This is a genomic window from Bacteroides sp. (assembly GCF_029057325.1).
Lineage (GTDB): Bacteria > Bacteroidota > Bacteroidia > Bacteroidales > Bacteroidaceae > Bacteroides.
Genome location: NZ_JAICZW010000162.1, coordinates 1 through 57,671, shown reverse-complemented (window position 1 = coordinate 57,671; position 57,671 = coordinate 1). Strand labels below are relative to the sequence as shown.

General features: G+C 48.7%; 43 protein-coding genes and 2 pseudogenes (1 of these 45 running past the window's edge). 14 read left to right on the top strand and 31 right to left on the bottom strand.

What is annotated here, in order from left to right; all coding sequences use genetic code 11:
• The 6 genes from K2G43_RS10855 to K2G43_RS10830 form a co-directional block, all read right to left on the bottom strand.
• Positions 1-1,914, bottom strand: partial view of a hypothetical protein gene (locus K2G43_RS10855; RefSeq protein ID WP_300155042.1) — the 5' portion only. Its footprint begins 468 nt before the window's first position; only the first 1,914 of its 2,382 coding nucleotides appear in the window; it begins with the start codon at positions 1,912-1,914; its stop codon lies off the left edge, out of view.
• Positions 1,915-1,920: 6 nt separating this feature from the next.
• A complete protein-coding gene (locus K2G43_RS10850; RefSeq protein ID WP_300155039.1) occupies positions 1,921-3,519 on the bottom strand; it encodes an alpha-galactosidase in 1,599 nt (532 codons plus the stop codon).
• Positions 3,520-3,555: 36 nt separating this feature from the next.
• On the bottom strand, positions 3,556-4,695 hold the full coding sequence (locus K2G43_RS10845; RefSeq protein WP_300155036.1) for a heparan-alpha-glucosaminide N-acetyltransferase domain-containing protein: 1,140 nt from the start codon (positions 4,693-4,695) through the stop codon (positions 3,556-3,558).
• Positions 4,696-4,771: 76 nt separating this feature from the next.
• Entirely contained in the window at positions 4,772-6,265 is a 1,494-nt protein-coding gene (locus tag K2G43_RS10840) for a RagB/SusD family nutrient uptake outer membrane protein (RefSeq protein ID WP_297641595.1), read from the bottom strand.
• Between the two features lie 24 nt (positions 6,266-6,289).
• On the bottom strand, positions 6,290-9,694 hold the full coding sequence (locus K2G43_RS10835) for a TonB-dependent receptor (protein ID WP_300155032.1): 3,405 nt from the start codon (positions 9,692-9,694) through the stop codon (positions 6,290-6,292).
• A 264-nt stretch (positions 9,695-9,958) separates the two neighbouring features.
• Positions 9,959-10,981: a FecR domain-containing protein gene (locus tag K2G43_RS10830; RefSeq protein WP_297641597.1), complete on the bottom strand. Its 1,023-nt coding sequence runs from the start codon at positions 10,979-10,981 to the stop codon at positions 9,959-9,961.
• A 145-nt stretch (positions 10,982-11,126) separates the two neighbouring features.
• On the opposite strand from K2G43_RS10830, the gene K2G43_RS10825 reads away from it, so the two are divergent.
• Complete coding sequence (locus K2G43_RS10825; RefSeq protein ID WP_300155029.1) at positions 11,127-11,708, top strand: RNA polymerase sigma-70 factor; 582 nt, start codon at positions 11,127-11,129, stop codon at positions 11,706-11,708.
• A 514-nt stretch (positions 11,709-12,222) separates the two neighbouring features.
• Here the strand turns inward: K2G43_RS10825 and alaS are convergent.
• Positions 12,223-14,844 (bottom strand): alanine--tRNA ligase, encoded by a 2,622-nt coding sequence (alaS, locus tag K2G43_RS10820; protein WP_300155026.1) that lies wholly within the window; start codon positions 14,842-14,844, stop codon positions 12,223-12,225.
• Between the two features lie 195 nt (positions 14,845-15,039).
• Between alaS and K2G43_RS10815 the strand changes: the two genes are divergently transcribed.
• Positions 15,040-16,008 carry a M23 family metallopeptidase gene (locus tag K2G43_RS10815; RefSeq protein WP_297641631.1) on the top strand — a complete coding sequence of 323 codons (969 nt, stop codon included), beginning with the start codon at positions 15,040-15,042 and terminating at the stop codon, positions 16,006-16,008.
• Positions 16,009-16,130: 122 nt separating this feature from the next.
• Positions 16,131-17,456 carry an ATP-binding protein gene (locus K2G43_RS10810; RefSeq protein WP_297641633.1) on the top strand — a complete coding sequence of 442 codons (1,326 nt, stop codon included), beginning with the start codon at positions 16,131-16,133 and terminating at the stop codon, positions 17,454-17,456.
• Positions 17,457-17,686: 230 nt separating this feature from the next.
• On the opposite strand, the gene K2G43_RS10805 is transcribed toward K2G43_RS10810, so the two are convergent.
• The 10 genes and pseudogenes from K2G43_RS10805 to K2G43_RS10760 form a co-directional block, all read right to left on the bottom strand.
• Entirely contained in the window at positions 17,687-17,947 is a 261-nt protein-coding gene (locus K2G43_RS10805) for a hypothetical protein (RefSeq protein WP_297641601.1), read from the bottom strand.
• Positions 17,948-17,953: 6 nt separating this feature from the next.
• Positions 17,954-18,445, bottom strand: a complete 492-nt coding sequence (locus tag K2G43_RS10800; protein WP_300155022.1) for a DNA-deoxyinosine glycosylase — start codon at positions 18,443-18,445, stop codon at positions 17,954-17,956.
• On the bottom strand, positions 18,429-18,791 hold the full coding sequence (locus tag K2G43_RS10795; protein WP_297641604.1) for a hypothetical protein: 363 nt from the start codon (positions 18,789-18,791) through the stop codon (positions 18,429-18,431). The genes K2G43_RS10800 and K2G43_RS10795 overlap by 17 nt, the downstream gene beginning before the upstream one ends.
• 635 nt (positions 18,792-19,426) lie before the next feature.
• A complete protein-coding gene (locus K2G43_RS10790) occupies positions 19,427-20,338 on the bottom strand; it encodes a WYL domain-containing protein (RefSeq protein WP_300155019.1) in 912 nt (303 codons plus the stop codon).
• Positions 20,339-20,523: 185 nt separating this feature from the next.
• A complete protein-coding gene (locus K2G43_RS10785; RefSeq protein ID WP_300155016.1) occupies positions 20,524-21,042 on the bottom strand; it encodes a very short patch repair endonuclease in 519 nt (172 codons plus the stop codon).
• A gap of 6 nt (positions 21,043-21,048) precedes the next feature.
• A complete protein-coding gene (locus K2G43_RS10780; RefSeq protein WP_300155013.1) occupies positions 21,049-23,280 on the bottom strand; it encodes an LlaJI family restriction endonuclease in 2,232 nt (743 codons plus the stop codon).
• A 2-nt stretch (positions 23,281-23,282) separates the two neighbouring features.
• Positions 23,283-25,010 carry an AAA family ATPase gene (locus K2G43_RS10775; RefSeq protein WP_297641612.1) on the bottom strand — a complete coding sequence of 576 codons (1,728 nt, stop codon included), beginning with the start codon at positions 25,008-25,010 and terminating at the stop codon, positions 23,283-23,285.
• Positions 25,011-25,030: 20 nt separating this feature from the next.
• Positions 25,031-25,234: a helix-turn-helix transcriptional regulator gene (locus tag K2G43_RS10770; RefSeq protein ID WP_297641614.1), complete on the bottom strand. Its 204-nt coding sequence runs from the start codon at positions 25,232-25,234 to the stop codon at positions 25,031-25,033.
• Between the two features lie 94 nt (positions 25,235-25,328).
• Positions 25,329-25,651, bottom strand: a pseudogene (locus K2G43_RS10765) (hypothetical protein); the annotation flags it as partial.
• A gap of 1 nt (position 25,652) precedes the next feature.
• Positions 25,653-26,014 (bottom strand): annotated as a pseudogene (locus tag K2G43_RS10760) (transcriptional regulator); the annotation flags it as partial.
• A gap of 266 nt (positions 26,015-26,280) precedes the next feature.
• Between K2G43_RS10760 and K2G43_RS10755 the strand changes: the two are divergent.
• A complete protein-coding gene (locus K2G43_RS10755; protein WP_297641616.1) occupies positions 26,281-26,679 on the top strand; it encodes a MerR family transcriptional regulator in 399 nt (132 codons plus the stop codon).
• Positions 26,680-26,697: 18 nt separating this feature from the next.
• Here K2G43_RS10755 and K2G43_RS10750 read toward each other — a convergent pair whose 3' ends face one another.
• The 6 genes from K2G43_RS10750 to K2G43_RS10725 all read right to left on the bottom strand — a co-directional run bounded on the left by K2G43_RS10750 (position 26,698) and on the right by K2G43_RS10725 (position 33,788).
• Positions 26,698-28,956: a RelA/SpoT family protein gene (locus tag K2G43_RS10750; RefSeq protein ID WP_297641618.1), complete on the bottom strand. Its 2,259-nt coding sequence runs from the start codon at positions 28,954-28,956 to the stop codon at positions 26,698-26,700.
• Positions 28,957-29,026: 70 nt separating this feature from the next.
• A complete protein-coding gene (locus tag K2G43_RS10745) occupies positions 29,027-30,343 on the bottom strand; it encodes a lytic transglycosylase domain-containing protein (RefSeq protein ID WP_300155007.1) in 1,317 nt (438 codons plus the stop codon).
• Positions 30,344-30,367: 24 nt separating this feature from the next.
• Positions 30,368-31,216: a DUF5683 domain-containing protein gene (locus tag K2G43_RS10740; protein ID WP_300155004.1), complete on the bottom strand. Its 849-nt coding sequence runs from the start codon at positions 31,214-31,216 to the stop codon at positions 30,368-30,370.
• Complete coding sequence (locus K2G43_RS10735) at positions 31,217-32,104, bottom strand: ParB/RepB/Spo0J family partition protein (protein ID WP_297641622.1); 888 nt, start codon at positions 32,102-32,104, stop codon at positions 31,217-31,219.
• 105 nt (positions 32,105-32,209) lie between these two features.
• Positions 32,210-32,989: an AAA family ATPase gene (locus tag K2G43_RS10730; RefSeq protein ID WP_297641623.1), complete on the bottom strand. Its 780-nt coding sequence runs from the start codon at positions 32,987-32,989 to the stop codon at positions 32,210-32,212.
• Between the two features lie 358 nt (positions 32,990-33,347).
• Positions 33,348-33,788 (bottom strand): thioesterase family protein, encoded by a 441-nt coding sequence (locus K2G43_RS10725; protein WP_366525044.1) that lies wholly within the window; start codon positions 33,786-33,788, stop codon positions 33,348-33,350.
• Positions 33,789-33,857: 69 nt separating this feature from the next.
• Here K2G43_RS10725 and K2G43_RS10720 point away from each other — a divergent pair, with 69 nt between their 5' ends.
• The 8 genes from K2G43_RS10720 to glmM all read left to right on the top strand — a co-directional run bounded on the left by K2G43_RS10720 (position 33,858) and on the right by glmM (position 43,587).
• Positions 33,858-34,421, top strand: coding sequence for an L-threonylcarbamoyladenylate synthase (locus K2G43_RS10720; protein ID WP_300155000.1), 564 nt, complete (start codon positions 33,858-33,860; stop codon positions 34,419-34,421).
• 12 nt (positions 34,422-34,433) lie between these two features.
• The gene (locus K2G43_RS10715) at positions 34,434-36,227 is read left to right on the top strand and encodes a chloride channel protein (RefSeq protein WP_297641627.1); all 1,794 of its coding nucleotides are present in this window, start codon (positions 34,434-34,436) and stop codon (positions 36,225-36,227) included.
• 26 nt (positions 36,228-36,253) lie between these two features.
• On the top strand, positions 36,254-37,228 hold the full coding sequence (gene fmt, locus K2G43_RS10710; protein WP_300154997.1) for a methionyl-tRNA formyltransferase: 975 nt from the start codon (positions 36,254-36,256) through the stop codon (positions 37,226-37,228).
• Positions 37,229-37,604: 376 nt separating this feature from the next.
• Positions 37,605-38,255 (top strand): ribulose-phosphate 3-epimerase, encoded by a 651-nt coding sequence (gene rpe, locus K2G43_RS10705; RefSeq protein WP_297642721.1) that lies wholly within the window; start codon positions 37,605-37,607, stop codon positions 38,253-38,255.
• A gap of 56 nt (positions 38,256-38,311) precedes the next feature.
• A complete protein-coding gene (locus K2G43_RS10700; RefSeq protein WP_300155078.1) occupies positions 38,312-40,354 on the top strand; it encodes a ComEC/Rec2 family competence protein in 2,043 nt (680 codons plus the stop codon).
• Between the two features lie 86 nt (positions 40,355-40,440).
• Positions 40,441-41,478: a DHH family phosphoesterase gene (locus tag K2G43_RS10695; protein WP_297642723.1), complete on the top strand. Its 1,038-nt coding sequence runs from the start codon at positions 40,441-40,443 to the stop codon at positions 41,476-41,478.
• A 101-nt stretch (positions 41,479-41,579) separates the two neighbouring features.
• A complete protein-coding gene (locus K2G43_RS10690; protein ID WP_300154992.1) occupies positions 41,580-42,176 on the top strand; it encodes a DUF4827 domain-containing protein in 597 nt (198 codons plus the stop codon).
• Between the two features lie 22 nt (positions 42,177-42,198).
• Positions 42,199-43,587, top strand: coding sequence for a phosphoglucosamine mutase (gene glmM, locus K2G43_RS10685; protein ID WP_297642729.1), 1,389 nt, complete (start codon positions 42,199-42,201; stop codon positions 43,585-43,587).
• Between the two features lie 80 nt (positions 43,588-43,667).
• On the opposite strand, the gene K2G43_RS10680 is transcribed toward glmM, so the two are convergent.
• The gene (locus tag K2G43_RS10680) at positions 43,668-44,165 is read right to left on the bottom strand and encodes an NUDIX domain-containing protein (protein WP_297642731.1); all 498 of its coding nucleotides are present in this window, start codon (positions 44,163-44,165) and stop codon (positions 43,668-43,670) included.
• 107 nt (positions 44,166-44,272) lie between these two features.
• Entirely contained in the window at positions 44,273-45,502 is a 1,230-nt protein-coding gene (locus K2G43_RS10675; RefSeq protein WP_300154988.1) for an S-adenosylmethionine:tRNA ribosyltransferase-isomerase, read from the bottom strand.
• Between the two features lie 406 nt (positions 45,503-45,908).
• Here K2G43_RS10675 and K2G43_RS10670 point away from each other — a divergent pair, with 406 nt between their 5' ends.
• Positions 45,909-47,039 (top strand): DUF2027 domain-containing protein, encoded by a 1,131-nt coding sequence (locus tag K2G43_RS10670; protein WP_300154985.1) that lies wholly within the window; start codon positions 45,909-45,911, stop codon positions 47,037-47,039.
• 93 nt (positions 47,040-47,132) lie between these two features.
• Here K2G43_RS10670 and K2G43_RS10665 read toward each other — a convergent pair whose 3' ends face one another.
• The 6 genes from K2G43_RS10665 to hemW form a co-directional block, all read right to left on the bottom strand.
• Positions 47,133-47,486 carry a hypothetical protein gene (locus K2G43_RS10665; RefSeq protein ID WP_297642736.1) on the bottom strand — a complete coding sequence of 118 codons (354 nt, stop codon included), beginning with the start codon at positions 47,484-47,486 and terminating at the stop codon, positions 47,133-47,135.
• A 270-nt stretch (positions 47,487-47,756) separates the two neighbouring features.
• Entirely contained in the window at positions 47,757-48,893 is a 1,137-nt protein-coding gene (locus K2G43_RS10660; RefSeq protein WP_300154982.1) for a DUF4249 domain-containing protein, read from the bottom strand.
• A gap of 40 nt (positions 48,894-48,933) precedes the next feature.
• Positions 48,934-51,690: a TonB-dependent receptor gene (locus K2G43_RS10655; RefSeq protein ID WP_300154979.1), complete on the bottom strand. Its 2,757-nt coding sequence runs from the start codon at positions 51,688-51,690 to the stop codon at positions 48,934-48,936.
• Positions 51,691-51,692: 2 nt separating this feature from the next.
• Positions 51,693-52,211, bottom strand: a complete 519-nt coding sequence (locus K2G43_RS10650; protein ID WP_300154976.1) for a FecR domain-containing protein — start codon at positions 52,209-52,211, stop codon at positions 51,693-51,695.
• Between the two features lie 112 nt (positions 52,212-52,323).
• The gene (locus K2G43_RS10645; RefSeq protein WP_300154973.1) at positions 52,324-52,869 is read right to left on the bottom strand and encodes an RNA polymerase sigma-70 factor; all 546 of its coding nucleotides are present in this window, start codon (positions 52,867-52,869) and stop codon (positions 52,324-52,326) included.
• A gap of 22 nt (positions 52,870-52,891) precedes the next feature.
• Complete coding sequence (gene hemW / locus K2G43_RS10640) at positions 52,892-54,022, bottom strand: radical SAM family heme chaperone HemW (protein WP_300154970.1); 1,131 nt, start codon at positions 54,020-54,022, stop codon at positions 52,892-52,894.
• A gap of 248 nt (positions 54,023-54,270) precedes the next feature.
• Between hemW and K2G43_RS10635 the strand changes: the two genes are divergently transcribed.
• Positions 54,271-57,366: a glycoside hydrolase family 2 TIM barrel-domain containing protein gene (locus tag K2G43_RS10635; protein WP_297642748.1), complete on the top strand. Its 3,096-nt coding sequence runs from the start codon at positions 54,271-54,273 to the stop codon at positions 57,364-57,366.
• Positions 57,367-57,671: the final 305 nt, after the last annotated feature.

Below are 57,671 nucleotides of genomic sequence, written 5' to 3'. Positions count from 1 at the left end.
GTAGTCTATCAGGTTGGAGAAAGCTCCCATGGCGTTGAAGGTCTCTTTCAGCCAACGCTCTTCACCGGTCAGCAGGTAGGCATAATAGGTGGCGTAGGCACGCCATCCGCTCCAGCCGTGGGGCGAGTTGAACATGTTGGGCAGCATCTGCACGTCGTATTGGGCTTCCCAATAGCGCATGGTTCCTCCGCGACGGCGGGCATCGGGAACACGCAATTGGGCCAGGCAGTCGTGGCTGTTCAGTATTTGTAGCATGGCATCCGTATAGTGTTTGCGTTCCTTTTCGTCTTGTTGCATCAACGCAAGCATACCTATCTGGAGTGCCGAACAGGAAATCATGCCGTCTTCAAAAGTCAGTTCCCCTTCTGTCTCAAAATCTCCTTGTGAGGCGACCAACTGGTCGATGGCTCGCTTGGCGGAGATGTAGTGGCGGTCGGCGGCCTCTTTCCAAGCGGCTTCCTTTTTGCCCAATTCCTGTTCGGCCAACGTAAGTTCCAGCATGCTTTTGGCGACATAGATGACACTGGTATATACCGTGTTGCGGTTCACGTATGCGCCGTCCTTGCGTTGCCAGGTGTTCATCAGCCAGTCGGCGAGGCGGGAGGCTTTCTTCAGGTCTTCCAAGTCGCCGTAGGCTTCGTATTTGTCCACCAGCATGCCTATTGTGCCCGATGTGTTCTGAATGCGCGAGGCGTAATATGTCGGTTCCATCTTTTCCTGATTGTGCAGCAGTCCGAACAGGTAGTCGAAACGGTTTCGCAACGCTTCGTCCACCGTTTTCTCCGGGAAGTATTTGGCGGCGATGAAGGAGGAGTGGAAACCGTACCAGCTTTCAATGTGCGAAGTTGCTTTCTGGTGGTACTTCAAGGCACCTTTGCGTGCGTGTCGCAAGATCCATTCCCAAGAAGCGTGGGCGGACAATACTCCTTGTGCCAGCTTGTCGCCGTCTGTGACCTTCACGGTGTAAAGGCCTACGGCAGGTAGCGTACAGGCTACCTCTTTCACCTTGCCCGACTTGTTTTTTATCGTGACCGGCTGCGGCTCTCCTTGGTCGTTTGTCACTTCAATCGTCGGTGTGGAGGCGAGCACTTCAAAGACGGCGGTCTCTTGGGGCTGATAGGTCGTTTGCGGCATGCGAATCAGGGGGATGCCGGCTGTCTGGTGGAGGGTCGCTTCAAATTCATCGGGAGTGTTGATGTTGACAAAGGCGACGATCCATGTCTTGGACTCTCCCTGTTTCAGGTTCCACAAATCTTGGGGACAATGTTGAGGCAGGGGCAACGCATTCAGCAGGTCGAGGTTCAAGGACTCGATGCGGTGTCCCATGAACCAGTGGGGAGCCGGGTCCTGATATCCTAAATTGTAGTCCACGCTCCACGAGGCGACGGGCTGTGGCGAGACGACTCCCAACGTATGTCCCGACGGTGTCTGTAGATACCCATAGAAATGGGTCTTCTCGTTCATCATCAGTGTGGGAAAGTATTTTCCGAACCAGTCGGGATACTTGTCCATGTAGGTGTCGATGCCCAGTCTTATTCCTGCCTTTACGGGCTGAAAGGGAGCATTTCCCTTGTTTTCCAAAGTGATTTCCATGGCGGGCTGTCCTTTCCATTCTTTATAGGTGAGGCGGCATTCCACATGGTCGATGGTGGCCCGGTAGGAGTGATAGCCGTCCGGAATCCAGGTTGCTTTCACGTCTCCATGGCCGGTGTTGGCGTAGAAACTGGGACCTGCGTTGCTTGGGTCGTGGAAAAAGGGAATCGTATCGTTGCGTTGGTTGCCTTTAAAGACAATCTGTTCCAACGTCCCTTTCTCTGAGATGCGGCATTCCCATCCGTTGCGTTTCCAACTGGTTTGTCCGATGATGTTTATTCCCCCTAACAGGGTTATTATAAGGATGCAAATTCTTTTCATGATTAATCAATCTGTTTTTTGTAAAGTAAAGCAATCAATGTCCGGTGCCCAGCAATAGGGGCTTCCCATGCGGACTATGTTGTTGCCCGGCTTCAGGCACACACGCACCGTGACGGATGCGAGTGGCTCGTTGTTTGTGCCGGTAAGGTCTTTCAGCAAGATGCTTTTCTCGTTGTTCACTTTGATTTCCAGTTTGCGGTCGGCATGCGGCACGTACCGGATGGTCATGTCATACATTCCGCCTTTCTCGCTATATACGTTGCTCCATTCGGCATGGTTCTCGGTGCTTCCTCCCAAATAGCTGATTTTCATACCGCCGGACGCTTCCTTCATCGGGGCATAAAGGATGGTTTTCGGACGGAGGCCCAAGTCGTTGAAGCAAGGCAGGTAGGCCCATTCCGCTTCGTAGCGTGTGGGTTCAAGGCGTTGTTCCGCTGTCATCCGCAGAATCAGTACACTATGCGGGGGCAGTTTCCGCTTCAGGGTTCCCCGCACGGTCGGAAGGTCTTTCTGTTTCACCAAGTCGCGCATCTTTACCTTGCCTCCCATTTCCAGTATCTCCAGCGGGACGGAAAAGCCACACACGCTGTCCGACGGATTGTACAGGGCCACCGCACGTGTCGTGCCGCGTGCCTGTTCAATGTCCTTCACCAATACGTAGCCCTCGTTTGCGTGCTGCACTACGTAGGCTTGCAGTCCCAACGGGTCTTGATTCAGGGCTATCAGTTCCTTGTTCTTCAGGAGTTTTAGCGAGGCTTCGGGGATGCTTGTCAGGTCACAGCCTATCAACAGGGGAGAACTCATGATGCACCACATTCCGAAATGCACCTCTTCCTCTTCCGGTTTTAGCCCACGGCCTATTTCCAGCATATCCATGTCGTTGTAATGGCCGCCTTCGGCGTATGCTGAAAGGTAGAGGTTCTTGCCGATGATGTACTTCACCGATTTCCATTCCGGACGGATGTCGCTGCTGATGCGCCAGGAACAACCGATGTTCTTTGCCCAAGTGCCCGGGAATGCCCATCGGCATACGTTGATGGAGACATGGTTGCCCGCCACCTTGTCGATGGCGCGGCGGATTTCCGTGTATCGCTTCTCTTCGTCCAGACTCAGCTCTTGCGAAGCGCCGCAATAGTCTATCTTGATGAAGTCGAACCCCCATTTGTTGAAGTATAAATCGGCATCCTGGTGCTCGTGTCCGTATAGGCCGGAGCCTACCCCATTGGCATCGTTGTCCCAGATGGAACCGCACGTGTTGCTTCCTCCGTCTGAATAGATACCGGCTTTCAGCCCCAAGGAGTGGATGTGGTCGGCAACTCCTTTCAGCCCGTTCGGAAAACGTTCGGGATGGGTTTGCATGACACCGTGCTCGTCTCTGTAGCCGAAGAAGCCGTCATCTATATTTACGTATTTGTAGCCGGCCTCTTTCAAGCCTTTCTGCACCATGGCATCGGCTTGTTTCTTTATCAATGCGTCGTTGATGTTTACCCGGTAGGTATTCCAAGAACTCCAGCCCATGACGGGAGGGTCGAAGGCATTGCCGTTGTCGGCCTGTGTGGTGGACGCGAGGCCTAAGGCAAAGGCGCACAATAGTAACTTGTTCATAATAGTCAGTAATTAAAGAGATAGGAACTCTTCCTGTCAAATCTTTATATAAATCTTCTTTCTATACAGATACGCTCCGAATAGCCATACGACCACCACTAGAAGGAAGGCGTATGCGAAAGAGGCGAAGGCGTTGTCGCCCAGCCAACCGGACAAACCGGCGTATAAGATTTCGTGCAGGCTCTGTTCCTGTAATGGTAAATAGTCAGCTAATATATACAATATCTCACTAAGTACATAGCAAAACAGCGGATTTGCGCCGAATATAGTAAAAAGAGATGTTTTCCGATAGGTTTTGGTCACATCGATATACCATAATAGGATGGACAGCAGGAGGGCGGACAGGCCGCAAGTGACCAACACAAAGGTAGGCGACCACACTTTCTTGTTCAACGGACAGAGGTCCTGCAACAGAAACCCTGCTATCAATCCGATGGAGCCATAGAGGAACAGACGGTTCAATTTATCCTTCATGTCACTTGTTTCCAGGCAAATCTTTCCGAAGCGGAAACCTATTAATACGTGCGCGATGGAGGGAATCGTGCTCAGCACTCCCTCCGGGTCTATCCCACGGTCGTTGCAGATATGCGATATGCCCAAGATGGACAGGTCGGCTCGCGAGAGGATATTTCCCGGCCCGTACTCGAATCCGTTTCCTACTAATAAGACTCCATAATAGGCCACCAATAGGAATGCTATTATATAAGGTATATAGCGGTGGCGGATGGTTGTCACCAATAGGGAACCTATTCCGTAGCAGATGGCAAGGCGTTGCAACACGCCCAATATGCGCACGTGTGCCAATGACGCGAATGCCGCCTTCCACGGATTGCCTGCAAAATCGGGTTGCAAAGACGCGGTACGCAATGTCTCTAAGAAAGTGGCGGTGGCGTAAATAAACGTTCCGATGCAGAAAATGAGAAGCGTCCGACGAATGATTTTCAGGAATAACGCTTTATGCAGCGCGAAAGAGAATTTCTTCAGAGAGATGTACATGGACATTCCCATCATAAACATGAATAAGGGATAGATGACATCTGCCATTGTCAATCCGTTCCAAGGAGAATGTGACAAGGGCGGATAGATATGCGCCCACGTTCCGGGACTGTTCACCAGTATCATGCAGCCGATAGTCAGTCCGCGTAGTACGTCCAAAGCTAACAAACGTTGTTTCATAATGATATCAAGAGGGTAGAGATAATTAAAAAAGGCTGCCGGAGCAATGAATCCGGCAGCCTTTTGCCTTTATTTATTAGTAGTTGGGATTCTGAATAATCTTACCTTTGCTTTCATCGATGATGCTCTGCGGCAACGGCATCAGGTTCATGTAATCCTGTGCAGTAGGTGATTTCTTGTATCTGCGGGCATACTCGATGTAGCGTCCGTAACGAATCAGGTCGGAACGGCGCACACCCTCGAACCACAACTCGTGTCCGCGCTCTGTCAATACGGCTTCAAGGAAGGCATCGGCACCGGCAAAGTCGGCTGCGGTATAAGCGGTAAGTCCGGCACGGGTGTGTACACGGTTCAGCAGGTCGATGGCTTCCGATGTCACGGCGTTGCCTTGACGGACGATTGCTTCGGCAAGCAGGGTCAACACATCGGCGTAGCGATATACAATCCAGTCAATCTGGCTTTCCTCGCCGGTGGCGGCAGGATCTTCTCCATACTTGATAGGCATGGCACCTTTTATCAGTACAGAACCGGGGTTCTGTTCGTTATAGTGTACGCCATCTTCGCCGATGAAATCACCGACCAACACTTTCAGACGTTTGTCGGCCGGGTCGAACGTATGATAGAAATCCCAAAGCACGCGGTAGCCACCCCATTTCTGGATGCTTCCGTTCTTTGTCGGATATTCGCTGGAAAGTACGTGCGCCTGCCACAACTGTTGGTTTACGCTGCTGCTGCAAACGCATGCCCAGATGGTCTCGACGTTTCCTTCGTTCTCCAGGGTGAAGATGTCCTCGTAGTTCTCCATCAGGTCATAGCCATATTCCGGCTTCATCAGTTCGCGGCCGCATTCGATGGCTTTTGCCCAATCCTTTTCGTGCATGTAGAGTTTCATCAATACGGTGTAGGCCAATCCTTTGGTGAAACGACCATAGTTGCTGTCCGATATCTTGTAAGAAGCCGGAAGAACGGCGATGGCAGCTTTCAAATCGTCTTCGATGAATTTCACCATCTCCTCTTGTGAAAGACGGGGAGCCACTTCATCGGACAACGGGCTATTCAACAATTCCAAAGAGGCTACCTGGATAGGGCCGTACAAGTCATACAGTGTATAGGCCAGCCAACCGCGTCCGCAGTGCAACTCCGCATCGAGGCGTGCTTTCACGTTGTCATTCATGGGGACGTTGGCGATGCGTTTCATGGTCAGAGTCATCTTGCTGATGTCGCGGATGTAGTTGCTATAGAAAGAGGTTACTCCGCCTGAATTGGGGGTAAAGTTCACGTTGATGACGTCCGGCCAGACGGCATCGTCCCATTGGCAATCGCCGATATCGGTGGTCATGTCGCCGATTACATGGATGCCGCCTTGTGCGGAAGTGTATAATCCGCTATACCAATTGGAGCGGAAAGGAGCGTATGCGGCAGAGGTTACCAATGAGCTTGCATCGGCTTCGTTGTTGGGGAAGATTCCCGGATTAATCACGTCATACATCTCTGACTCCAGATTGGTACAAGAAGCGCAGAATGCTGTTGCGACGAACGCTAACGAAATTTTGGATAATATCTTTTTCATTTCAATCTTGTCTTTTTAAGGTTATTAGAATGTGATGTCGATTCCAAGGCTAAAGCTTCTTACGTTGGGGTATGCCCAGACGGAGTTGTCCGTTTCCAGGTCGAGTCCGTCATACGGAGTAATGGTGAACGGATTGTTGATGTCCGCATAGACACGGATGTTCGACAATGCTTTCTTCACAGGAATGGTGTAGCCCACGGTGATGTTGCGGCAACGGACAAACCAGCTCTTCTGCAAATAGTAATCACCGATACCCCAAGTGCTTCTGTTCTGGAAATAGCCCGGACGTGAAGCCGACTGGTTGTCGTGTGTCCATACGTCTGCCGCGCTGGTAGGCATGTTGTAACCGCGATACATATTTATGATACCGGTCATACCGGAAGCACCGGTCAGCCAAAGGTCCTTGTAAGAACCGGAGTTCAACACATTGAACTGTCCGTAGAAGTAGATGTTGAAATCGAAATTCTTGTAGCGGAGCGTATTGTTCAATCCCACCAAATAACCCGGGTCTGAAGTGCCGTAGATTACCTTGTCGGCATCATTCAGTTTGCCGTCAGGCTTACCGGTCTTCAAGGGAATGCCATACTTATCTACTTTGATGGAACCGTCTTCGTTATATACATAGCCGTCGATATCCTTTATCTTGACTTGTCCCGGCAGTGCTCCCGGCATCCAGTTCACGGTTTCGCCTGCCTGAATCAGGCCATCAGACAGATAACCGTACATATAGCGGATGGGCGCGTTGTATTGCGAGTAAGCGGCAGGCTTCCAGCTGTCGTCGCGTGTGTGCCACTTGTCGCGATAGAAGGAGAAGGTGAAGTCGGTATTCCAACTGAAGTCCTTCGTGTTGAAGTTGGTGGTGTTGATGGTCAATTCAAAACCTTGGCTTTGCGTCTTGCCGATGTTGGCGGCAATGGAAGATACTTCCTGGAAGGACAGCAGGCTGCGGCTGCTCAACAGGTCGGAAACAATCTTGTTGAAGTATTCCGCGGTCACATTGAGACGATTGTTGAAGAAGCCTAGATCAAGACCGAAGTTCCATTCGGTAGTCGTTTCCCATTTCAAATCGGGATTGCCCATTTGGCTCAGGTAAACGCCCACCTCTTCGGTTCCACCGAACTCGTTGTTGTTGCCGGTGCGGTAGTAGCTGATGGCGCGGTTGCCGATGTTGGAGTTACCTGTCTGACCGTAGCTGGCACGCAGCTTACCGTTGGAGAGCACGGATGCCAAGGGCTTCATGAACTCCTCTTCGGTGAATCTCCATCCCAAAGCTACAGAGGGGAAGTAACCCCAGCGGTTGTTCTTGGCGAAGTTGGAGGCACCGTCGGCACGCAACGTGGCGGTCAACAGGTAGCGGTCTTTGTAAGAGTAGTTCAAACGGCCGAAGAAGGAGGCCATTTCATCTTTGGATGCGGAAGAGCCTACGGACGGTTTGGGGTAAGCGCCGGCACCCAGATTGTTGTACAAGAAGCCGTCAATCAGGAACTGGCTGTTGCCTCCCGACAAGGACTCGTCTGTGAAGCGTTGGAAAGAGTAACCCACCAATGCGTTGAAGTTGTGGTCGTTGACCCGCTTCGTATAGTTGGCGGTCAGTTCAAGAAGGTAGTCGGATTTGTCATATTGTGCGATGTCTGCCTGTCCGTCTTTCTTTTGTCCGTACAGTGTGGTCTTCGGCATATAGACGCTGCGCTTCTGGTAGTTGCGGTCGATACCTGCGTTTACTTTCAAGGTCAGGTCTTGGATGGGTTTCACCTCAACGAAAGCGGTGGCGAGCAGTCTCTCCTTCTTGGTTTTATCGGTGATTTCCAGCAACGATACCGGGTTGGGCAAGAAGGCGGCCTGTGAATTCAGGGTATAATTGCCGTTCTCGTCCTTGATAGGCAGCAGCGGGTTGAACTGCGCGGCGGCCACCATGATACTGGCGTACTCGTTCTGTCCTGCACCCAAAGGAACGTTGTCCGTCTGGTTTCTGGAGAGAGTCAGGTTGACACCCATGTTGACATACTTGCTCACCTTTTGTTCCAGGTTGATGCGGCCCGTGTAGCGTTCCATGTCGTTGTTCTTCACTACACCGTTCTGCTTGAAGAAGTTTCCGGAAATCAGGTATTTGGTAGCCTCGGTACCACCCGTTACGGAGATGTTGTGCTGGGTTTGGAAGCCTGTGCGTGAAATCTGGTCGAACCAGTCGGTATTGTTGGCAGGAGCGTTGATTTGGCTGTCCGTATAATAAGGTTGGTAAGGTGAAGCGGCTTCACTTTCGCTCTTGCCTCCATAGATTCCGATTCCGTTGGCTCTCATCCACTCTTCTTTGGCGTAGCGGTTGGATTGAATCATGAAGTCGTGTGCGTCGAGCATCTCATAGTTGCTTGCCAAGGTCTGGACGGTTGCCGTACCCGAATAGGTCACCTTCGGCGTACCGGTCTTTCCCTTCTTGGTGGTGATGATGATGACACCGTTGCCGGCACGTGCACCATAGATGGCGGTGGAGCTGGCGTCCTTCAGCACTTCGATGGATTCGATGTCGTTCGGGTTGATGGAAGCCAGAATGTTGTCTGAGCTACCGGCATCGTATCTACCGGTGCTGACGGCATCATCAGAAGCCGGACTTACGGGGAATCCGTCGATAATCACCAACGGATCGTTGCCTGCATTGACAGAAGCGGCGCCACGGATGCGGAAGCTGGAACCGCTACCCGGCTGTGCGCTTATCGTGTTCACCTGCAAACCTGCCGCTTTACCTGCCAAGGCATGGCTGATGGTGGACACAGTACCTACGGGAGCGTCGTCCATCTTCACGGAAGCGACGGCACCGGTCAGGTCTTTCTTCTTCATTGTACCGTAACCTACGACTACCACTTCTTCCAGCAACTCCGTGTCTTCGTCCATGACGATAGCCATCTGCTTGCCGGCTTGCGGCTTGAGAACCTGTGTCTTGTAGCCGATGTAGGAAATTTCCAGCTCGGCCTTGGCAGAGCTTACGGTCAGGTAGAACAGACCGTCGATGTCGGTCACGGTTCCATTGGTCGTTCCTTTTTCCACTACGCTGGCACCGATGACGGCTTCGCCGGCAGCATCGACCACCTTACCTCTTATTTGTATGCCGGATGTCTGCTGAACGGCTTTCACGGCTTCCGTAGAGAGGATGATTTTCTTGTCCAATACGGTGTAGGTCACATTGGTACCGGCAAATACCTTTTCCAGCACTTCAAATACATTTCCTTGGTTGGCAGAAACGGACACGCGGCGTTTCAGGTCAACATGTTTGTTGTTGAAGAAGAAATCAAAACCTGTTTTTGTCTTGATTTGGTCCAATACAGATTCCACTGTCTGATTGTTTGCTTCAATGCTGATAGTGGTTTTCTGTGCATACGTTTCTGCTGCATGAGTCAGGCTCAATGCGCAGGCGAGAAATAGAACACATAGTCTCATAAACAAGGGGATTTTGTTAAATGATAGCCATAATGACTTTATCATCCAGAAAGTTTGGATGCTAAATGAATTTTGCATAATTTTGTAAAGACTGAGGTTAATAAAAATGTTGTTTTTGAGGCTTGTCGCCAAACAAGCTTTAAAAGTTTCTCGTTTTTGCATGCGGTAGGTACGCCAATATCTTCCGCATGTTTTTTTTGTTTCAAGGCGCTCTTCGTTTCATAATTCTTTTTTAAAAGGTTAATAAGATGTTGTTCTTGATATTTAATATATTTCGATTTGCTGCTTCTTATCGGTGATGTCGTCACTATCCAGGTAGCGCCAATGTATTTTGGATGAGATTTTGAAGTACTCTAGGATGCGTTCCAGCCGCTGGGTGGAGAACGTTCCGGTAAACGAGTATTCTTTGAGGTGCTTGTTTTTCACCACAAAGTCCACGTTGTAGTGTTTGCCCAGCATCCGGAGGACATCTTCCATGGAGGTGTTGTGGAAGATGATATTGCCATCTTTCCAGGCAGTTTCCGATTGGCAGGTGGTGGCATACATTTTCGTCTCACCCGATTCGGGGGTGTACACCAACTTCTGGTTAGGCTTTAAGGTTATCACCCTGTCTTCTCCTGCCTTGTCTTTCAGGTGGAAAGCTATGCTTCCCTCTACCAGGGTGGTCGATATCCAACTGTCGTGGGCGTAAGCCTCTATGTTGAAGCTGGTTCCGTACACCTCTATCTGCGATTGGTGGACGGAGGAAACCACAAAACGTCTCTTTTTGTCCTTGGCCACTTCAAAATAGCCTTCGCCTATCAGTTCCACTTCACGGCTCTTTCCTGTGAAGCGGGAAGGGTAGCGCAGGGTCGATTCCGAATTCAAATAGACCACCGTGCTGTCGGGCAATACCACCGAGGTGGTCATTCCCGGGTTGGTCTTTATCTCCATCATTTGCGCCGGTTCCATCTGCTTGTTGGTGGTCTGGTACATCCACAAGACGGCCATCAGCAACGGGATGGAGAGCATGGCCGCTATCCGTTGTGGCCATACCCACCAGGCGATTGTGCGGGACTTCATTCTTTTCTTTACCTTCTTCAAAGCCTTTTCCGTATTCACGCGTTTCGCTATATGCAGCGTGTCCGTCGCCAGATAGAGCGCATGCAGCTGGTTCACCATCTTCAGGTGGGCTTCGTCTTCCGCTATCCATTCTTCTACCAGCCTGCTTTCTGCTTCGGTGGTCGTTCCTTCGCAGAAGCGGGGCAGCAGCTCTTCTATATTATATGTATGATGTGTATCTGTCATTTTTCTGAGCACGTTTATTATTAAGACAAGACCCGTTGAAAGATTCCTAAACGAAAAATGATGTTTTTTTAAAAAAAGATGCTTTTATTGTAAAATAGAAGGTAAAAACTTATCTTTGCACGCAAGTTAACTATGGGATGATAAAATGAAAACAGACAGGAATATGGAAGATATGGCTTTATTGCATTCCCTTCAGAGAGGAAATCAAGAAGCGTTCGACGGTCTGTTCAGGATGTATTATCCGATGTTATGCGCATACGCCCATCGGTTTGTGGAGCAGGCGGACGCGGAAGAGATTGTGCAGGATGTCATGCTTTGGATGTGGGAAAAACGTTTGGAACTGCCGATTGAATCATCCCTCAGCCAGTATCTTTTCAAAACGACCTACCATCGGGCGTTGAACCTGATAACCCGAAAGGAAGTGATAAGCCGCGCGGAGACCTTCTTCTACACCAAGCATCAGGAGATGCCGGAAGAGGTGGACTATTATCAGATAGAGGAACTGAGCCGAAAAATCGAAGAGGCGATAGACGCGTTGCCCGAATCCTACCGAAGTGCATTTATCATGCACCGTTTCAAGAATATGAGTTATAAGGAAATTGCCGCCGTGTATGATGTCTCCCCGAAGACCATCGACTATCGTATCCAGCAGTCGTTGAAGTTGCTGCGGGAAGAGTTGAAAGATTATTTGCCGGTGACGCTCTTGTTCGCATTGGGCATCTGTTGACCTGTTAACTACTTTGTTTTGTAAAGAAACATGAATTTCTTCTCAAAATGCTCCAAAATCTGAAATTTAGAAATATCAACAAAAAATCCCCTCTGGAAGTACTTCTGGAGGGGGTAGGGACAGTCGTTATCTGAGGTAGCCTCAAGTAACGACTGAGGGTGCCTCAGATAACGACCGAGGCTGCCTCGGATAACGACTGAGGGTATCACCGTCGAACATCGTGTTTGGAAGGGGCTTTTTTGTCACGATATTTTCCCATTCCCGGGCGGCTTGCCGCAGCATGGAAAAAACAGAAGAGGCCGGAACTCGTCATGGCTCACATAGCACCGATTAAACAGATAAGCACAGACTCTTTTGGGTCCGGTTAATGCAACCGCCGTTACTGTAACCGTGGTTGCGATAGCGAAGAAGGCCGTGATAATTAAGGATAAAAACAACAAAAGGGCCGCCGATTTTTGAATTTCGGCATGCCCTTTTGTGCTTTATAGGTTCGGTTTGTTCTGTTTTGCTGCTTTTAGATTCCTGCCAGCTCCAGCACCTTATCTACTGCAGCCGTCAGTCCTTCGGGGTTCTTGCCGCCGGCAGTGGCGAAGTGGGGCTGTCCGCCGCCACCACCTTGTATCAGTTTGGCGGCTTCTTTCACCAGCGCACCGGCTTTCAGTCCGCCAGCAACGAGGTTGTCGCTCAGCATGACAGTCAGCATTGGCTTGCCTTCGAAGGCGGTTCCGGCAACGAAGAAGAGGTTCTCGGTGATTTGTCCGCGCAGTTGGAAGGCGATGTTCTTCACCATGTCGGCGGGGATGCCGGGGGCGCAGAACTTGATGACCTGCACGCCGTTCACCTCTTTCATCTCACCCAACAGGCGTTCCTTCAACCGGGCTTCTTTTTCCTTCATGAAGTCCTCTACCTGCTTCTTCAGTCCGGCGTTCTCCTCAATATATTTGCGGATGGCTGCGGAGAGGTCGGGAGCGTTGTTGAAGAGTGCCTTCAGGTCGCGCATGGTATCTTGGAAGGTGTCGAGCATCTGTTCCACCCGTGCGCCTGTGTAGGCTTCGATACGGCGTACGCCGGCAGCCACGGAGCTTTCGGAGATAATCTTCACCATGCCGATGTTTCCGGTTGCGGCAACGTGCGTACCTCCGCAGAACTCAATGGAAGATCCGAACTGGATGACGCGTACGTGGTCGCCGTACTTCTCGCCGAAGAGGGCGATGGCCCCCAGTTCCTTGGCCTTCTCAATGGGGATGTTGCGGTGTTCCTGCAACGGTATGTTGGCGCGGATCTTGGCATTGACTATGTGTTCCACCTTGCGGATTTCTTCGTCCGTCACCTTCTGGAAGTGAGAGAAGTCGAAGCGCAGCGAGTCAGGCGTAACCAATGAACCCTTCTGCTCCACGTGGTCGCCCAGCACCTCGCGCAGGGCGGCATCCAGCAGGTGGGTGGCAGAGTGGTTGGCGGCGCAGGCGGCGCGCTTTTCTGTGTCCACACAAGCCATCATCGGTGCGTCAATGTGTTCGGGCAGCTTCTTGGTGATGTGGATGGGCAGGTTGTTCTCCTTCTTGGTGTCGATGACTTCGATGGTTTCGAACTCGTTCACCAGCACGCCCGTGTCGCCCACCTGACCACCGCTTTCGGCATAGAATGGGGTCTTGTCCAACACAATCTGATACAAGGTCTGGTTCTTCTGCTTCACCTGGCGGTAGCGCAACACGGAAGTCTCGTATTCCGTATAGTCATAGCCCACAAACTCGGTGGTGCCTTCCTGCAACGTAATCCAGTCGCCGGTCTCTACGGCGGCGGCGTTGCGGGCACGTTGTTTCTGCTGTTGCATCTCGGCGTCGAACTCCTTGATGTCGGCGGTCATGCCGTTTTCGCGGAGAATCAGTTCCGTCAGGTCGAGCGGGAAGCCGAATGTATCGTATAAGGTAAAGGCATCTTTGCCGCTGATTTCGTTCTTTCCGGCGGCTTTGGCATCTGCCATGGTCTTCTCCAGCAGGCGGATACCCGTCTCCAAGGTGCGGAGGAAGGAGTCTTCTTCTTCTTTGATGACTTTGGCAATCAGTTCCTTCTGTGCGTTCAGTTCGGGGTAAGCGTCGCCCATGTTCTCGATGAGCACGGGGAGCAGGCGGTACATGAACGCCTGCTTCTGGCCGAGGAACGTGTAGCCGTAGCGCACGGCGCGGCGCAGAATGCGGCGGATGACGTAGCCCGCCTTGGCGTTGCTGGGCAACTGTCCGTCGGTGATGGAGAAGGCGATGGTGCGGATGTGGTCGGCAATGACGCGCATGGCGATGTCGGTCTGTTCGTTTTCGCCGTACTTCTTGCCTGCCATGTCGCCGATGGCCTTCAATATCGGCTGGAACACGTCCGTGTCATAGTTGGATGTTTTGCCTTGCAGGGTACGTACCAGTCGCTCGAAGCCCATACCGGTGTCGATTACCTTGGCGGGCAATCCTTCCAGTGAGCCGTCTGCCTTGCGGTTGAACTGCATGAACACGAGGTTCCAGATTTCGATGACCTGCGGATGGTCTTTGTTCACCAGCTGGCTGCCGGGAATCTGTGCCTTCTCTTCTTCCGAACGTGAGTCGATGTGTATTTCGGAGCAGGGACCGCAGGGACCTGTGTCGCCCATTTCCCAGAAGTTATCGTGTTTGTTGCCGTTCAGGATGTGGTCTTTCGGTAGGAATTGTTCCCAGTAGGAAGCGGCTTCGTTGTCGCGTTCCAGCCCCTCTTCGGGACTGCCTTCGAACACAGTGGCATAGAGGTCTTTGGGGTCTATCTTCAGTACGTCCACCAGGTATTCCCATGCCCATGAGATGGCTTCTTTCTTGAAGTAATCGCCGAACGACCAGTTGCCCAGCATCTCAAACATGGTGTGGTGGTAGGTGTCGTGACCCACTTCCTCTAGGTCGTTGTGCTTTCCGCTGACACGAAGACATTTCTGCGAGTCCGCAACTCTTTTATATTTTGCCGGGTGATTCCCCAAAATAATGTCTTTGAACTGGTTCATACCTGCGTTGGTAAACATCAACGTCGGGTCATCTTTTATCACCATCGGAGCCGAAGGCACTATCTGGTGACCTTTACTTTCGAAAAAACTCTTGAAAGAGTCTCTGATTTCGTTTGCAGTCAACATACGTCTATTTATGATTTTATGATTTCTTGTTTCCGACCAATCGCTTGCGACTTATGACTTGCGCCATCCATGATTTACCACTTTTATAAACCATAAACCACAAATCATAAATCTTTCATAATTCTTGAAAAAACCGCGCAAAGATAGTTTGTTTTTATTATTTTTGCCCCATTGATAATGAAATATTTACTTCCGATGCGCAAAGTTTACTACATTTATAATCCACAGACGCAGACATACGACCGCATTTATCCCACCCTGAGGCAGCGTGCGTTGAGCATTCTTCGTCGCCTGTTTATCGGCATGGGGCTGGGGGCGGGTTGTTTCATCGTGCTGTTACTTATCTTCGGCTCGCCGTCGGAGAAAGAGTTGCGGAAAGAAAACAGCAAGCTGAAGGCTCAGTACAACGTGCTTTCCCACCGTATGGACGAGGCGCTGGGGGTGTTGCAAGACATTCAGCAGCGTGACGATAACCTCTATCGGGTGATTTTCATGGCCGACCCCATACCGTCCGCTATCCGGCAGGCGGGGTATGGCGGTGTCAACCGTTACAAGCACTTGATGGATATGGCGGATGCCGATTTGGTCATCAATACCACGCAGAAGCTGGACTTGCTGACGAAGCGACTCTATATTCAGTCCACCTCTTTCGACGATGTGGTGGAGTTGTGCAAAAAGCATGATGGAATGCTGCGCTGTATTCCTGCTATCCAGCCCATATCGAACAGAGACCTCAAGAAGACTGCTTCCGGCTACGGCACACGCATCGACCCTATTTATGGTACCACCAAGTTTCATGCCGGCATGGACTTCTCCGCCAATCCGGGTACGGATGTTTATGCCACGGGCGATGGCGTTGTTGTCAAAATGGGGTGGGAGACCGGTTATGGCAATACGATAGTCATCGACCATGGTTACGGTTATCAGACGTGGTATGCCCATTTGCGCGATTTCCGCACGAAGCGTGGCAAGAAGGTGGTGCGTGGCGAAGTCATCGGCGGCGTGGGTAGCACCGGTAAAAGCACCGGCCCGCACCTGCACTACGAAGTGCATGTGAAAGGGCAGGTAGTCAATCCTGTGAATTACTACTTTATGGATTTGAGTGCCGAGGATTACGACCGTATGATTCAGATTGCGGCCAACCATGGCAAGGTGCTGGATTGACGGCGATTCGTTGCTTCATTATAAATATACCTCTATTTTTGCACGAATGATAATTTTAGTTGTATCTTTACATAATCGTAACCGCCGTTACGGTAATGGCCATTACGATAAAATTTATAGATATGAGGTTTTTTGATAGAGAAACAGAATTTGAAAAGCTTAGAGAAATAGAAGACCTATCTCACGAAGTTGCTCAATTTACCATTATTACGGGAAGACGCCGTATTGGTAAAACAGAGATGGTTAAGAAGTTTTATGAGAACAAGACAATGCTCTACTTTTTTGTTGCTCGTAAAGCGGAAGCCGACCTATGTGATATATTCATTGACGAGATTCATGCAAAACTCAATATTCCAATGCTCGATAGCAAAGGAATGTCTTTTGCTGCGATATTCAAATTCATCATGGAGTTGTCTCAGACTCGGCACCTCATACTCTTTATCGATGAGTTTCAGGATTTTTATAGGGTAAATCCGTCTATCTATTCTGATATGCAGAATATCTGGGACAGCTATAAAAACAAGGCTCACATCAATCTGATTGTGGCAGGTTCGGTGAACACCTTGATGAATAAGATATTCAAGGATAAGAAGCAGCCTCTGTTCGGCAGGCAGACCGACACCATACATGTCCGACCTTTCAGACCTTCAGTTCTGAAAAAAATAATGTCTGAATATTGTCCCGGCTATAAGAAATCTGACTTGTTGGCTCTTTATACTTTGACAGGTGGAGTGGCGAAGTATGTTGAGTTGCTCATAGATAAGAAAAAGTTCACCGAGAAAAAGATGTTGGATATGTTCTTTGAGCAGGATTCCTATTTTTTGCCGGAGGGTAAGAATATGCTTGTTGATGAATTCGGTAAAGATTATGGCATCTATTTCTCGATGCTAACTCTCATTGCGCAAGGCAAAAATACACGCTCGGAACTGGAAAGTGCTCTCAACATTAGAGAGTTGTCCGGTTACTTGAAAAATCTAAGTGAAGAGTATGGCTTGATAAGCAAGATGCAGCCAATCTATGAGAGGTCAGCCAATAAGAATGTTCATTATACCATCGATGACCAGTTCCTGAAATTTTGGTTTCGGTTCATATACAAATATACGCATATCATCGAGGCCGGAGGTAATGAGAGATTGAAAACGATCGCAGAACGTGATTTTGCAACTGTCAGCGGAAAATCTCTTGAAAGTTACTTTAATGAGGTGATGAAAGAATCCGGTCAATACACTCGCCTTGGATATTGGCATGACCGAAAAGGCGAAAACGAGATTGATATTATAGCCGAAGATGAAGTAGATGGTAAGATTGAATTTATTGAGGTCAAGCGACAAGCGAAAAACTTTGATGAAGAGGTGCTAAAGGCCAAATCTGAATCATTCATGAAGTCTGTTGGTCCTTTCAAAGGGTACGAGATTGTTTATAGGGGGCTTTCGATAGAGGACATGTAATTGGGGCGGTTTACTTTCTTCAAGCCGGTGCAATTTGAACAGCAATATTGGGCGGAAATTGGCAAAATGGGCATAAATAGATTGTATAAAGTTTTAATTGGCACAGCAAAGCGATTGGTATGAAGAAAGATACAACTTATCACAGATTACCCGGATTGACACAGATGGTTCTTTAAAGCGTAGTGAGTATGCCTGTCAATCTGTGATAATCCGGGTAGTCTGTGGTGAAATTACTTTGTAGTGCTTTCAATATCATTGATGGTAATGCACCCTTCCTCTATTAGCTTCTCAAAGTTTTCAAGGTTGTATTTAACTTTGGGGCTTTCTGTCTGTGGATGGAAATCTTCCCAATAAAAACCTATCTTCCGAATTTCGTTCCTGATATTCTTTTGTTCGTTTGTGGAGGCTTGTAGCTTTAGGTTGATTAACTCTTTAATGTTATCAATTTCTGATTGGGTAAATTCTTTTTTGCTTTTCATATTCTTTTCCATTTGGTTTCAAATTGTTAGTGCATTTTTCCAATTCTTGATTTTTTCTTCTGTTTTCTTAGCACAAGCACTACTGGTGGAATAGGCTATAGCGGACGGTAGTTGGGTTTGATAGTAGGTGGCGGCTTTCTTCCCATTATATACGATCTTTTTGATTTGAGAATAACTGGCTAATAAGCTGTCTATATCATTAGTCATTTCTTCCTTTATGTCACTATCCAGATTACTTTCGCGTTTACAGAAATGTAGCGTATCCCATAATGCAATGTGGTGTTTCTTTAAGCAGGCAATTTTCTCTTCATAATCTTTGAATTCCATATTGGAATTGAATAATCGCCCTATTATTTTCCAGAAACTGTTATTAGGTGCAGCATAGTACTCTCCTCTTTTTAGTGATTCTTTACCAGGCATTGTTCCTAAAACTAAGACTTCGGACTCTTCGTCAATGATGGGCGATAAAGATTCTACTCTATCTTTAGTTGATTCATTGATTTCTTTCATAATCTTTGATATTAATATTAGCTGTTATATTTATGACGGTAATTTTTAATAGAAACCCCACTCCCATTTTGATTGTAATTTTTTTATTCTGAGCTATCTTTTTAAATCGAGGCTCACTATCAAGTGTTTCTTTTAAATCGCGAGCTACCGCTGATCCTGATTTAGGCGGTATAAATCCATTGACAATATCCAATCGAAAGCCATATCCGGCACTTGGTCTATCTCCACTTTGCTTAAACTCTTCTGCAGATAGTTTTAGTCCCTCTTCGTTTCCTCCTTTTTCGATGGTGGATAGGATAATGGATAGTTTTTGTTTCCAAAGATTTAAATATTTCCCTTCTCCCATAGCATTATAGATTTGAATGCCATTAGACTCCTTTGTGTTATGGCTGATTTTTATAAAAAAGAAAGTGTGGAGTCATATCATCTATCTCACTAAAGGCGTCTGGTAATGCCCGAATACGAATAGACAATATCCCCACACTTGTGACGTATATGGCTTGAATAAGCATATACAAACAAGTGATGAGCGTGATTGCCATCCTTCGTATTCTTAAAGTTTACCAGACTTTTTAGTGAAGGATAAAAGCTACACTTTCATCAATAAACTATGTATATGTCCTAACCAGTTAGGGTTGAACGTTGCAAAGCTACAAAAAGTTTATTGATTATCAAGCTCAAAACGGGGATATTGTTTTGATAATTCGTTTTTTTGCACCAAACGAGCTGATTTGTTTATCCATATCAATCAGAAAGAAGATTCTTTTGTCCATATTTTGTACTAAACAGGTTGCCTCTCGTAACTGATTGATTATGAATATGTCTATATCACCCCTATCTCGGTCGTATAGTTAGGGTATCTCAGTCGTATAGTGAGGCCCTCTCCATATACGACTGAGGTACCCTAATTATACGGCTGAATGGGATCGACTTGCCTTTTGTAACGAATATTTATTTTATGTTCCATGATATTGTACGTTTTTATGTATTTCTTTTCAGTGCCTCCTCATATACTTTCCTCACCCGTTCACGCAAGTGTTGCGGACGGATGACAGTCAGCGAACGGCTGCGCGACAGCAGTGCCATTACGAAGTCGTTGGTGATGCGCAGGCGTAGGCGGATTCTGAATTCCGTCTCGTTGTCAATCAAGACCTCTTGGGAGGGGTGCAGGGGCACCGATTTCAGGAAGCTGCCGTCCAGGGCATCGTAACTCAGTTCGATTTCTTCGACAGGGATGTCGGGCTGGTTCCAGATGCCGTAGCTGTCTTTGAACAGCTCCTCCACGTTGATGTTCATGTCGCGCTTGAAGGTTTCTTCGTCATGAATCCGGAGGTTGCGGATGCACACTGCGCTGAAGGTTTTCAGTATGCCGTCATCGTAGGCGAGGAGGTACCATCTCTGCTGGTCTTCCTTCAAGTAGTGGGGGAGTACCCGTTTCTCGCGTATCTTGCCTTCTTCGCGTACATAGAGGTAGCTGAAGGTCACCGGATGAGAGAATTTGATGGCTTTTATCAGTAGCGGGAGACATTCGTTGTCCATCGGCCGGTGGTGCTCTGCCAGCACGTAGGTGTGCAGGTTGGAGGTGTGGTCGATGGCATTCAGCAAGTCGAAGTTCAGCAGGAGGCGGTTGTATTGCTCACTCTTCAGCTCGTCTTCTTCGTCGATGTGGTAACCGTTCTGCTTTTTGCTGAAACGGATGTGAATGCCGAACAGCTCTTCTATCTCGTTGAAGTCGCGTTGCAGGGTGCGCAAATCCACGGGAGTGCCGTCGCGCTCTTCCATGCGGCGCGAGACGTACTCTTCCAGTTCTTCCCGGGGAACGTATCGTTGGTATCCTTTCAGTTTGTTAAGGATGACCAGCATGCGTTGCAGTCCTTGTAGTTTTCTACCCATATCTTACTTGGTTTAACGTTTTCTTGTGCGGACAAATATAAGGAGGCCGGGCGACAAAACGTGTCGTTTTGCGGAAAACCTCATGATTTATCTCTATTGTTGGAAAAAGAATAGTCTAGTTCAATTATAGTTGGCAGCGGTTGTGGTTCAGCAAATAGTCATTGGAGAAGAGGGGCGACAATTCTTTATTGTTGCTTATTTCTTCCATAAGTCGCTTTTGGTTCTGCCGCCATGAGTGTCCTGTCTGTATCGGGTAACTCGTATGTTCTTATTTTTCTGTCTTCAAGAAAGATATGGTTTAATGTATAAGCTAGCGACTCAAGCGTTTGTATTCGGACTTTAGGTTTTAGTTGGCACTCCCAAACCGTGATGCAATGCCATCCCATAGCGGCAAGCTGGCATTGTTCTTTTTTATCACGTTCCTTATTCCTTTCTATTTTAGTGGACCAGAAATCGATGTTGCTTTTGGGCAGGCGGAAGTATTTGCAATTCTCATGACCATGCCAAAAGCAGCCGTTCACAAAAATGACCGTCCGGTATTTGCGAAGCACCAAATCGGGATGACCGGGAAGACGCGGATGATTGAGCCGATAGCGGAAGCCACGGTTAAAGAGGAACTTGCGAACCACCATTTCAGGCTTTGTGTTCTTGCCCTTTATTGCGGACATACAACGATGGCGTTGTTCTTTGGTTAGTTTGTCCATATCAAGTTACCCGTACAATTTCGTCATCAAATCATAGGAAATCAGCTCTCCCGGTCGCATTTTTGAGTATATATTGACCTTTGATTCACCAAGAGGAATATAGGTTGAAAGATTGAGTTTCAGACACAATTTTCTGTCCTTTGTACCCAGATAAACTTTCTCGACTTTGTAATAGCCGTCAATACAACCTCCGACCATCGGAAGAAAATACTCAATATCCATCATATTGATAGAGGTCGGTATCTTTTCCATCGTATATGTTTTTGATGTATGTTTGGAGAATACTTCAAAATCATTGTCGGTTGTCCTTACCATACCTGTCAGGACATTCTTAATCTCCTGTTTCGGCAGCTTGTTCAAAGTTCCGACGTTATCAACATCATCAATATGGAAGTCTGTTTCAAGTATAAACGGATGGCTGACGTGAAAATGTGTTTGCAGAGTACCTAATAACTCCTTATTCTGAGCTGCTTCTTGTTTTACCGTTGCAGATTTAATTTTGAGCGATTTCCATATATCGGTACCTTCATCTTTCATCAAGGCAAGAATCAGGTAGTTGCTGTCTGACTTCGGGCGATACAGTTTTCCGTTTAGTAGTTGGAAATTGTCTTGGATAAACTGATGGCAATCCATTCCTTCGCGTGGCTGGAGAGTCCTGAACGTATATAAACGGTTTAAGGTCTCTTGAATCTTATTTCTGAATTCCTTACGCACATATTCTCTCCATGCCGATTGGGCACTCCTGTTGTTACGTCCATATAGCGATACTATGTATAGGAAGTTTACGTCATAGTGGCATAGCAACAGCGTATCTCTGTCAAACAAACGGTTCTCAAATTGGCGGTTCAATTGTACTCCACCATGCTGCGCTTTCAATTCTTTGTCATCAAAAGAAAGAAACTTATTGCCACCCATCTTCTTATTAGGAATCCGGGCACTGATAAAGAAATTTGGAATAGGATTATATCCTTCTGTCAATTGGTCTCTTAACTGAGGATGCTCTCCGTTTCCGTCACCATCCAAAAACAAATTCATATTCCATTGGATGACGTTTTTGGCGTATGTATATTGCTTGTAGATAGATTTGTCGCCAAGCTTTGTTCGGTCATTCTTGGAACGTTTATAGTATTTGCTGTCTCCAATATAGTAGGTGAGTTCGGATGCCAAATCGGATTGTTCGATAATCCCTTGTCCGATGAACAGGTGGTCAACCAGTTTGCCGTCTTTTTGCTCTGTGAGTTCTTTCGGCAGATTTTGTTTGTCATTGCCGCTTACCAAAGTGTCAATCATGACTTCAAAGATGTGCTCAAAATCTTTCGCCAGCAAAAAGTCCTCCACCTGCCTGTTCATTGCAATCTTATACTCCCTGTCAAAGAAAGCATAGCACAAATCCCATATTCTGAGTGCCTTGTCCGAGAAATACTTGTACTTGATTTGCTTCAATCTTCGGCATCCGAAATTCCTTTCAATATAAGATTTCTTCAACTTGTTGCAGTTGATAAGCGGATATTGCACATTGATTTCAAAAGAGAAGCCATGCGTTTCACGGATGTAATTCAATATCGAGAAGTATATGACGAGCAGTTCTTCATCAAAGTTCACCATTCTCTTCCTGTTTATAGGCTCGATATAGACTGGGTTTCCGTTTTGGATGACTGCTTGTGATGAAGCAATGGTCTTGTTCCAATTGATTTTGTTATAGCCGGAATGCACATTTTTAGCCACGAATGTAAAATAGTCCTGATTGTTTCTGTTGAAATCCCTCAGTGCTATTATTACGTCAAGCAAAGTATTGTGCTTCTGTTTCCTGCCTCTGCTTTCTGACTGATATTCCTTGCTTTCAAGTATATGGTCGTTGTGGGTTTGTTTATATACACAGATTGTCCGGTATATCCAAATCGAAAGTGTGGACAGGAATTCCTTGTATTCTTTGCAGCCTTCTTCCGTAAATTTGGCTTTTACCGTATCGGACTCAAAGTCTATTATTTCCTGTGGCGAAGCACCGAATATCGTATCATCTCCACTTTCCTCGTTTATCTCACCTGTCAGTACGACTTTGGGCAAGAAGAATATGACGTCTTTTGCCGCTTTGCTATAGCAATACCCTACATACCCAAACGAATACTTGTCCTCCTTCACAGGTACGGACACAACATCTTTGAGCACATCTCTGATTGTCAGTTTGTTTTTGACAATATTGTTCAGAATATATGGGTATCCTTCGATAAACAGCAACATAATTATAATTCTTGAATATTAATTCCCCATTCTGGTTTAGATTGAATTATGGAAAGAAAATCAGAAAAGCCCTTACGGCGTTTACCATCTCCTACTTGTGTGGAAACGTGTAAAGATTCATTGTTGGATAGTCTAATTTCTTTGGACCTTTCCACGGCTTTTAAATCCCGCGAATTTTTTATGCGTTCTTCTCTATCTTTATCTGTTTCTACAATATGGGGAATTTTGAAATTAGCTGCCCTCCAAATATCTCGTACTTGAACTGCTGTTTCTTGTTGATGATTTTCACAATAAATCTCAACGGCGCGTTTTACTAACGCACCTTTTCCCCATGCCTTACCTTTTTCATCTGTTTCCTCTCCATTGATAGAATATCGGATAGAAGAGGAATTGTTGTCATCATCTTCAAACATATCATCCTCATCTTCATTCTCTTCGGTATTATTCTCGTCCATGGGTTGCAATTTCAATTTTTCCATCATTGAAATAATGAGTTGCTTGCTGTTCTCATCATACAATCTGGAGAAGGAAAAATCAGTGTCTGTGGGGAATATGTCGGCATCGCCATCTTTACAGACATCATTCCACAAATAGAACAATATCTTGTTTCTGAATAAGTTAAAGGAAATTGCTTTTGTTGGTGGATTGACAAAATAATCGCCCAACATCTTGTCCTCAGAGCCAGTATCTTTCAAGATACGCGTATTTACTTCTTTCTGGAAGTCGCTCCATTTATATTTCAAACCATCAATATCAATTACCCAATCAGTGTTTTTATATTTAATTGGCTCATACTCCCAATCCCAACGTCTCTTGAAGGCACTATCAATTGGAAACAATGATTGGTCTGAGGTATTCATGGTAGCGTAGATATACAGATTTGACGGCAGACAAAGTTCTCCTTCTTTTATTCCTGGATTGTCTTTGCCAAGCTCTTCTTTTAAAAAAGCCTTTAAGTCGGCATCGGCTTTGATTGTATATTCAGAGATTCCGTTTTCGTCCCTGTCGAGAAGCTGGAACAGGTCTCCGAATATTTGGGCACAATTTCCACGGTTGATTTCTTCTATTATGAGGTACACATTTTCATCAGATTTCCTGTAAGCCTGCATATAGGCATTAATGAATGACTGAGGAATGAATTTGTATGTAATTATGTCCTCCGACAAATCCGCTTCATCTCTCAATCTGACAGTCTCCTTACCAAACAATCCGTACAAAGGACGTTCACTTCTCGTAGGTTTGTATGCACCGACAAAGGTTGAATAGTCGCTATCCGGATGGAATGTCGTTCTGAATATATTTTCCTTGGAGACCCCTTCAAGCTGTTCCTTTATTTTGTGGGATTTTCCGGTTCCGGGAGCACCGTAATAGATGATTTGATGGGCTGTAGGTGTTCCGGAAATTTGTTTTTTAGCAGGTTGGCTTATACTATTTTTTGTAGGATTTGCGTTTGACATTTTTGCCATTTGCCAAAGTGTTGATGCATATCCATACTCAAACTTATCTATTTCTGATTGCCCACTTAATAGCTCTCTTGCTTCATTGGCTGTAATGTTTGGTTTTTCAATATACAACTTTAAAAACTCATTCAACAAATCTTTTGAAATAGTCCTTATTCCATAAGCACCTTTACTGCGAGATGCGACCTTAAAACATAATCTGTCTTGGTCTATTATCTCTATTTGTCCGTTTTCTGATATTTGACCTGTCTTCAAAGCCACATCTTCCATAATTATGCCTGTTTATTTATTCATATTTCGTATAAATCTTTCAAATCACATTGCAACACTTGTGAAATCTCTATTAGTTGTGGTGCACTTGGTTGTGTGTTATTGGCACACCATCGGCTTATTGTCATTTTTGATACACCAAGTTGTTCTGCCAAATAAGTCTTGGTAATCATTTTATCTGCCAGTATCACACGAATCCTATTTTTATATACTTTCTTTCCCATAGAAGAGTTCTCTACATGTATGTGCGAAATTACACAATTTTGTTTGATTTATCAAGTAATCGTACTAATAAAGGCTTTATAGTGTCTCCCATCTCTATTTTTCTTCCTTTATTCTTCTGTTTCTGACTATTTCCAATCCCGAATCATTTTAGCCAATACTCTTTCTCCTGCAGGAAAGCAAAGCGGAAAGACCTGAGATAAGAAACTTACAATATCACTACGCTTCTTGCCCATGTTGAAAAAAGCAGAACAAACAAAGTGCATAAGATCTTGCTGACTACATGTATCTTTTAGCTGAATGGTTATTGAGGAAGTGATTATCAAATAGTGTTCTGCAAATGCGTAAGCACTGGCAAGAATAACTTTCTGTTCTTCTTCGGTAAACATCTTTATTTTCCTTGCCAACCATTCAAGTTTCTATTTTATAGGCCATTGTTTCTGCAGACATTGATGGGGCGGAAATGACGAAATCAATAATCTTTTGTGCGGTTTTCTCAATGCTTTTAGATTTGTTTTTCGAATCTCCGAACTTTTTCTCCGAACCTTTCTCCAAACTTTCTTGTGTGTCGCCGAAGGTTTTCACCGAACTTTTACTGTTTACACCGAACTTTTCGACCGAACTTTCTTCGTTTACAGGGTATTCATAGAACAAACTGCCACCATCCATATTGGCAAATGCCGACACCGATTTAAGCCATGACTTCACTTTCTTGCGTTCCAGCATTTCTTTGAAATCGTAAGCTGAGCATTCCGCTATCATGTGTTGTTTTGAATTTGCATCGTTTTCTTATTATTGTTAGGGCACAATCTCTCAATACCATAACAAAGGTAAGGATAAAAGTGGATATTCTGTTAAAATTGCCACAGACTTTTGATTATTACGCGTTTATATCACGATATTTATTAGAGAATTTCATATTTTTGCAGTCAAGAGCTGTTGTTGCTTGTGGATGCTTGTTTTCGGATTTGCGATATAATTGCAACACGTGTGTACAAGTTGTTTATACTGAGATAATGTTGATTTTGTGAAGGAAAGAGAGAACATTATGCTGAATACTGATAAAAACTTGAAGTTATATTACTCCATCAGTGAGGTGGCTGCCATGATTAATGTCAACGAATCGTTGCTTCGTTTTTGGGAAAAGGAGTTCCCGCAGCTGAAGCCCAAGAAGGGCGGGCGCGGCATACGCCAGTATCGTAAAGAAGACGTTGAGACGGTGAAGCTTATCTATCATCTGGTGAAGGAGCGCGGCATGACCTTGCCCGGCGCCCGTCAGCGGATGAAGGACAACAAGGGTGCGACGTTGCGCAACTTTGAGATTGTGGAACGGCTGAAATCCATTCGTGAGGAATTGATCGGGATGAGGAATGCCCTTGATGCGTTTACATACGAACAGGTAGAAACATTGAAGGAGACTCTTCAGGAGCCTCCTTCTCGGGAATGATTCTTTCTTTGTTTTCTTTTAATCTTCTATTCTTACTACTTGCTTGATGTGCTGTATCTGTTTCAGGTTGTTGCAGATGGCACGTACATCGTCCACATCGTGCACGTAGAGCTGTATCTTTCCTTCAAAAATGCCGTCGTTGGTTTCGATGGTTAGTTTGCGGATGTTTACGTTGAGCTGGCGGGAAATGATTTGCGTCACTTCGTTCAGCAGTCCCACGCTGTCTATACCTTTTATATAGATAGTGACGAGGAATGACAAATCTTTGTGTGTGTCCCATTGGGTGGCGATGATGCGGTTGCCGTAGCTGCTCTTGAGGCGGGCGGCGACAGGGCACTGGCGCTTGTGGATGATGACACGGTTGTTTTCGTCCAAATATCCCAATACGTCATCTCCCGGGATGGGGTGGCAGCAATCAGCCATGATATACTCTTTGGAGATGGCTTCTTCCGTCAGTTTCAATATCTGCTTGGTGCTGATTTTCTCCTGAGGTGTTTTGGGGTCCGGCTCTTCCTGCTCTTCTTTGTTTTCTTTGGTGCCGAACGAGAAATTCAGGAACTTTTTCCAGTTTCTGCTTTGTTTCTCCTTGAATATGTTTTTGTCAGCATCTCCCAATGTAATCCTTTTGTTGCCAATGGCGATGAACAATTCATCGTGGGTATGGAAATTGTGCAGGTTGGTCAGTTTGTCCAGTGTGGCGTCGTTGAGTTGGATTCCTTCCTCTTTGAAGAACTCGTTCAAGATGATTTCACCCTCTTTCTGGTGGTTTTTCGCTTCTTTGCGCAGGATGGAGGTTATCTTGGCGCGGGCGCGGGCGGTGGTGGCATACGTTTCCCATTCCGGCTGTACGCGTTGCGATTTGGATGTCAGTACCTCTACCTGGTCGCCACTTTGCAATTTGTGGCTTAGCGGAACCAGCTTGTGGTTTACTTTGGCGCCGATGCAATGGCTACCGATATCAGTATGTAGAGAGAATGCGAAGTCCAGTGCCGTTGCATTCTGTGGCAGGGTTCTGAGGTCACCTTTCGGAGTGAATACAAAAATCTCCGATGCAAACAGGTTCAGTTTGATGGTGTCAAGAAAATCGATGGCATCCGGCTGCGGGTCATCCAGAATCTCTTTGATGGTGCGTAGCCATTTCTCCAGTTCGCCTTCATCTTCGCTGCCTCCGCCTTCTTTGTACTTCCAATGGGCGGCAAAGCCCTGTTCGGCAACGTCGTTCATGCGTTCGCTGCGGATTTGTACTTCGATCCACTGTCCGTTGTTACCCATGAGGGTGACGTGCAGGGCCTGATAGCCGTTGGATTTGGGATGGCTGATCCAGTCGCGCAGGCGGTCGGGATGTGGCTTGTATATTTTGGAGATGGCAACGTAGATGTCGAAGCAATCGTTCAATTCCTCCTCCATATTGTGGGGCTCGAAGATGATGCGGACGGCAAGCAGGTCATAAATTTCCTCGAAGGGGACGTGTTTGGTCTGCATTTTGTTCCAGATGGAATAAATGGACTTCACACGTGCAAGGATGCGGTATTTCAGTCCCATCTTGTCCAATTGCCCACGGATAGGGGCGGTGAACTCTTTGAAAACCTTGTCACGTTCTGTAGCGGTGGCTTCCAATTTTTGTTCTATTTCACGGTATGTCTCGGGGTGTTCGTACTTGAAACTCAGGTTCTCCAGCTCGGTCTTTATCTTGTACAGGCCGAGGCGATTGGCGAGTGGGGCGTAGATGTAAAGCGTTTCGCCTGCAATCTTGTATTGCTTGTTGGGCAACATGGAGCCGAGGGTGCGCATATTGTGCAGGCGGTCGGCTATCTTGATGAGAATGACCCGGATGTCATCGGACATGGTGAGCAGCAGTTTCTTGAAGTTCTCTGCTTGAGCTGATGCACGGTCGCCAAAGATGCCGCCTGAGATTTTGGTCAGTCCGTCCACAATCTGGGCTATTTTAGGCCCGAAGATGTTTTCTATATCCTCGACGGTATAGTCTGTGTCCTCCACGACATCGTGCAGCAATGCTGCACAGATGGAAGTGGAACCCAGTCCGATTTCGTTGCAGACAATCTTTGCCACGGTAATGGGGTGCATGATATAAGGTTCACCCGAACGGCGTTTGATGCCTTTGTGCGCTTGGTTGGCAAAGTTGAATGCTTTGGTAATGATCTCAACACGTTTGCGGTGTTTGGTAACCAAATAGTCGTTCAACAGTTCCTGGAAAGCCTGTGCAATCATCGCTTCTTCGGCTTTTTCTTTTTCCTTTTGAATTATAGTGTCTTCCATATACTGCTTCTCCTTTCTTCACTTTTTGCAAAAATAAATAATTTTCGGCACCAAACAATCAATCGTCTCTTTATTTATAAATCTTCAAGCTTTTTCCAGCCGAAATTCGGGTATTGCGCAAGCCGTTCCAGCTTTGTAATTGCCCGACGGTGACCTTGTACTTCCGCGCAATGCTTCCCAATGTTTCTCCGTTGGCAATTTTGTGGTAGGTGGGCTTTCCTTTGGGGGCAGCGCTGTTGCTACGGGTTGTCGGACGGGAGTCGGAGACTGTGATAACCTTTCGCTTTTTGAACAACTCATTGCTGCGGTGGGCATAGATGGTGTCTTGTTTGTCGATAAAGGCGCTGATTTCGTGGATGGGCAGACGCAATGTCTGCGGCTTGCTTTCGCCAGGAATGATGCTTTTCTTGAATTGCGGGTTCAGGCTTGCCAGTTGTTCTTTGCTGATGCCGCAGATGTCGGCAATCTGCTCAAAATGGAGGTTGCGGTCCACCTGTATCGTATCGGTGGCATCTGGTATGTTCGTCTCCATCGGACAGATGTTGTGCTTGCAGTAGTAGGTCATCACGTAGTTGGCGGCGATGAAGGCAGGCACGTAGCCACGGGTTTCTTTTGGCAGATAGGTGTAGATTTCCCAATAGTCTGTGGCACCTCCTGCGCGGCGGATGGCTTTGTTTATGGTGCCCGGCCCGCAGTTGTAGGCTGCAATTACCAGGTTCCAATCTTTGTAGATGTTGTACAAGTCTTTCAGGTAGTGTGCTGCCGCCCATGTCGCTTTTATCGGGTCGCGGCGTTCGTCCACAAGGCTGTTGCTCTCCAGGCCGTATATCTTTCCGGTGTGAAGCATGAATTGCCACAATCCGCTGGCACCCGCACGCGATACGGCGGAGGGGTTGAGCGCCGACTCGATGATGGGCAGGTATTTGAGTTCGAAGGGCAGGCCGTAAGCATCCAACGCTTCTTCAAAGATGGGCATATAAAAGTTGCATGCACTCAGCATGAAAGCCACCTGGTTGCGAAGGCGTCCTGTGTACATGTCGATGAACTTACGCACGATTTCGTTGTAGGGCATCTCCATGACGGTGGGCATACGCGACAACCGGTCGATATAAATAGAGTCGCTGAACTCGGGATTGATGGTAGAGGTGCTGCAATCTTTCCCCAGATCGATGTAATTCTTTGCTTTCCAGTCTTTCAGCAGGCTGTCAAGCGGATATGTCATACTTTTGGGAAGTTCGATGGATTCCTGGCGTTCGGTTCCATTGTCGCGGATCGTCACTTCCACCTTCTCTTGTGCATGCGTTGTCTGTGGAGTGGCGAACAAGGCACAGCACAGCAACGCAGAGCCGTAAATAAGTTTTTTCATATATACAGGTTTGTTTCTCATAAACGATACTTATTACTTGTTTTTTTAAAATCGGAGACTGCATTGTACACCGACACTGTTTTTTGAAGAGCCTGTCATCCGGTTGCTGATGATGGCAGGTTCCACCCGCATGCTGAGGTCGGGGCTGATGTCGAAATTCGACAATTCCGCATCCACGTATGCATCGACCACGGAGAGCAGATATACCCCGATGAAAGCAAAGATGCTCAAATCCCGGTAGCGTCGGTAGGTGTCTTTGCGTTTCCGCAATGTTTCCATCAATTGAGATTCCGAATATTTGTAGCCGGGAGGCAACAAGTCGGTGATGGAGGTGGAGTCCCAGTTCCCGTTGGCTGCATCCTTATAGGCAGTAGAATAGTCCTTGTACATCCGATTGTTCCAGCTAAGGGCGTAGGCGCATCCGGCAAATCCTCCGTAGAAAATGGGTAGTTTCCAATACTTGCGATTGTAGATTTGTCCGCCTCCGGGGATGACGAGTGCCAGCCAGGTCGCTTTGGTGGGATTAGGAATCCATTGCTTGGGATTTACGACCTTTTGCAGGCTGTCGGCGGGGACGGATTGCGCCTTCAGGTCGGGGCTTGTGGTCATCTCCAGCATTTTCCGCTTGTTTTCGGCAGCAAGGCTGTCGGCAACGGCAAGGCTGTCGGTGCTTACGGAGGGGCTTTGCGGCTCCATCGGTTTTATCTCAAGATTTGGATTGTCTGCTTGCTGTTGCAAAGGCCGGCGGACGGTGTTGAGTGTATCGGTCTGTTGCCGGTACGTGCGTTTGGAAGCAGCACGTGGCCGGTCTTGACCATACATAGCAATTCCTGCCGCTTGTAGGAAGCAAAGCAGCAGGACGATGACGAACTGATATGTATTTTTTTTCCTCATTTATGATTTTAGTGTATCGAGTATTCCGATGATATGTTCTAATTCTTCTTCATTATTAAATGGAATACTGATTTTTCCTTTTCCTTTTTCCGAACAGGTCAGTTGTACTTTGGTATGGAAGAATCCGGAGAGCTGCTGTCTCAGCATATTGAACTCTTCGGGGAGCTTGGCGCGTTTGGGGGTAATTTTGCGGGTGCCGCTTTTCACGGCTTCCCCTTCGCTTAGCGATTTTACGATTTCTTCCACCTTGCGTACGGAATAGCCGTGCTCTAAAATTTCCTCGAATATCCTGACTTGCAGCTTGGGGTCTTCCAAGGTAAGCAATGCGCGGGCGTGCCCCATGTCTATCTGCTTGTTTTGCAGCCCCATTTGGATGGGGGCCGGTAGCTTGAGCAGGCGTAGGTAGTTGGCAATGGTGGTACGTTTTTTGCCTACCCGTTCGCTGAGACGCTCTTGGGTCAGTCCGTATTGCTCCAGCAAGTGCTGGTAGGCAAGGGCTATCTCCACGGAGTTCAGGTCTTCGCGCTGAATGTTTTCGATGAGTGCCATTTCCATTACGTTCTCATCGTCGGCGGTGCGGATGTAGGCGGGGATGGTAGCCAATCCGGCAAGTTGTGAGGCGCGAAAACGGCGTTCGCCGGCGATGATTTGGTATTCGTCATCGCTGATTTGGCGTAGCGTGACAGGCTGGATGATGCCTATCTCAGCGATGGAGTCGGCAAGTTCCTGCAAGGCGATTGCGTCAAAATCGCGACGGGGCTGGTTGGGATTGACACAGATTTTGGACAATTCTATTTCGCTGATGGAAGAGGAACCTTCGGTCTGCACTTCATCTAAGGATAACAATGCGTCCAATCCGCGTCCTAATGCATTTCTTTTCTGTACCATCTATTTATTTACTATTTTTGCTATTTACTATTTACTATTTGACCGTGCGGGACGGTTTGTTGGTGGATGGTAAATAGAAATAGGGGATTTATTACTAATCACTAATCATTCATCACTTTTTTTCTCGTTTCGGCTTATCACCTCCTTGGCAAGTGCCAGATGGTTTTTGGCTCCGGTGGAGTCTGCGTCATATAAGATGGTGGGCAGGCCGTAGCTGGGCGCTTCGCTTAATTTTACGTTGCGCTGGATGACTGTCTTGAACACCAACTCTTGGAAGTGGCGTTTCACTTCATCATAAATTTGGTTGGCCTGGCGCAGGCGTGAGTCGTACATGGTCAGCAGGAAACCTTCGATTTCGAGAGCGGGATTCAGTTTGGATTTGATGATTTTAATGGTATTCAGCAGTTTGCTGATACCTTCTAAGGCGAAGTATTCTGCTTGCACAGGGATGATTACAGAGTCGGCGGCGGTCAGCGCATTGACTGTAATCAGTCCCAGAGAGGGCGAACAGTCAATCAGGATGTAGTCAAACTCGTCTTTTAGCGGGGCGAGAATCTCCTTTAAGATTTTTTCGCGGTTTTTGAGATTGAGCATCTCGATTTCGGCACCTACCAGATTGATGTGGGAGGAGATGACTTTCAAGGTCTCTATCTCCGTGTCATGAAGGGCTCCGCGTACGTCCGCACGGTTGATGAGGCACTCGTAGATGGTGCATTCCGACTGCTTGATGTCCACGCCCAAACCGGAGGAGGCGTTTGCCTGAGGGTCGGCATCCACAACGAGCACTTTCTTTTCAAGCGTGGCGAGTGAGGCTGCGAGGTTGATTGTTGTCGTAGTCTTTCCTACACCACCCTTTTGATTTGCCATAGCAATAATTTTTCCCATAATCTCAATATTTTGTGGCAGCGAAATAAGCGATTATTCCGCATAGCGCCTACGAATTTGAAGAGAGATTGCAAAAACGGTTGATAAGTCGGGCGTTTTGTTAATAACTCCCGGGCGGTTGTGCTTCCATTGCCGCAAAAAAAACGGACCGATGCTCTCTTTCTCTTATTTATCAGGCAAATATACGTATTTATATTGAAACCTTATTGTTTTTTTGGCCTCGCTTGCAGAAGATTTAGATTTCTAAGAGTCTGTTTAAATTTTGTTCAGCATTCGCTTTGCTCAGAAACATCTAATAGTTTTCTTGCCGCCGCTTTTCAAGTCAAAGGAAATCGTGGCTCTTACACACCGGATGCGGTCATCGTCCTTTCTTTTTTCTCAGGTCCCTTCCTTCGTAGCGACAGATGGCTTCAATCCACTCTTCTTCCAGTGGCTTGGATTCGTGTTTGGTAAGGTCGAAGGCTACCATGATGGAGGTACAGACGCATTTCACCTCTTTGCTCTTTTGGTCGATGACCTGTTGGACGAGGTGGAAGCTTTTGGTGCCTATCTCTGTGACGGCGGTTTGCACAGCGATATGATCAGAGGCGTAAATCTGTGAAAGGAATTCGGCTTCGATGTGGACAACCACGATGCCGTCCTTTTCCCAATTGACGTGCGGGCATACGGAAGCGAAGTATTCCGTCTTCCCCAAGTCATAAAAAGAGAAATAGACCGTGTTGTTTACGTGGCCGAATTTATCGATGTCGTTGAAGCGTAGCTGTATGGGCAGGATGTGGTTAAATTGGATTTCTTCCATTTGTTTTTGTTTATTTCGCAGCAAAAGTACTACTTTTGCGTATTAATCCGTGAATTTATAGTGTAAGAAATGACAGAAGACATCAAAAAAGCCTGCCAGGTGATGAGTGAAGGCGGCGTGATTCTATATCCTACCGATACCATTTGGGGCATCGGATGTGATGCGACCAACGAAGAGGCGGTACGCCGTGTGTATGAGATAAAACAGCGTGTCAACAGCAGGGCGATGCTGGTGCTGGTGGACTCGCCGGTAAAGGTGGACTTTTATGTGCAGGACGTGCCGGACATAGCTTGGGACCTGATAGAGTTGGCGGACAAGCCGTTGACCATCATCTATTCCGGAGCGCGCAATTTGGCACCCAATCTGCTGGCCGAAGATGGCAGTGTGGGCATCCGAGTGACAGACGAGGCGTTTTCGCAACAACTTTGCCGGCGGTTCCGCAAGGCGGTTGTATCTACTTCGGCCAACATCAGCGGACAGCCCTCACCGGGCAATTTCAGTGAGATAAGCGAAGAGGTCAAGTCGGCGGTGGATTACATCGTAAGCTACCGCCGGGAGGAAGTGGGAAGCCCGAAGCCTTCGAGCGTCATCAAGTTGGAGAAGGGGGGAGTCATTAAAATCATTCGTGAATAAAGGAAGGGGACTATGACGGGAGAGAAGAAAAGTTTGTTGCATCGTTTTATATTGTGGCGTGAGAAGAAGATTAAAGAGAAACAGTTTATTCTGATTCTCAGTTTTCTGGTCGGTATCTTTACGGCGCTTGCCGCATTGATACTGAAACTTATTATACACTGGATACAGAACTTTCTGACGGAGAACTTCGATACAACGGAGGCCAACTATCTCTATTTGGTCTATCCGGTGGTAGGTATCTTTCTGGCCGGAATGTTTGTGCGCTATGTGGTGAAGGATGACATCAGTCATGGAGTCACCAAGATTCTGTATGCCATTTCGAGGAGGCAGGGGCGCATTAAGCGGCATAACGCGTGGTCGTCTATCATCGCCAGTTCCATCACCATCGGTTTCGGCGGATCGGTTGGAGCGGAGGCGCCGATTGTACTGACAGGGTCGGCGATAGGCTCTAATCTGGGAAGTATCTTCAAGATGGAGCACCGCACGCTGATGTTGCTGGTGGGATGCGGTGCGGCGGGTGCGGTGGCAGGCATCTTCAAGGCACCGATAGCCGGACTTGTGTTTACGCTGGAGGTGTTGATGATAGACCTGACGATGTCTTCGTTGTTGCCTTTATTGATATCGGCGGTGACGGCGGCGACCGTCTCCTACATCGTGTCGGGTACGGACGCTATGTTTAAATTCCATCTGGATCAGGCTTTTGAGCTGGAGCGCATTCCGTACGTTATCCTATTGGGGGGCTTTTGCGGATTGGTTTCGCTCTACTTTACCCGTGCTATGAGTATGGTGGAGGGGGTATTCGGAAAGTTGAAGACACCGGGCAAGAAGTTGGTGCTGGGCGGTGTCATGCTGAGTATTCTGATTTTCTTGTTTCCACCCCTGTATGGTGAAGGCTATGATACGATAGAGTTGCTGCTGAACGGCGTGAGCAATGAACAGTGGGACACGGTGATGAACAACTCTTTCTTCTATGGGCACGGCAACCTGTTGTTGCTCTACTTAATGCTGATAATCCTGTTCAAGGTGTTCGCTTCGAGTGCCACAAACGGTGGCGGAGGGTGTGGCGGTATCTTTGCGCCCTCTTTGTACTTGGGATGTATCGCGGGCTTTATCTTTGCGCATTTCAGCAATGAGTTTGAGGCGACCACTTTTCTGCCTGAGAAGAACTTTGCCTTATTGGGTATGGCAGGCGTGATGAGCGGCGTGATGCATGCCCCGTTGACGGGTGTGTTTCTGATAGCCGAACTGACCGGAGGGTATGACCTCTTCCTGCCTCTGATGATTGTTTCAGTCAGTTCCTATCTGACTATTATTATGTTTGAGCCCCATAGCATCTATTCCATGCGTTTGGCGAAGAAGGGCGAACTGCTGACTCACCACAAGGATAAGGCGGTGCTTACGCTGATGAAGGTGGAAAACGTGGTGGAGAAAGATTTCGTGGTGGTGCATCCGGAGATGGATTTGGGAGAGCTCGTCAATAAGGCGATTTCAAACTCCCGTCGGAATGTTTTCCCCGTGACGGATGAGTCGGGGGTACTGATTGGCATTGTCTTGCTGGATGATATCCGCAACATTATGTTCCGCCAGGAGTTGTACCATCGCTTCAAGGTGAGCAAGTTTATGATTTCTGCTCCGGCCCGTCTGCACGATACGGACAGTATGGAGCAGGTGATGCAGATCTTTGATGACACGAAGGCATGGAATCTGCCGGTGGTGGATGCGGAAGGCAAGTATCTGGGATTTGTATCGAAGTCGAAAATATTCAATTCCTATCGGGAGGTGCTAGTACACTTCTCGGAAGACTGAAATAATGGACAATTGATAATTGATAAATGACGATGAAGAAAGAAGATTTACGAATAGTCTATATGGGCACTCCCGATTTTGCGGTGGAGGCCCTGCGTTGCCTGGTCGAAGGCGGTTACCATGTGGTGGGTGTTGTCACAATGCCAGACAAGCCTGCCGGACGGGGGCATAAGATTCAGTTCTCGCCGGTGAAGCAATATGCGCTGGAACACAACTTGCCGTTGTTGCAGCCGGAGAAGCTGAAGAATGAAGAGTTTTTGGATGAGTTGCGTGCCTGGAAGGCCGATTTGCAGATTGTGGTAGCGTTTCGTATGCTACCGGAGGTGGTGTGGAATATGCCACGGCTGGGCACGTTCAATCTGCACGCTTCCTTGTTGCCGCAGTATCGTGGTGCTGCGCCTATCAATTGGGCGGTTATCAACGGTGATACGGAAACAGGAATCACTACTTTCTTCCTGAAGCATGAGATTGATACCGGGGAGGTGATACAGCAAGTTCGTGTGCCCATTGCCGATACAGATAATGTGGGCATGGTACATGACAAACTGATGACGTTGGGAGGCCGTCTGGTTGTAGAGACGGTGGATGCCATTCTGAACGATACAGTGAAGCGCATTCCGCAAGAGGAGATGGCGGTGGTCGGCGAACTGCGTCCGGCACCTAAAATTTTCAAAGAGACTTGCCGCATCAATTGGAACCACCCCGTGAAACATATTTATGACTTTGTCCGCGGGCTTTCTCCTTATCCTGCTGCTTGGACGGAACTGGTGCAGCCTGACGGTGAAGCGGTAGTCGTAAAGATATTCGAGACCGAAAAGCAGGAAGAGGCACATCGGCTTGTTCCCGGTACTTTGCAGACTGATGGAAAGATGTATATCCGTGTGGCGGCTGCGGATGGTTTTATCAATATCCGTGCCCTTCAGCTTCCCGGCAAGAAACGCTTGAAGACGGACGAACTGCTACGCGGCTTCCGGTTGACAGAGGAGTTTGAAATGAAATAGTCGGGTAGCCCTCTTTTCTCCGTCTAATGTCGTTCGTTGCAAAGGAAAAGGCTTAGCAAACCTTAAAATGGAACAGGTATTTGCAAAAGCATGTTATGAAACACGCTTTTTTATTTGTTTTATTTGGAAGTTCCCCGAAAGTCCGTACCTTTGCAATGTGTTTTTCATAGTATTAGATTTAAGGTTAACAAAGGTTGGAGTACAGCGGTACTCCTTTTTTTATGTCTATATCTGAGGACGGAACAAATAATACTCATATTCAGTTTTGATAATCAATAATTTGAAACTTGATTCATTTGTAATTAGGCTGGATGAAATCTTTTACTTACTTTTGTCTGCTGTAAGGTCACAAAACTTTAATACTGTAACATTAAATATGAAACCGATTATATCTCCTTCTCTCTTGTCTGCTGATTTTGGCCATTTGGCGCAAGACATTGAAATGATTAACCAGAGTGATGCGGATTGGTTGCACATTGACATCATGGATGGTGTGTTTGTGCCCAACATCTCTTTTGGATTTCCTGTGCTTAAATATGTGGCGGAACTTACGCAAAAGCCGTTGGATGTGCATCTGATGATTGTACAGCCGGAGAAGTTTATACCGGAGGTAAAAGCTTTGGGGGCGCATATCATGAATGTGCATTATGAGGCATGCCCGCATCTGCATCGTGTGGTACAGCAGATTCGTGAAGCGGGGATGCAACCGGCTGTGACGATTAATCCGGCAACTCCCGTCTCTTTGTTGAAGGACATTATCAACGAGGTATATATGGTGCTCATCATGAGTGTGAACCCGGGTTTTGGTGGTCAGAAGTTTATCGAACATTCTACGGAAAAGGTGCGCGAGTTGCGCGAACTGATTACGCTTTCCGGTTCAAAGGCCCTGATTGAAGTGGATGGAGGGGTGAATTTGGCTACCGGTGCCCGATTGATAGAAGCCGGTGCCGATGCGTTGGTAGCCGGCAATTCGGTCTTTTCTTCTCCCAATCCGGAAGAGACTATCCGTTCCTTGAAGAATCTTTAAATAGGTTTTCGTTGATTGCGGAATACTATCAATGGTATCCGTTCTTTCGGTTGTTGATACCGTTGGTAGCGGGCATTTTGTGTGGAGATGCGTTTCCTCAGGTTGTTCCGGTGTGGGGATTGGGGTTGGCGTGCCTCTTGCTGTTTGCTGGTTTGTCGGCTTGTCATTGCCTGTGTTTCAGACGGCTGTATGGAGTGTTGTTGTTCCTCCTTCTGTCGGTTGTGGGGTATATGGGAATGGACAGGCAGATGGGACGTTCTGATTTTCCCTTTTCCAATCTTTCTTCTACTTATAGAATAGTTGTTCGGGGGAAGCCGGAAATGAAGGGGCGTTCCGTGCTTTGCCAAAGCGGCTTGCTGGAAGAAGTTCGTCAAGATACGGTTCTTGCCTTCTCCCGGCCACCGTTATTTCTGTTTTACTTTCCGAAAGATTCCATGGCGACTTGTTTGAAGCAGGGAGATGAATTGCTGATACATACTCGTCTTGCTCCTCCCGTCAACAATGGTAATCCGTATGAATTTGACTATGTCCGCTATCTGCGGCATCAGGGTGTTGCTGGAACGGCATACGTGGCCGCTGGTCATTGGCGGGTGACGGGACATGATGTCGCTCGCACTTTCAGGCAGGAGGCATTGGAATATAGGGAGAAGGTGCTTTCACTTTATCGTGATTTGGGTTTCAAGGGTGACGAACTGGCGGTTCTTTCTGCCTTGACTGTGGGCGATAAAGCAGCACTTGGCGATGACATCAGGGAGACTTATTCAGTTGCCGGTGCCAGCCATGTATTGGCGCTTTCGGGGCTGCATATCGGATTCATATATGCTTTGCTTTTCTTTTTGTTTACTCCCTTGTGGAGGCGGTGGAGGGTGTTGAAACCTATGCTGCTGTTACTGATAGTATTGTTCTTGTGGGGTTTTGCTTTCTTCACGGGATTGTCCGCTTCCGTGGTGAGATCTGTTATCATGTTTTCGTTGTGTGCGTTTGCCGGTCTGCAGTCGGAGAAGGTCTGGTCGATGAACACACTGCTGTCAGCGGCGTTCCTGATGTTGTTGTACAATCCGGTTTGGTTGTATGATGTAGGTTTCCAACTCTCTTTTGTGGCGGTAGCGGCGATATTGGTCATTCAGCCACGGCTATATGCTCTTTGGAAAGTGAAGAACCGTTTCTTGCGTTACGGATGGGGACTTGTTACGGTATCTGTTGCGGCGCAGGTGGGCACGGCTCCGTTGGTGTTGTTTTATTTTTCACGCTTTTCCACCCACTTCCTGCTGACTAACTTAGTGGCTATTCCTATGGTGTCGCTCATTCTCTATGCGGCTGTGTTGCTGTTGCTGCTGACTCCTTTCTCGTTTTTACAAGGCACTTTTGCTGCAGTTGTGAAGGCCTTGGTGTCTGCACAGAATGCAATGCTCCGGTGGATAGAGCACCTTCCGCTTTCATCGATGGATGGCATTTGGATAGACGGATGGGAGGTGTTGTTGTACTTTCTGTTTTTAGGGTTGCTTTGCCGTGCCGTGATCCGGCGTATCTATCGGAATGTGTTCCTGGCTCTGTTTGCTTTGTTACTGCTGGTCTCTTATCATTCGGTTTCAGCGATGCTCCATGCGCCCCAAAGAAGCATTGTCTTTTATAATGTACGTGGTTGTCCGGTGGTCCACTGCCTGTCGGAAAGCGGCAAGTCGTGGTTGGCTTGTGCGGATAGTCTGCCCGATCGAACCCGCTTGACCCGCACTCTTTCTCCTTATTGGAATCGTTTGCAGTTGGAAGTTCCGCAATGGGTGGCGGATGGGTATGCTGTTCCCGGTCTGTCGATGCAGGATGGAATTGTCTGTTATGCGGGCAAGCGTATCTGCCTTCTTTGCGACGGGCGATGGCAGGGCAAGGAGTCCGTTTCTCCCGCTTCAATTGATTATCTGTATGTTTCCCATGGCTATCGGGGCGGAATGGCGGAACTGGTTTCCCTGTTTTCTATTGGTACGGTGGTGCTTGATGCCTCCCTTTCCGATTATTGCCGGCATCGGATAGTGGATGATTGCATTCGTATGGGCATTCCTTATCTTTCTCTTTCTCAAAAAGGTTCTGTCCGCATTCTGTTATAAATCACAAACTTTTTCGTACTTTTGCCCTTCAATTTGTTATGGACATTAGATAATGGATAGTAAATCGTCAAATAGTAACTAAATATATGTTGAACAAAGTTATAGAACAATCCAAAATAGACCATTTCACCAAATGGTTTGACCGTGCAGACAAAGTAGTGATCGTTTCCCATGTAGGCCCCGACGGAGATGCTATTGGCTCTTCTTTAGGTTTGTGGCATTTTCTTGAATCGCAGGGAAAGACAGCGAATGTAATTGTGCCCAATGCTTTCCCCGATTTCTTGAAGTGGATGCCCGGAAGCAAGGAAGTCCTGCTGTACGATCGCTACAGGGATTTTGCCGATAAACTGATAGCCGAAGCGGATATCATTTGTTGTCTGGATTTTAACGCCATCCATCGCATCGATGCCATGGGAGATGCCGTGCTTGCTTCTCCGGCAAGGAAAATCTTGATAGACCACCATCTGCATCCCGAAGACTTCTGCCGGATTATCATTTCGCATCCTGAGATATCGTCCACTTCCGAACTGATATTCCGTCTGATATGCCGTATGGGCTACTTTGATGATATCTCAAAGGAAGGGGCCGAGTGCATTTATACGGGCATGATGACTGATACAGGCGGGTTCACTTACAACTCCAACAACCGCGCCATTTATTTCATTATCGGCGAATTGTTGTCGAAGGGTATCAACAAAGATGAGATTTATCGCAAGGTGTTCAATACCTATTCCGAAAGCCGCTTGCGCCTGATGGGATATGTGTTGTCGCAGATGAAGGTATATACCGGGCATCACGCCGCACTGATTTCCCTGACTAAAAAGGAGCAGGGACGCTTCGACTATATTCGTGGAGACAGCGAAGGCTTTGTCAACATCCCTTTGAGCATCAAGGGGACGGTTCTTTCCTGCTTCCTGCGTGAAGATACGGAGAAGCCGATGATAAAAATTTCGTTGCGTTCGGTCGGCTCTTTTCCCTGCAACCAGTTGGCTGCCGAGTTCTTTAACGGCGGCGGACACTTGAATGCGTCAGGCGGTGAATTCTATGGGACGATGGAAGAGGCGCGGAAGGTCTTTGAACAAGCGTTGGAAAAGTATAAGCCGCTGCTCAATGCCAAAGGATAAAAAGTGCGGTGGAAAGGTTAAAAGATACGAACTTTCTCTTTTCCCGTTTCGGATATCCAAGGAAATCAGATACTTTTGTACGAAATTACTAAATAATAGAGATGAAGAAACTTACTTTATTCTTTTTGGCTCTGCTTGCAGTCAGTTTCGCTTTTCAGGCCTGCGATAATACAAAAACATACGCGGAGATGCTGGATGAAGAAAAAAGTGCCATCAAGGCGTTTATAAAAGACAGTAACATTGTCGTTATTTCTCAAAGCGAGTTCCATGCACAGGATTCAATGACGTATGACAATGAATATGTGCAATTGGCGAGCGGAGTGTATATGCACATCGTGAGAAAAGGCTTTACCAATCTTGCCGATACGATTAAACCGAATGATTTGGTTCTGGTACGCTTCAAGGAGTATGGACTGATAGAAGGAGTGGAGACGTTGTCCAATCTGAATGAACCGACGGTGGTGGATGAATTCAGATATACGGTTACTTCTTCATCCATTGCAGGGCTTTTCACAGGAGGGTATATGTATATGGCATACGGTTCGTCTGTGCCTGCCGGTTGGCTGGTCGCTTTGACGTATGTGCGCGATGGGGCGCATGTCAAGTTGATAGTCCCTTCCAAGATGGGGCACCAGAATGCGCAACGCCAGGTGTATCCTTATTATTATGACATTCAGAAATTCCAAATCTGGAACTAACAGATATTTAAAATTTTAACCTATGACTCTCATCAAATCTATCTCTGGAATCCGCGGAACCATTGGCGGTAGTGCCGGCGAGGGGTTGAATCCGCTCGACATTGTGAAGTTTACTTCGGCATACGCTACCCTCATCCGCAAGACGTGTACGGTAAAAAGTAATAAAATCGTAGTAGGACGTGACGCTCGTATCTCCGGCGAAATGGTCAAGAATGTAGTGGTCGGTACCTTGATGGGTATGGGCTGGGATGTAGTGGACATTGATTTGGCTTCTACTCCGACTACCGAATTGGCTGTTACGATGGAAGGGGCAAGTGGTGGTATCATCCTGACCGCTTCGCACAACCCCAAACAGTGGAACGCCTTGAAATTGTTGAACGAAAAAGGCGAGTTCCTGAACAAGGAAGAAGGCAATGAGGTGCTTCGCATCGCTGCCGCCGAAGAATTTGAATATGCCGAAGTTGACAAGCTCGGCTCATATCGCAAAGATCTGACTTACAATCAAAAGCATATAGATAGTGTGCTGGCGCTCGACCTCGTGGATGTGGAAGCCATCAAGAAGGCCGATTTCCGTGTGGCTATCGACTGCGTGAACTCTGTAGGTGGCATTATCCTGCCCCAGTTGCTCGAACGTTTGGGCGTTCAGCATGTAGAGAAACTCTATTGTGAACCGACCGGCGACTTTCAGCATAATCCTGAACCTCTGGAGAAGAACTTGGGTGACATCATGAACCTGATGAAGGGCGGTAAGGCTGACGTTGCGTTTGTAGTAGATCCGGACGTGGACCGTTTGGCGATGATTTGCGAAGACGGCAAGATGTATGGTGAAGAATATACATTGGTGACCGTGGCCGACTACGTTCTGAAGCATACTCCGGGCAATACGGTATCTAATCTGAGCTCTACCCGTGCCTTGCGCGACGTAACCCGTAAGTACGGACAAGAGTATTCGGCTTCTGCTGTTGGCGAGGTGAACGTGACTACCAAGATGAAGGCTGTGGGTGCCGTTATCGGTGGTGAAGGCAACGGTGGAGTCATCTATCCTGCCAGCCACTATGGCCGTGATGCTCTGGTAGGTATTGCCTTGTTCTTGAGCCATCTGGCACACGAGGGAAAGAAAGTGAGCGAACTGCGCGCCTCTTATCCTGCCTACTTTATGGCAAAGAACCGTGTGGACCTGACTCCCGATACGGATGTGGATGCCATCCTTGCCAAAGTGAAGGAACTCTATAAGAATGAAGAAATCAACGATATCGACGGTGTGAAGATAGACTTCCCCGACAAATGGGTACACCTGCGCAAGAGTAATACGGAACCGATTATCCGTGTGTATAGTGAAGCCGGTACGCCGGAAGCTGCCGAGGAAATCGGTCAGCAGATTATGAAGGTGATTGAAGAGCTGGCGAAATAATCGCTGCTTCTTTTTAGAATACGGAGACACGGAGCCACAGAGTATTGAATAGAAAACTCTGTGTCTCCGTGTCTCTGTGTTTATATAATTCTCTTTATCTCCTGTTCGAAGTTGGGAGTGAATATTCCTTTCCCCATATTTTCTTTCAGTTCTTCCAGGCTCCAGAAGCGCCCGCCGTCCAGTTCGTCGCTGGGATGGATATCGCCGTCATATACGGTTTTGTGTACAAAGACAAGTTCCCGTTCACGGGCAGACTCGAAAACATAGTGCATAAGGGTCTCGGGGATGAACTCCGTGATGCCGAGCTCTTCGCGCACTTCGCGCTTCAATGCCATTTCCACGCTTTCGCCAAGGTCAACATGACCTCCTACGGCTGTGTCCCATTTTCCCGGTTGAATGTCTTTCCATTCGGGGCGTTTCTGCAAATAGAGTTCGCCTTTGGAGTTAAAAACATGTAGATGTACCACCGGATGCAGCAGTTTGCTGCCGTTGTGGCATTCGCCGCGGGTGGCGGCACCTGTGATGTTGCCCTGTTCATCAACAAGGGGAAACATCTCTTGAAGGTTATCATGGCTCATGGTTGTTCTTTCTCTTATATATTAACTTTGTATAAATTGGCTATTGTTTTTTAATTCCTAAACCCGAAGGACGATAACTCCTTTAAACTTCCGATAATTCTTAAATCTTATGGTATCAGCAACGACGAATCTCCGTAACTCAGGAATCGGAAGTCGTGGCTGAGGGCGTAATCGTAAATTTTCTTCCAGTCGCCATGCACGAATGCCGATACAAGCAGCAGCAGGGTGCTTTGTGGCTGGTGGAAGTTGGTCACCATCGCCTGCACGATGTGGTATTTGTAGCCCGGGGCGATGATGATTTGCGTGCTGGTGTGCAGTGCCTCCATATCGTGGCGGTCGAGGTAGCCGACAATGGCTTGCAAAGCTTCGGTGGCGGGTATTGCGGCGGCCGTGGCAGACGGTTCATAGGGTTGCCATTGGCGGACGTGCAGTTCGTTTTCCGGGGCATCGGGATTGTTCAGCAGCGTGACGCCGATGTGGTAGAGGCTCTCCAAGGTGCGTACTGAGGTGGTGCCCACGGCGATGGCCTTTCCGTTATGGGCGATGAGCTTTTCCAGGGTGCCGCGCGAGACGGAGATGTATTCCGTGTGCATTTCGTGGCCCTCTATCTCTTCACTTTTCACCGGCTTGAACGTGCCTGCTCCCACGTGGAGTGTCAGCTCTTCCAGATCAACCCCTTTTTTCCGCAGGGCATCCAATACGTGCGGGGTGAAGTGCAGGCCTGCCGTAGGGGCGGCAACCGAACCCTTGATTTTGGAATATACCGTCTGATAGGTTTCCTTGTCGCTCTCTTCTGTTTGGCGGTTCAGATAGGGGGGGATGGGAAGCTCGCCAAACACTTCGAGTATGTCGGCAAAGGTCACTTCGGGATTGTTCCAGCGAAAGTCTATCCAATGGGCGGTTCCGTGACACTCTCTCCGTTGGGCGGTCAGGGTCAGCGGTTTGCCTTTTACGGTCATCTCGCGTGCCAGTGTTCCTTCTTTCCATTTCTTCAGGTTGCCTATCATGCAGAGCCAGGCGGCGTGTTCGGTCTGCTGGAAATTCAGCGCATAGTCGTTCGGTTCTATCGGCTCCAGACAGAACACTTCAATCAGTGCTCCTGTCTCTTTGCGGAAATGGAGGCGTGCCTGTATCACTTTGGTATTGTTGAATATCATCAGGCTGCCTGCCGGAAGATAGTCGGGCAAGGAGGTGAAGATGTCTTCGGATACCTCTCCGTGGCGGTAGAGCAACAGCTTCGACCGGTCGCGTACGGGAAGCGGAAATTTGGCGATGCGCTCATCCGGCAACGGATAGTTGAACTCGCTGATATGGATATGTCTGGGGTCTTCTTTCATGATACTCTTCTGTTTTACTATATCGGCTGCAAAGTTACGGATATTTGGGAAGATTGGAAGAATAAGGGAAATAATTCCTAACTTTGCGGCAAGAAACGGACAAAGACCTTAGCTGTGCTTTTGCCAACGGGCTGGCACGGCTTTGCCAACTTGTTGGCACGGTCTTGCCATCCTGTTGGCAAAGTCCTGCCATCCCGTTGGCAAAAAGAGAAGGAATAACTCAAGTTCCGCAAGTTCTTGAACCTGCTCTCGGTGAACAAGTAAACAAGTGTGCAAGGCTCTCCTGCCTGTTTGGTGAATAAGATGCCGGTGGAATCAGAATCACTTCGCCTCGTAGCCTCGTTAACTTGTATCCTGACAGCCTGTCAAAGATATGCGAAACTTACATAATATAAAGAACAGACTTATGAAGATAGGAGATAAAGTGCGCTTCCTCAGCGAAGTGGGGGGCGGTGTTGTGACAGGGTTCCAAGGAAAGAACATCGTGCTGGTAGAGGATGCCGACGGTTTCGACATTCCAATGCAGATAAACGAGTGTGTGGTGATAGAGACAGACGACTATAATATTCCCACTCCGGCGGCAAAGGCTGCCGCCAACAAGAAGAAGGAGGAAGAGAAGAGCCGTACGGCTTCTGCTGCGGCAAGACCGTCGGAGGCTCCGGTGGCGCATGTTTCGGAACTGTCGTCGGGACGTTTGTCGAAGCCTGAGATATCGGTCTATCGACAGCCCGAAATAAAGGGGGGCGATGTGTTGAACGTCTTCCTTGCTTTTGTGCCGGAGGATGTCAAAGCTGTCAGTACGACTCCTTTCGAGGCCTATTTGGTGAACGACAGCAATTACTACATGTACTATACCTACTCGAGCGCCGAAGGCAAGGCGTGGACGGTCCGTTCGCACGGCCTGATAGCGCCCAACACAAAGTTGCTGCTCGAAGAGTTCGAAAAGTCGGAACTGAACGACCGCGAGCGGGTGGCGGTGCAGCTGCTTGCCTTCAAGGACAACCGCTCGTTTGCGATGAAACCGGCCATTGGTGTGGAGATTCGCATCGATACGGTGAAGTTCTACAAACTGCATACTTTCCAGTCCACCGATTTCTTTGAGACTCCGGCGTTGATGTACGACATTGTCCGGAACGACCGGCCTGCCAAGCAGGTATATGTCTCTGCCGAAGAGTTGCAGGAAGCCCTGACGCAGAAGAAAACCGCAGATGCTCCCTCGAAGCCGAAGACCCTCGTGAAGCGTGGCGGCAAGAACGGAATTGTGGAAATAGACCTTCACATCGGCGAATTGCTGGACGATACCCGCGGCATGAGTAACAGCGAGATGCTGAACTACCAGTTGGACAAGTTCCGTGAGGTGATGGAGCAATACAAGAACAAACGCGAGCAGCGCATTGTTTTTATCCACGGCAAGGGAGACGGCGTGCTCCGTAAAGCCTTGTTGGATGAGCTGAAACGTAAATACTCCGCTTGCCGTCATCAGGACGCTTCCTTCCAGGAGTATGGATTCGGGGCGACGATGGTGACGATAAAATAGGGCAGGATGTCGCATGAAAAAAAGCAGTGCCGGGTGAGGTTGACGGTTCGCCGTCTCTCCTCCCGGCACTGCTTCCATATCCGGAGGTGAAGGTTATTTCACCTCGATTCCCTTGTTCAGCAGTGTGACGTTCAGCACTTTGGCATAATCGGCATACTGCTTTTCGTTCAGTGTCTGTTTCATCAACTTCAGGTTGCCGTAAACGGCGTTGCGGAGCAATTTCTCCCGATTTTTCTTGGAGGTTGTGGCATACTCCATTTGTGTTGTGAAGTATTCGCAGATGCTGGCGACTTCTTCATGCTGGCCGGCATTCAGATTCAAATACTTGCTCAACTTGGTCACGTTGATGTTGCTGTCCCATTTTGCAGTTGTAGGTTGGTTTCCTGCTGCAAATGTAGTGGCAGTCAGGCAGACGGCTGCCACGAATGTTAATCCTAAACGTTTCATAATACCTACTTTGTTTAATTGTTAATCCTAAAAAACTAATCTCAATCTAATACTTATAAAAACTATTACCTATTGAAGACAATCTAAGCGCTCAGCCTTTCTTTTTACCTGTGCAAATATATGGAGATGTTTTATAACACAAAAATAAGTGGAAAGAAAAATGAATACTATCCTTCATTTCTTGACTTAAATCAATTGTTTGCTGTTAAAATGTACTATTTATGCTCTGTTTTGTAATATAAATGTAGCAAAATGCGGAATAAAGTGACTTTATGTGTTGTATGGATATTCCTCCTCGGTGTAGATATTGAAGATGCGTTGTTCGGGTATCTTCAAGATGACGTTGGTTTCCGAGCAAATGCCCACAAAGCCCAACCCGCCGTTGACGTTGCTTGGCAGGCAGACAGGTTCCATCAAAGATTCGTCGTAGTTGTCATCTTTCAGGCAATTCAGGGCTTTCAGGTAGCGGTATTCGGCTTCGGTCAGGGTTAGCAGGCGGATGGTGATGGTTTGTGTATAGTAAATCTCTTCGTAGTAGTGGTTCCATGTGTAGGTTGGATAACCGGGGAAGTTGAGTGGGGTATAGACTCTTAAGGTGGCATGCGAGTTGCGGAACATACTGTCGTTGAATATGTTGTATTTGTTAGTGATGGTGGGGAACAATTCGTTGCCTTCGTCATCATAGCCGGTGGGATGACCATCGGTCAGTATTACGTCCTCCCGGTTGATGATTTCGCAACTTTCATAGCCGGACACGATAGTGTCTCTGGTCGCTTCGTTTTCTTCTCCTTTGTTCTCTTTCCAAAGGAAACGATAGCTGTTTTCGTTCCGGATGTCCAGTCGGTAGTAGTTCTTTTCGTCGGGACGGTCTTGCAGCGTAATCTTATATTGGCGATAGGGGGTCTGCTTATGATACTTTCGCAGATAGACGGTGCAGGTGTCCACGTGCAGGTGCTCTACAGGGTGTGGCACGATGACCTCGGCGCTGGCATGATACTTCCCGTTTTCGGCGTTCGCTTCCAGGCGGATGCGGTCGCCGGGATGGAAGGAGGCGGTCAGGCGGAACGGGGTGAATCGCATGTTTTCCACGATGTGTTTAAAAGCCTCTTTATCGAACCTGCCTATTACATCTTTATAATACTCTTCCGGAGAGATTGCTTCCAAGGTCTCTGTCCGGTCGTTCACGGATAGGGTGAGGGTGGCTTCTTTTAGCTGCTCGAGGTTGTATCCCCGGTTCAGGTGGAGATAGACGTAGTTCTCCGTCGCGCCGGCATCCAGCAGGGCGTTCATGATGAGTTGCGGCTCTTGCGTTCCGGGGTTGTAGGGTATTTCGTTTTCGCACGAGGCAAACGAGGTGATAATGATTGCTATATATATAATAATGTATAATCTGCTGCTTGTTTTCATATCTGCTGTTCTTTTTTAAATGGATGTTTATTGTTCTTCTTTAAAATCTGTATGTGTAGGTGACGGATGGGATGCAAGGAAGTATGGTCAGCTTCTTGATGGTGGTTTTCCCGCTGTCATTGTGCAGCTCATATTTCCCGTTGCCGGTTATCCAGTAGCTTGTACCATTTTGGTATTCGCTGTAAACGATGTTGGGGTTCATGGCGTTGTAGGCGTTATAGAGGCTGATGTTCCAGGTGCGCATGCCGTGTTTGGTCTTCTTGTTGAAGTTGATGCCTACGTTCAGGCGATGGGTGGCAGGCAGGCGATAGTTGTTCCGGCCGGAGATGTAGCCCGCCTCTTCCAGTTCGCCGTCGGGGGTGAGGATGATGGTTGCCTTTTCGGGTACGGTGATGCAACCGCCGCTGTTGAATATCCACGAGGCACCCACATCGATGCGGTCGCTGAACTTGTGGTTGAGGCAGAGGCTGAGGTTGTGGCGACGGTCGTACTTGTGGGGAAACCATCGCCCCTGGTTGATACTTCCGTCCTTGAAGCGGTGGTCGGTCTTGGAGAGGGTGTAGGCCAGCCATCCGGTGGTTTTGCCCATGGTTTTCTGCACCATCACTTCCAGTCCGAAGGAGCGTCCTTCGCCTGTTTCCACTTTATCTTCCCAGTTGGTGGATGTGCCGAAGAAGGAGGTTCCGTCCTGATACTCCAGGATGTGCCGCATCTGCTTGTAATATCCTTCGATGGAGAACTCACAGCCCGGAAGTCCGGAGTAGTAGCCTCCGACGGAGTATTGGTTGGCGTACATGGGGCTGATCTCTTTGGTGATGGGTACCCAGAGGTCGGTGGGCATGGAGAACGGGGTGGAGGTGAGCAGATGCACGTATTGTGCCATGCACGTATAGGATGCCTTGGTGGCGAATCCCCTTCCAAGGTCATAGCGGGCGGAGAGGCGCGGTTGCAAGGAGTGGTAACTTTTGCCTTGCGTATGAAACAGCACGGCCCGTACGCCTGCGTTCAGGCTGAGGCGATCGGTGACGCTACAGTTGTCTTCGGCATAGAACGAGAGCTCCTGCCCGTGCATGATGCGGGCGCTGCTGGTGTGGTAGAGGGTATCTTCCTGCATGGTTCCTTCATCTATCTCCTGTATTTTCGATGTGGAGACTCCGGGGCGGAAGGTATGATGGATGAGCTCCATACCGAACTTGATGTGGTGCTGTGGCATGGGCGCATAGTCGAAGTCCATGCGTGCGCTCCAGTCACGGATGCCGGAAGCGAAGTGTGAGCGGTAGCTGTATTGGTTTTTTATCTGTTTGTGGACGAGGTCGGTGTCCTCCATGCTCCCCTTCAGGTTCATGCTGTATTGGTTGTACGAGAGGGTCGCGTTGCCGAACAGCTGGTTGTTGAATACGTGGTTCCAGCGGGCGTAGGCGATGGTGTTTCCCCAGCTCAGGCGGCTGTTGTCCTTGTTGATGTTCAGGCGGGAGGCATCGGCGGTCTGTTTGGTATGGCACTCGCTTTGGATGCTGTATAGGTCTTTTCCCGTGTAGAAGCCGAGGAAGAGGCGGTTGCGGTCGTTGAATTTGTGGTTCAGCTTGGCGTTGATGTCGTAGAAGTAGTAATTGCCTCTGTTCCGTTCATGATATTCGTAGGTGGAGTTCGACCAACTGTCGCTGCCTGCGCCGAAGCCGTTCGGAAGAAAGATGGTGGGGGTGATGCGTGCGCTGAGGCTGAAGGAGGTCTGCCCTTTCCGGATAGGTCCTTCGATGTGCAGCTTGTCCGTCAGTCCGCCGATGCTGAGTGCACCGTGGTAGCGTTGCATGTCGCCGTCGTTGGTGCGCACATCGACCACCGACGAGAGTCGTCCGCCGTAGCGGGCGGGGAAGGAACTCTTGAACAGCGTGGTGTTCTTCACCGCTTCGGGCGTGAAGATGGAGAAGACGCCCAGCAGGTGGTCGGCGTTATAGACCGGGATGCCGTCCAGCATCACCAGGTTCTGGTCGGGACTGCCGCCGCGCACATACATGCCTGCAAAGCCTTCCATACCTGCCTGTACGCCCGGCATCAGCTGGATGGTCTTCAGTAGGTCGGCTTCTCCCAGCAGGGTGGGGGTATGCTTGATTTGCTCCATCGGAATTTCATGCGCTCCCATGGCGGTGCTTTTGAGGCCGGCTTCCCGCTTGTCCGACAGCACGACTATCTCTTTCAGTTGGTTGTTGCTTGTCAGGCTGACATTGAGTAGGGTATCTTTGGACAACCTGAACCGGCAGTGCCGGTTTTCGTAGCCCAAATAGGAGAAAGACAGTTCCGCATCGCCTTCCGGCAAGGTGAGAGAATAGAAACCGAAAGGATTGGTTGCCGTGCCCATGGCTCGACGACTCTCAAGGACGTTGGCACCAATCAGCGTCTCGGAAGACGCTCCGTCGGTCACGTATCCGCTGATAGTGAACTTCCGGCTAACGGGTTTCGAGGGCAGAGGCTGTTTGTAGAGCAGGATGTGTTTACCGGAAATCTCGAATCGGACAGGTTTGCCGGCGAAGGCAAGCTCCAGCATTTCGGCGATGGTCTTCTGCTTCGCCTCCAGTGTGAGGCGGTGCGTCAGCCTCACTTCCTCTCCATAGACGAAGGAGAAACCGGTGGAGTTTTCCACTTGCCTGATGAAGCTTTCCAGGGTGGCATTCCGGATGTTCAGGTTCAAACGGGTCTCTTTGTTTTGCGCTTGCGTTGTGGGCGAAGCGCTTAGAAATACCACACACAGCAGAAGCAGGGTTCTGATGAAGTGGTGTGAACAGATAATAGAATCAGTCATTGTTAGTTAAGTTTAGTAGTGAGTATAATTATATTGCCTTCTTTTCTATAAGTGAAGCCGCCTGCCTCTTTCAGCAGGTCGAGGATTTCCGTCAGGGTCTCTCCCTTGCGGAAGGTGGCGGTCATGCGGTAGTTCTTCAGGTGCTCGTCTTCGATGCGTATTTCTGTTTGGAAGGTTTCGGAAAGCCGGCGGGCTATTTCTTGCAAGGGCTCTTGGTCGAACGTCAGCACGCTGCGGATTGTCTGTGTCTTTTCGGCGGGCTGCACGGTTTCGGCAGGCACGACGTTGCGCTGCGGTGCTATGTAGAGGAAGTGGTAGGCGGCCCAGCTTGTCATGCAGAGCAGCACGATGGCGGCGGCGCTTGCCGCGCGTAGCCAGAAGCGTTTCAGGGTGCGGCGTTTCTGCAAGCGGGCTTCCAGCAGTTTCCAGCTGCTGTCGGCTGTGAAGCGTCCGCGGGGGGAGCGGGTGGAGGCGGTCAGCTGTTCCAATACCTTATCGAAATTAGCGTTGTTCACTTTCATCGGTAGCTTGTTTTAGAGTGTCTCTTTTGTCTATAAAGACAGCGGTCGAGAGTAAACTCCCTACGTGCACTTTGCAAAACAATGTTAAATGAATGTGCGGCCTGTGGCGCCTTTATTTGTCCAGCAACGCTTCCTTCAGTCGGCTTACGGCTTTCTGTAGTTGCGCGTCCACGGTGTTCATGCTGATGCCCATCGCTTCTGCCACTTGGAGGTAGCTCTGCTTCTCTTCGCGTACGCGGATAAACACTTCGCGGCAACGTTCGGGCAGGCGGTCCAACGCCTTGACGTAGCGTGCGAAGAGCTCTTCGCTGATGAGTATTTCTTCCGGCGATTCGGTTTCATCGTTCGTTTCGGGGAGCGGTCCGGCAGAGCGGGTGGTGCGTCGGTTCTCTTTCTCCAGGTAGTTGAGGGCGGCGTTTTTGGTGAGGATGAAACAATAGTCTTCGATGTTGTTCACTTCCGACAGGCGGGTGCGTTGCTCCCATAGGCGCATGAAGACATCGAGCACAATCTCCTGCGCCCACTCCTCGTGCTTCACGTAGTAGCAGGCAATGCGGAACAGGCGGTCGTAGCAGAGGTCGTAAAACCCGTGAAAAGCCCGTTCGGAGTCTTCCTCTTTCATTTGGCGCAGGTAGCGGCGGACTTCTTGTTCGGTCATGCTCTCTTTTGTTTCTGGAGGGTTATTCGATAAACATCAGGTCGCTGATGATGCCGTCGGAGACGAAGATACCTTGCCGGGTGAGGCGTAACCGCCCCTCTTCAAGTTTCAGGCTTCCGCTCTTCAGGTAGGGGGTGGCGGCATGTGTGCAGTATTGGCTTCGGGCGGTGCCGAACGTCCGTTCCACCTCTTCCGGAGAGATGCCTTGGCGGGTGCGCAGGCCGGTCATTACATACTCGTTGTAGCGGGTGTTGGGATCCAGCGGTTCGGTCTCATGCAACCGTTCTCCCGATTCGACGGAGCGGATGTAGGCTTCCAGTGAGGCGACGTTCCATTCACGCTCCTTCCGGTTGTAGGAGTGTGCCGATGGGCCGCAGCCCAAGTAGGGGATGCCCTGCCAGTAAGAGGTGTTGTGGCGTGAGTGCAGGCCCGGCTTGCAGAAGTTGGATATCTCGTAGTGCTCATATCCGGCAGCACCGAGTGTGTCCATGAGGGTGGTGAAGAAGCGCACGCTGCTCTCCTCGTCCACCTCCCGGATGCGGTGGCTTTGCAGCATCTCATGGATGCGGGTGCCCTCCTCGTAGGTCAGGTGGTAGGCGGAGATGTGCTCCACGCCGAGGGCGACGGCCTGCTGCAGGTCGTGCAGCCACCGCTTGTCCGTCTCGCCCGGCAGGCCGTAGATAAGGTCGATGCTGATGTTGCGGAAGCCGGCTTGGCGGCAATGCTCCACGGCCTCCAAGGCTTGGCGGGCATCGTGCCGGCGGTTCAGCAGCCGCAGGGTAGGGTCGTCGAAGGTCTGTATGCCCATGCTGATGCGGTCGAAGGGGAAGGAGCGCAACATTGTCGCGTATGCTTCTGTCAGGTCGTCGGGATTGGCCTCGAGGGTGATTTCTTCGGCATGCTCCATGCCATATACCTCCCGGATGGTCCGGAATATCTCTTCAAAGTCCTCGGGGGCAAGTTGCGAGGGGGTTCCGCCGCCCAGGTAGATGGTCTTTATCGGTTCTCCTTCCAGATACTCCCGGCGCTCTTTCAGCTCGGTGCATAGGGCACGGATGTACGAGCGCTTCAGCTCGCTGCGGGTGGTGGAATAGAAATCGCAGTAGATGCAACGTGTCTTGCAAAAGGGGATATGGATATAGATGCCTGCCATGATGTTCGATGGATATTTGCTGCAAAAGTAAGACTTTGATTGAAAAGAAACGGCATATAGGTGGAATAAAACGAAGATGGTCTGTCGGCTGATACTCCTTTTTACTCATTAGACTCCTTTAATTGAAAGATTCCCCCTCTTTTTTTGAATGATATTTCTCCAAAGTATTTGTCAGATTGTCTTATCTTTGTGTCGGCATATAAGGAGAATATGCCGATACAAACTTTAATATATTAAAATAAGGTATCATGAAAAAGCAATTCTTAACCGGACTGTTTGCGGCTTTTGCCGTTACCGCAAGCGCGCAGTCCTTCACCGAGTGGCAAGACCCTGAGGTCAATGCCGTGAACCGTGCCCCGATGCACACCAACTACTTTGCCTACGAGTCGGCCGATGCGGCGGCGCGTGGAGCCAAGGAGCAGTCGTCCAACTATCTTACCTTGAACGGTACCTGGAAATTCTTCTGGGTGAAGGATGCCGATGCCCGCCCTACGGATTTCTGGAAAGTAGGATTCAACGACAAAGGATGGGACAACCTTGCCGTTCCCGCCGTATGGGAACTGAACGGCTACGGCGATCCCCTCTATGTGAATGTGGGCTATGCTTGGCGCGAGCAGTTCAAGAACAATCCGCCCTATGTGCCGGTGGTCAACAACCACGTGGGCTCCTATCGTCGTGAAATCACGGTTCCCGCCGGTTGGAGCGGAAAGGACATCATCGCCCATTTCGGCTCCGTCACGTCCAACATGTATTTGTGGGTAAACGGCAAGTACGTGGGCTATAGTGAAGACAGCAAGCTGGAAGCCGAATTCAACCTGACTCCCTACCTGAAGCCGGGACAGAAGAACCTGATTGCGTTCCAAGTGTTCCGCTGGTGCGACGGCACCTATCTGGAAGACCAGGACTTCTTCCGCTACAGCGGGGTGGGGCGCGACTGCTATCTGTACGCCCGCGACAAGAAGCGCATCGAAGACATCCGTGTCACTCCCGATTTGGATGAGGCCTACAAGGACGGCTCTCTGAGCGTCAACCTCAGCCTGAAGGGAAGCGGCAATGTCAACCTGGAGCTGCTGGACGCTGCGGGCAAGTCCGTTGCCACAGCCACGGCAAAGGGTAGCGGAACAACCGTGATGAACGTGGAGAATCCGCATAAGTGGAGCGCCGAGACTCCCTACCTCTATACGTTGCGTGCCACCTTGCAGGGCAGTAACGAGGTGATTCCCGTGAAGGTGGGCTTCCGCAAGATAGAGTTGAAGAATGCGCAGATTCTGATTAACGGACAGCCTGTCCTCTTCAAGGGAGCCGACCGTCACGAGCTCGACCCCGATGGCGGTTATGTGGTTTCCCGCGAGCGCATGATGCAGGACATTCAGATTATGAAGCAGTTCAACCTGAACGCCGTGCGCACGTGCCACTACCCGGACAACAATCTTTGGTACGACCTTTGCGACCAATACGGTATCTACGTAGTGGCGGAGGCCAATGTGGAGTCCCACGGAATGGGCTATGGCGAGAAGACGCTTGCCAAGAACCCAAGCTACAAGAAGGCACACCTGGAACGCAACCAGCGCAATGTGCAGCGTGGGTTCAACCATCCCAGCATCATCTTCTGGTCATTAGGCAACGAAGCCGGCTACGGCCCCAACTTCGAGGCCTGCTACGATTGGGTGAAAGCCGAAGACCCCAGCCGTGCCTGCCAGTATGAACAGGCGGGAAAGAACGGCAAGACCGATATCTATTGCCCGATGTATCGCACCTATAGCGGCTGTCAAGAATATTGCGAGGACGCTTCTCAGACGAAACCGTTGATTCAGTGTGAATATGCCCATGCCATGGGCAACTCGCAAGGCGGCTTTAAGGAGTATTGGGATTTGGTTCGCAAATATCCCAAGTATCAGGGTGGCTTCATCTGGGACTTTGTCGATCAGTCGCCGCGCTGGACGGGCAAGAACGGCAAGACGATTTACGCCTATGGCGGCGATTTCAACCGTTTCGATGCCAGTGATGTCAACTTCTGCAACAACGGTTTGATTAGCCCCGACCGTGTTCCCAATCCGCACATGTACGAAGTGGGATACTACTATCAGAACATCTGGACGACTCCCGCCGACCTGAAGAACGGCGAAATCAATGTGTATAACGAGAACTTCTTCCGCGACCTTTCCGCCTACTACATGGAGTGGGAAGTGTTGAAGGCCGGTCAGGTGATGCGCACCGGTCGCGTGGACAATCTGAACGTCGCTCCGCAACAGACCGCGAAAATCAAGTTGGATTTGGGCAAGGTGTGTCAGTGCAAGGAGTGGCTGCTCAACGTCTCCTATAAGCTGAAGAACCGCGAAGGCCTGCTTCCTGCCGGTCATGTAGTGGCGAAGGATCAGTTGGTGTTGAATCCTTATAAGGCTCCTTCCATGGAACTGAAGAACAGCGTGCAGAGCAATGTGGAGGTTGTGGCCCCCGAAGTGCAGGACAACGACAGACACTATCTCATCGTTTCTGGTGCCGGTTTCCGTATGGAGCTCAGCCGCCACACCGGCTATCTGGTGAAGTATCAGCTGAAGGGCAAGGATATGCTGAAGGACGGCGAGGCGCTGACCCCGAACTTCTGGCGTGCGCCTACCGACAATGACTTCGGTGCCGGTTTGCAGAACAGATATCGTGCATGGAAGAACCCTGAAATCAAGTTGGCTTCTTTCAATCATCGTGAAGAGGACAAGCAAGTTGTTGTGGAGGCTGCTTACGATATGCCGGGAGTTTCCGCCAAACTGAATCTGACGTATGTCATCAACAACGTAGGTGCCGTCAAGGTGACGCAGAAACTGACAGCCGACAAGAGCGCCAAGGTGTCCAACCTGTTCCGCTTCGGCATGCAGCTGCCTATGCCACGCAGTTTTGAGACCATTGAGTATTATGGCCGCGGTCCGGTAGAGAACTACATCGACCGTAACCATTGCACCGATTTGGGCATCTATCGTCAGACGGTAACCGAGCAGTTCTATCCTTACATCCGTCAGCAGGAGACAGGCACGAAGACCGACATCCGCTGGTGGAAGATGCTGGATCAGGCAGGCAGTGGCATACAGATTATTGCTGCCGCTCCTTTCTCCGCCTCTGCTTTGCACTATACCATCGACTCTTTGGATGAAGGCAAAGCGAAGAATCAAGGTCACTCTCCTGAGGTGGAAGAAGCCGATCTGACCAACCTGTGTATCGATAAGGTGCAGATGGGATTGGGATGTGAAAACAGCTGGGGACACATCGCCCGTCCGGAATATCTGGTTCCTTATGCCGATTATGAATTTACGTTCATCCTTATGCCGGTGCAGCATGCGATAGACATTGAATAGCCGGTTTTAGGAATATGGTCAAGCTGAATTGAATTGTTTTAAGGAGTTGCCGGGAGTTAAATACTTAATTCCTGGTAACTCTTTCCTCTTTCTTCCCTCCTTCCTTCCCTCTTTACATGCAAGAGCCGTGACTCTGAATTTATAAATGTTTACACGGAATTTTCCATTCTCGAAAATTTCGCCATTCGCCATGCTCTCTTTCCATGTCTTGTCCGGTCCTTATCTGCCCCATAGTTTCTTCGGTGTTTCTTCGGACGTTCTTCGGACATTCTTCGGTCCTAGGGAGTGGAGTTTGTCCGAAGAAC

Excerpts from the sequence above, each read along its gene's own strand:
- K2G43_RS10840 (WP_297641595.1), bottom strand. The coding sequence starts at position 6,265 with ATGAAAAAGATATTATCCAAAATTTCGTTAGCGTTCGTCGCAACAGCA.
- K2G43_RS10770 (WP_297641614.1), bottom strand. The coding sequence starts at position 25,234 with ATGGGAAAGAAAGTATATAAAAATAGGATTCGTGTGATACTGGCAGAT.
- K2G43_RS10755 (WP_297641616.1), top strand. The coding sequence starts at position 26,281 with ATGCTGAATACTGATAAAAACTTGAAGTTATATTACTCCATCAGTGAG.
- K2G43_RS10650 (WP_300154976.1), bottom strand. The coding sequence starts at position 52,211 with ATGAAAGTGAACAACGCTAATTTCGATAAGGTATTGGAACAGCTGACC.
- K2G43_RS10825 (WP_300155029.1), top strand. The coding sequence starts at position 11,127 with ATGAAAACAGACAGGAATATGGAAGATATGGCTTTATTGCATTCCCTT.
- K2G43_RS10690 (WP_300154992.1), top strand. The coding sequence starts at position 41,580 with ATGAAGAAACTTACTTTATTCTTTTTGGCTCTGCTTGCAGTCAGTTTC.
- K2G43_RS10740 (WP_300155004.1), bottom strand. The coding sequence starts at position 31,216 with ATGAGGAAAAAAAATACATATCAGTTCGTCATCGTCCTGCTGCTTTGC.
- K2G43_RS10790 (WP_300155019.1), bottom strand. The coding sequence starts at position 20,338 with ATGGGTAGAAAACTACAAGGACTGCAACGCATGCTGGTCATCCTTAAC.
- K2G43_RS10805 (WP_297641601.1), bottom strand. The coding sequence starts at position 17,947 with ATGGAAAAGAATATGAAAAGCAAAAAAGAATTTACCCAATCAGAAATT.
- K2G43_RS10645 (WP_300154973.1), bottom strand. The coding sequence starts at position 52,869 with ATGACCGAACAAGAAGTCCGCCGCTACCTGCGCCAAATGAAAGAGGAA.
- K2G43_RS10745 (WP_300155007.1), bottom strand. The coding sequence starts at position 30,343 with ATGAGAAACAAACCTGTATATATGAAAAAACTTATTTACGGCTCTGCG.
- K2G43_RS10750 (WP_297641618.1), bottom strand. The coding sequence starts at position 28,956 with ATGGAAGACACTATAATTCAAAAGGAAAAAGAAAAAGCCGAAGAAGCG.
- K2G43_RS10635 (WP_297642748.1), top strand. The coding sequence starts at position 54,271 with ATGAAAAAGCAATTCTTAACCGGACTGTTTGCGGCTTTTGCCGTTACC.
- K2G43_RS10845 (WP_300155036.1), bottom strand. The coding sequence starts at position 4,695 with ATGAAACAACGTTTGTTAGCTTTGGACGTACTACGCGGACTGACTATC.
- fmt (WP_300154997.1), top strand. The coding sequence starts at position 36,254 with ATGACGATGAAGAAAGAAGATTTACGAATAGTCTATATGGGCACTCCC.
- K2G43_RS10665 (WP_297642736.1), bottom strand. The coding sequence starts at position 47,486 with ATGAAACGTTTAGGATTAACATTCGTGGCAGCCGTCTGCCTGACTGCC.
- K2G43_RS10795 (WP_297641604.1), bottom strand. The coding sequence starts at position 18,791 with ATGGGAGAAGGGAAATATTTAAATCTTTGGAAACAAAAACTATCCATT.
- rpe (WP_297642721.1), top strand. The coding sequence starts at position 37,605 with ATGAAACCGATTATATCTCCTTCTCTCTTGTCTGCTGATTTTGGCCAT.
- K2G43_RS10780 (WP_300155013.1), bottom strand. The coding sequence starts at position 23,280 with ATGTTGCTGTTTATCGAAGGATACCCATATATTCTGAACAATATTGTC.
- K2G43_RS10785 (WP_300155016.1), bottom strand. The coding sequence starts at position 21,042 with ATGGACAAACTAACCAAAGAACAACGCCATCGTTGTATGTCCGCAATA.
- K2G43_RS10675 (WP_300154988.1), bottom strand. The coding sequence starts at position 45,502 with ATGAAAGAAGACCCCAGACATATCCATATCAGCGAGTTCAACTATCCG.
- K2G43_RS10800 (WP_300155022.1), bottom strand. The coding sequence starts at position 18,445 with ATGAAAGAAATCAATGAATCAACTAAAGATAGAGTAGAATCTTTATCG.
- K2G43_RS10730 (WP_297641623.1), bottom strand. The coding sequence starts at position 32,989 with ATGGGAAAAATTATTGCTATGGCAAATCAAAAGGGTGGTGTAGGAAAG.
- hemW (WP_300154970.1), bottom strand. The coding sequence starts at position 54,022 with ATGGCAGGCATCTATATCCATATCCCCTTTTGCAAGACACGTTGCATC.
- K2G43_RS10835 (WP_300155032.1), bottom strand. The coding sequence starts at position 9,694 with ATGAGACTATGTGTTCTATTTCTCGCCTGCGCATTGAGCCTGACTCAT.
- K2G43_RS10680 (WP_297642731.1), bottom strand. The coding sequence starts at position 44,165 with ATGAGCCATGATAACCTTCAAGAGATGTTTCCCCTTGTTGATGAACAG.
- K2G43_RS10660 (WP_300154982.1), bottom strand. The coding sequence starts at position 48,893 with ATGAAAACAAGCAGCAGATTATACATTATTATATATATAGCAATCATT.
- K2G43_RS10850 (WP_300155039.1), bottom strand. The coding sequence starts at position 3,519 with ATGAACAAGTTACTATTGTGCGCCTTTGCCTTAGGCCTCGCGTCCACC.
- K2G43_RS10725 (WP_366525044.1), bottom strand. The coding sequence starts at position 33,788 with ATGGAAGAAATCCAATTTAACCACATCCTGCCCATACAGCTACGCTTC.
- K2G43_RS10735 (WP_297641622.1), bottom strand. The coding sequence starts at position 32,104 with ATGGTACAGAAAAGAAATGCATTAGGACGCGGATTGGACGCATTGTTA.
- K2G43_RS10670 (WP_300154985.1), top strand. The coding sequence starts at position 45,909 with ATGAAGATAGGAGATAAAGTGCGCTTCCTCAGCGAAGTGGGGGGCGGT.
- alaS (WP_300155026.1), bottom strand. The coding sequence starts at position 14,844 with ATGTTGACTGCAAACGAAATCAGAGACTCTTTCAAGAGTTTTTTCGAA.
- K2G43_RS10695 (WP_297642723.1), top strand. The coding sequence starts at position 40,441 with ATGTTGAACAAAGTTATAGAACAATCCAAAATAGACCATTTCACCAAA.
- K2G43_RS10655 (WP_300154979.1), bottom strand. The coding sequence starts at position 51,690 with ATGACTGATTCTATTATCTGTTCACACCACTTCATCAGAACCCTGCTT.
- K2G43_RS10720 (WP_300155000.1), top strand. The coding sequence starts at position 33,858 with ATGACAGAAGACATCAAAAAAGCCTGCCAGGTGATGAGTGAAGGCGGC.
- K2G43_RS10830 (WP_297641597.1), bottom strand. The coding sequence starts at position 10,981 with ATGACAGATACACATCATACATATAATATAGAAGAGCTGCTGCCCCGC.
- K2G43_RS10715 (WP_297641627.1), top strand. The coding sequence starts at position 34,434 with ATGACGGGAGAGAAGAAAAGTTTGTTGCATCGTTTTATATTGTGGCGT.
- K2G43_RS10815 (WP_297641631.1), top strand. The coding sequence starts at position 15,040 with ATGCGCAAAGTTTACTACATTTATAATCCACAGACGCAGACATACGAC.
- glmM (WP_297642729.1), top strand. The coding sequence starts at position 42,199 with ATGACTCTCATCAAATCTATCTCTGGAATCCGCGGAACCATTGGCGGT.
- K2G43_RS10775 (WP_297641612.1), bottom strand. The coding sequence starts at position 25,010 with ATGGAAGATGTGGCTTTGAAGACAGGTCAAATATCAGAAAACGGACAA.
- K2G43_RS10810 (WP_297641633.1), top strand. The coding sequence starts at position 16,131 with ATGAGGTTTTTTGATAGAGAAACAGAATTTGAAAAGCTTAGAGAAATA.